The following is a 57,671-nucleotide window of genomic DNA, read 5'->3' as shown; positions in this document are numbered from 1 at the left end:
CGAAGTTGGGGGCAATAAGAACTCCAACCTCTGGATGCTGAGTGAGCAGGGTTCGCAGGTTGTGAAGCTTATGTTCGTCCCAACCTGTTGTACCCACTACCGCATGGATACCATTTTCTACGGCAAAGCGGACATTCTGTTCGGTCGCAGCTGGAACCGTCAAATCGATGAGCACCTCTGCGCCAGTTTCCACCAGTTTCTTCAGTTCCGCTGCGCTAGAGATATTCGCTACCAGCTCCATATCTGTTGCGTTTTCAACCGCTTTCACGGCTTCTGATCCCATGCGTCCATTAGATCCGGCAACTGCAACTTTCCACATTTTAGTCATCTGCGCCTCCCACTTTTATCAGGTATCGAGTGAATCGTTACCGTGTACATTTTATATCTGCTCCACTCTATCGTCTCCAGGGATACGCCGTCGGATAAACCGTCTTCACTCGTCATAATGTGATTCCCTTGCACAGCGCGAATATCTTGCAGTCAAATGCGTACTAAACTTAAACAGTTGCCATATCCCCCAGGCAGCATTCCTTTTTGAAATTGTTGACGAGGTATCTGTGAACAAAATAGCCGGGACCAAAAACGCTGCGCTCGAAGATCACGTGTTCTATTCCAATGTTGATCCGGCAGAAGCCCAGCGTTCTTTTCGACTACGCGGTTTAGATGGACTACGTGCTATCGCCGTGTGCTCGGTGTTGGTTTACCATTTGTGGCCGACGGTGCTACCCGGCGGCATGATGGGCGTAGATATTTTCTTCGTTATTTCTGGGTATCTCATTACTGCGCTGCTGCTCAAAGAAGGTGCTTTAACCGGCAAGATGAATATCGTCCAGTTTTGGGTACGCCGTTTGCGTCGCCTCATTCCTGCGATTATCGTGCTGGTTGCGGTGGTAGGTGGATTAGTTTTCATCATCGGTGGGGACATACAGGTTGGCTTGGGCAGACAGGTTCTAGGAGCTTTTACCTTTTCGTCCAACTGGCTGTACATCGCCTCGGACAATGATTATTTTGCTCAGACTTCCCCCGAACTGCTCACCAACTTTTGGTCTTTAGCGGTAGAGGAACAGTTCTATATTTTCTGGCCCATAGCCCTGGTCTTTATTTTTATGTGGGTAGCTAGTTGGAGAAAGCGCCTTGCCATTCCGCTAGTTCTCGCACTACTTTCCGTGGTATTGAGTGCGGTGCTCACCGCTGTTGGAGCATCTGCATCCCGCATTTACTACGGAACTGATACCCATCTCTTTGGAATCATGCTCGGGGTCAGCCTGGCACTGCTCATTCCCTGGAGCATGTACCCGCCAGCCGATAGCCGCCTCTACCCTGTGGTGGGTTATGGGGAAGGCATCTGGGGCATTTTGCGGGGTCTTGTGGGATGGATCTGCCTGATTGCTATTTTTCCGCTGGCGCGCAGGTGGGGTGATCACGACGCATTTTTTATGCCGTGGGATCTTCTTCTTGCTTCTGTCCTTGCCGTTGGAGTTATCCAGGCTCTGCTGGCAGATTCTCGCGCACCGGTGGCATCTCTCTTGCGAAATGTACTTTCGCTACCGCCTCTGGTTTGGATTGGCCAACGCTCCTACGGGATCTATCTCTGGCATTGGCCTTTGGCGGTTATCGCCCACTACGTTTTTGGTCCGGAGAATAGGTTTTGGACGTCGTGGGTCGTCCTCTTCGCCTCATTTATTGTGGCGGGACTTTCCTATATGTTCGTCGAAGACCCTATTCGTCGCCTTGGCTTTGGAGGGGCATTCCGCGCCTTCGGTCGCGCACTGGTCGGACCGGCTAAAGCTTTGCCCATCGTCTCCCTGGCCCTATTTCTCTTGGGTGCAGTGGGTACCGGATTTGCGATAGTGAATGCCCCCGCCATGACCGAGGCGGAAGCGGTGGTGGCATCTGGTGAAGATCACGCCCAAACCACCGTGGCTCCCCGGCCCCAGCCTTCGGCGAGCGCTTCAGCGAAGGACGGCGTGGTGCCCGGTTCTGTCAGAATTATCGGCGACTCAGTTACCGTTGCCTCAGCAGATGCCCTCCAATCAAAACTTCCTCAGGCGAGCATCGACGGCGAAGTCAGCCGCACTTTAGTCGCAGTTCTTCCTCAGATTAAAGAAGACGCTGCCAACCATCAGCTAGGACAGGTAGTGGTTGTTTCGCTCGCCACCAATTCAACGTTGGCACAGTCCCAGATTGATGAGCTGGTGCAGGCTCTGGCACCGCACCAAGAACGCAAGATTGTTTTGGTCACCGGTGCGGCGCCGTCCAATCTCACCTGGGTAGCCGGCTCTAATGATTTGATGCACCAGGCAGCACAGAAATACCCGGATACGGTACTGGTAGCCGACTGGGCACAAGCTGCTGCCGGACACAGCGATTATCTAGTCTCTGACGGTGTCCACCCGCAGGGGCAAGGTCAGCAGGTGTACGCGCAAACTATTGCCGACGCCGTGGCAAAAGCCCAAAAACAGCTCAAGGACGAGGGAAAGCTCAGCGAAGAAGACCTCAAACAGACGTCTGAGTCTCCATCGGCAGATCCTACCCCCGCCCCCTCGGCTGCCACAGCCAAGGCATGGTAGAAGGCAACGACCGTCTAGCGCACGATGGTCGTGACCATCTGCTGCCTCGATAGCCAGGCGGCAAGCTCACGTACTTCATCGAGCGTTACCGCACGAATGCGCTCAAGTAGCTCGTCCAAGCTGGTGTATTTACCAGAATCAAGCTCCGCTCTACCCAGGCGGCTCATACGCGAACCTGAATCTTCAGAACCCATAATGGTAGCGCCACCCAGCTGACCTACTACCTTAGTCAGTTCTTCCTCGGTCAGCCCTTCCGAAGCTACCTTGGCAAACTCCTCGGTCAACAGCTCTTGAACCTGCTCCACCTTTGCGGGCAGGCAACCGGCATACATACCAAAGTAACCGGCATCAGAATATGAGCCCGAGAACGAGAATGTTGAATAGGCAAGTCCGCGCTTCTCACGAATTTCCTGGAACAAACGTGAAGACATGCCTCCGCCCAAAGCAGAGTTCAATACGGACATGGCGAATCTACGTTCGTCCCCGGCAATGATAGAGGGGCAACCCATCACTATGTTCGTCTGCTCAAATCCTTTATTGACCTCTCGTTCGAGAGCTCCCGGAGTAATATCCACACGCTGACGTACACGACGCTGCGAAGGAGCAACCCCTTCCGGTAAAGACCAGCCATGCTTGGTCAGCGAGTCCAAGACCAGGCGAACAATCTCTGCATGTTCTAGCCCGCCTGCCGCGGAAATAACTAAGCGATCAGGAGTATAGAACTTTCGGTAATGCTCCCACACCGAGGTACGAGGTACCGAACGAATCTCCTCAGGAGTACCGCCGATAGGGCGCCCCAGGGGATTCTCCCCCATCAGCTGCTCCACAAAATTCTCAAAAGCAACATCGGTGGGATCATCTTGATCCATCGCCAGCTCTTCGAGAATCACTCCGCGTTCCTGCTCCAGCAGTTCGGCATCCAGGACGGCGTCAGAGACCATATCCGCAAGAACATCCACAGCCATCGCCACGTCTTCACCCAACACCCTTGCGTAGTAGCAGGTATGTTCTTTAGCGGTCAGAGCATTGGATTCTCCACCTACCTCGTCAAAGGCCTGAGCAATATCTAACGCTGAGCGGGTGTGAGTACCTTTGAATAACAGGTGTTCTAAAAAGTGAGTTGAGCCGAGCATACCCGGTTGCTCATCCCGAGAACCCACCCCTACCCAGAAGCCTATAGACACACTTCGTAGAGACGGCATCTTCTCCGTAATCACGCGGATACCGCCGGGCAAAATAGAACGACGAACCTCGTTTCCGCCTTCGCCCTGTTCGATAACACGGCCCACTTCATAGTTAAGTTCTTCGGTAATGCTCGCGCGATCAGTGGGCAAAATAATAGGCATAAACTTCCTTGTACATTCCAGATATCAGCGAATTTTTCTCTCAATTCTACCGGTTAAAACACAGCGGCTCCCCCACACCTCAGGTATGAAAGAGCCGCCGGTTACTCAGCTAAAAGCGATTACGCTTCCGAGTCTTCTTCTGATTCTTCAGATTCAGCTACAACAGGTGATAGCGAGAGCTTGCCACGATCATCAATCTTGGTGATCTCAACCTGAACCTTCTGACCGATCGAAACGACGTCGTCGACGTCGTTGACTCGCTTGCCGTCATTGAGCTTACGCAACTCGGTGACGTGAAGTAGCCCGTCCTTGCCAGGAGTCAAGGAAACGAATGCGCCGAAGGTTGTGGTCTTGACGACGGTACCCAGGTAACGCTCGCCGACCTCAGGAACCTGAGGGTTAGCAATAGCGTTGATTGCTGCACGTGCTGCATCAGCGGAGGGACCGTCGACCGCGCCGATGTAAACGGTGCCGTCATCTTCGATGGAGATATCGGTTCCAGTGTCTTCCTGAATCTGGTTAATCATCTTGCCCTTAGGACCAATGACCTCACCAATCTTGGAAACAGGAACGTTCACTGAAATCACGCGAGGAGCAAAGTTGCTCATCTCATCGGGAGCGTCAATTGCTGCGTTAAGAACCTCAAGAATGTGAAGGCGAGCTTCACGTGCCTGAGTCAGTGCAGCTGCCAGAACAGATGCGGGGATGCCGTCGAGCTTAGTATCAAGCTGGATTGCGGTAACGAACTCAGAGGTACCTGCGACCTTGAAGTCCATATCTCCCAAAGCATCTTCTGCACCGAGAATATCGGTAAGAGCTGCGTAACGGGTTTCGCCGTCAACTTCATCAGAGACCAGCCCCATAGCGATACCTGCAACGGGTGCACGCAAAGGAACACCGGCATTGAGCATAGAAAGAGTCGACGCGCATACCGAGCCCATGGAGGTTGAGCCGTTAGAGCCCAGTGCCTCAGATACCTGACGGATGGCGTAGGGGAATTCTTCGCGTGAAGGAAGAACGGGAACCAACGCACGCTCAGCTAGTGCACCGTGACCGATTTCGCGGCGCTTAGGTGAACCAACACGACCGGGCTCGCCTACTGAGTAGGGAGGGAAGTTGTAGTGGTGGATGTAGCGCTTGGACTTGACGGGGTACAGCGAATCCAACTGCTGTTCCAGCTTGAGCATGTTCAAAGTGGTAACACCCATAATCTGGGTTTCGCCGCGCTCGAAGATAGCCGAACCGTGAACGCGGGGCAGAACCTCAACTTCAGCGGTGAGCTGGCGGATGTCGGTCAGACCGCGACCGTCAATACGAACCTGCTCGGTGAGGATGCGCTGGCGAACGGTGTGCTTGGTTAGAGCGTTGAAAGCTGCGTTGATTTCATCTTCGCGACCTTCAAATTCTTTTCCTTCGCTACCAAGAGCTGCAAGAACTTCCTGCTGAAGCATCCCCGATGCTTCTTCACGTTCCTGCTTACCCGCGATGGAGTAAACATCTGCAATCTTTTCGCTGGCAAATTCGCGCACTGCGGCGTCGACGTCGTCGCCGTGGGAGCCGAACGTAGGCAGAACCATAGGTTCTTTGCCGGCTTCAGCCTTGAGAGCAAGCTGTGCTTCGCACAGTGCCTTGATGAATGGCTTAGCAGCTTCAAGACCTTCAGAGACGATTTCTTCGGTGGGAGCCTGCTTGCCCTGTTCCTTGATGAGCTTCCATGAGTTATCGGTAGCTTCAGCTTCGACCATCATGATGGCAACGTCTTCAGTGCCGTCTGCCTTGGTCACGATGCGTCCGGCAACAGCCATATCGAAAGTTGCCTCAGCAAGCTGGGAGAACTTGGGGAAGCAGACCCACTGACCGTCAATCAGTGCGATGCGAACGCCGCCTACAGGACCGGCAAAGGGCAGGCCTGAAAGAGCGGTGGAGCAAGATGCTGCGTTAATTGCTACGGTGTTGTAGATTTCGTCGGGTTCAATGGTGAGAACGGTGACGACAACCTGAACCTCGTTGCGGATGCCCTTTTTGAAAGCAGGACGCAAGGGGCGGTCAATCAGACGCGCAGCGAGAACAGCTTCGGTGGAGGGGCGACCTTCACGGCGGAAGAAAGAGCCAGGAATCTTACCCGCTGCGTACATACGTTCTTCAACGTCGACGGTCAGGGGGAAGAAGTCAAAGCCTTCACGGGGATTCTTGCCCACTGCGGTAGCGGAGAGCAAGGTGGTTTCATCGTCAATGGTGACGAGAGCTGAACCTGCAGCCTGCTGTGCGAGGCGTCCTGTTTCGAAACGAACGGTGCGCTGACCGAACTTTCCATTGTCAATGATTGCTTCTGCAAATTTAATTTCGGGACCTTCCAAGGTTCCTCCATTTCTGTGTTGATGGTTCGTGGGCGGTTGACGTTCACCATCGATCATCAGTTGAACCCATCGCAACAAACTTTTTGTGCTGCGCTAAATGCAACCGAGGACCGTGAGCTGATACGCAGCCGCCAGAACCATTATTGGTGGTGATTTTCAAAGAAATCACCGATTTTACTAAGGTGAGAGAAGAGGGCGGTATCTACGAATTATTTGAAAGACAAAGAAATTCGTGCAGATACCGCCCTCTCAAGCTCTATTTATCGGCGGATACCGAGGCGCTCGATGAGTGCACGGTAACGTTCGATGTCGGTGCTCTTGAGGTAACCGAGCATGTTGCGACGGCGACCAACAAGGATCATCAGACCGCGGCGGGTGTGGTGATCGTGCTTGTGGAACTTGAGGTGTTCAGTCAGGTCGGTGATACGACGAGTCAAAACTGCAATCTGCACCTCGGGTGAACCGGTGTCACCTTCGTGAGTTGCGTATTCCTTGATAATTTCCTGCTTTACTGCGGGATCCAGTGCCACTGAATAACTCCTAGAGTTAGTGCCGTGTCGGCCCGAATAACATTTTTGTTACCGGGAAGGTGAAAGAGAAGATTTCTCTTTCGCCTGACGCATGACCACCACGGACTACAGTCATACATTGTCTATTCTAGCGCATGGGGATAAGTCCTGAAAAGAATAGCGGCACAAGAGGGGCAGTGATGCATTACGCACCACTGCCCCTCTTTTCGCTTATTTGCTACTTTTCTACCCTATTTATTCAGGGGCCGTGCGACGGCACCGTTGGGGGCAGCGGCGTCGTCATGGGGCATAAATTTGTAGATAATCGCCAGCAGAACGCACCACGCCGCACCCACGAGCAGCGCAAGTCGGGTGTCCTCAAAGAAAGCGAACTGAACCACAATTGCCAACATGAACGCCAGAGCAACATAAGACGCCCAGGGCCAACCGGGAGTGGGGAAATCGCTCGTTGCGCCCTCCCGCGCCAACTGTCGTTTGAATGCAATGTGGGATACCAAAATCATTACCCACACCAAGATGGTGGCGAATGTAGCCAAAGAGGCGATCACAAGGAAAGCGTCTTCAAACAGGAAATTCACAACCACGCCGATGACCAGAACCAGCCCCATGCACACCACCGTCATGAAGGGCGCTCCTCGACGGTCGGTCTTGGCAAAGGATTTGGGTGCCAGACGGCGCGTTGCCAAACCATAAAGCATACGTCCGGCGCCGTAGACATCTGCGTTGATGGCAGAAATAGCCGCGGTGAGCACCACAAAGTTCAGCACGTGAGCGGCTGCAGGAATGCCCAGAGAGCTGAAGATTTGAACGAAAGGCGAGGTCTCCCCGTCAATTGAGTTCCAGGGCATCAGCGTCATGATAACTGCTAACGCCAGCACGTAAAACAGCAAAATACGCACGGGGGTGGTGTTCACGGCTTTGGGGATCGAGACCTTGGGATTTTCTGCTTCACCAGCGGCAATACCGATGGTTTCAATACCGCCAAAAGCAAACATCACCACGGTAAAGCAAGCGATAAAACCACCCAGACCGTTGGGGAAAAACCCGCCGTGATTCCACAGGTTGGTGATGGACGAGGGCTCCCCAGCATGAGCGTTGACGCCGAAAATCATCAGCAGAATACCGCCCACAATCATGGCAATAATTGCGGCAACCTTGATGAGGGTAAACCAAAATTCACTTTCGCCAAAGGCTTTCACGTGCACGAGATTGATGGAAAGAATAAGCAGTAGGACAATAGCAATCCATACCCAAGAGGGCGAGTGGGGAAACCAGAACTTCATATAAACGGAGAACGCGGTGACGTCAGCAACTGCCACCAACGCCATTTCGAAGGCATAGCTCCAACCGGTCACAAAACCAGCCCACCGCCCCAGGTACTGGGTTGCATATTCGGAGAAGGCACCGGCAACGGGGTGGGCCAGCGCCATCTCCCCCATAGCACGCATCACCATGAACACGGCAGCGCCACCAATCACATATGCAAGCAAAACAGAAGGGCCAGCAAGAGAAATTGCACTTGCCGAGCCGTAAAAAAGTCCGGTGCCAATAGCTGACCCCAGGGCGATGAAGAGGATATGTCGCAGAGACAACCCGCGGTGAAGCTGAGAAGATTGATTATCAGCGAGCTGGTTGGACGCGCGGGACCCCTGCGTGTTGTTCATCGGGAGATACCTCGATTGTTGAGCTAAATAATAATGAGCAAAGTATGTGGTTCAAGAATACCCACTTATTTTTATACGTAGAAGCTAATTTATATAAATTCTTAAGTGGGTATTCATTTTTCTCTCTTTGTAAGGTGCCCTGCACAGATAAGGGTGTTCCCAAATCTTTGGAAACACCCTTATGTATAGCTGGGGGGAAGGTTAGGAGCGCTCACGCCCCAACGCTAGAGAACCCACAGCGGTTGCACCGGTGACCGCAAGAACAGCGGGCCACGGACCAATCTTTTTGTGCAAAGCATGGGAGTAGCCAAAGCTACCCAGGTAGAGAGCGGTCAAAGCTGCAGCTCGCGCAGTACCGGCATTTTTCTGCCACCCCTTAAATGCAGCTACGCCACCGGCGGCAAGAGCTACCCCGCCCAGCGGACGCACGCCCGTCGTCCGAGCAACTTTATAACCGCCCACCAAACCGGCAGCACTTGCGGCAGTAGGAATAAGAACGTTCATGATGAAACCTCCGTTGATTGGTGTTATTTCTTCTACTTTAATAACCTACTCTGAAGATTTGCCCACAAACTGCTGACTCGCCCCACAGTTTCTCACACCTGATAAGTCAAAACGTTTGGATGGCTTCCGGTGGGTAAGGGATAATAGAAAGAAACCCTCCGCAAGTTCGAAAGAAAGAGGAAAACTCATGGAAAAAATGAACGTAGAATCCTTCAATTTGGATCACACTAAAGTTGCCGCGCCCTATGTGCGCATTGCAGATCGCAAAGAACTGCCCGCAGGTGATGTCCTCATCAAATACGATGTGCGCTTTACCCAGCCCAACACCGATCACCTGGAGATGAAAGCAATCCACTCCATCGAACACCTCACCGCCGAACTCATGCGCAACCACACCGATAAGCTCATCGACTTTGGCCCCATGGGCTGCCAGACCGGTTTCTACGCGCTCACCCTCGGTCTAGAACCACAAGATTTCTTGCCCATCCTCGAAGCCAGCTTCAAAGACATTCTTCAGGCAACCGAGGTTCCAGCAGCCAACGAAGTACAGTGCGGCTGGGGCGCCAACCATTCGCTGAAGGACGCGCAAGAGGCAGTTAGCCAGTTCCTCGACCACCGCTCCGAGTGGGAAACGGTGATGGCATAGTGGCCCACCCCATTTCTTCTCTCCCACAAGATTTTCAAGACGCCGTCATCGTCCAGGTGGCAATGGATGAAGAAGCAGCACCCTTCTTTGAACTCACCGAGCCCGCCGGCGATTCTTTCAGCTACGGCATCGCGGAGTTCTTCCCGCGCGTCGTCCGCTCAGACCAGCGCGAACAAAAGGTTCTGCTAGTGCGCTCGCGCATCGGGTTAGTCAATGCTGCCACGGCTATCACTACCGCGCTACGCCTTGCACCGTCGACGCCGCTAGTTGTCTCTGCTGGTACCGCCGGAGGATTACATACCTCCACCAATGTAGGTGACCTCGTCATCGGCACAGAATTTACCTACACCGACGCCGACGCCACCGCATTTGGCTACGCGCGCGGTCAGGTGCCGGGCATGCCCGAAAAGTTCGACGCAGCACCATCTTTGGTTGAATCCCTGGGTGCGCTCCCCCAGAGCGAATTAGCACCGGTCGAGTTCACCGGCACCATTCATCGTGGTCCTATGCTCGCTGGTGGTTCCTTCGTGACCGCTCATAATGTGGCTGATACGCGGGTGGTTTTTCCCGGTGCGATCTCCACCGATATGGAAACCACCGCCATCGCGCAGGTATGCTACAACGAAGATGTACCTTTCATTGCTGTCCGAGCAATTTCGGATCTCTGCGGCCCCACAGCGGATCAGGTGTTCCACCTAGAAGTTGATTTGGTAGCGCCGGTGTCCGCCCAGGCAGCTCTTGCTGTTATTGATCACGTTATTGCCACAGGAGGGCACTAATGCAAAACCATAAAATGCGTGATGGAAAGACTATCCCGCCCATCGGTTTAGGTACCTATGGAATGGACGATACGTCCGCAGAACTTCTTGTATCTGAAGCGATTCGCCGAGGTTACCGCCTCATCGACACCGCCAAGAATTACGAGAATGAAAGCGGCGTGGGTAAGGGTGTACTTCGTTCAGGTGTAGATCGGGAAGAAATCTTTGTGATTTCTAAGATTCCAGGCCGCGACCACGGTTACGAAGAAGCTAAGGCATCGATTCGTAGTTCGCTTGAACGCATGGGTTTGGATTATCTGGACATGGTGCTCATTCACTGGCCTAATCCGTCCCAAGGTAAATTCGTTGATACCTGGCGCGGTTTGATGGCAGCGCGCGACGAAGGTTTGGTCAAGTCTATTGGTGTTTCCAATTTCTTGCCCGAACATATCGATCAACTGGTCGAAGAAACCGGTGAGTACCCGGCGGCCAACGAGATTGAGCTGAACCCCTATTATCAGCAAGAGTCGCTGCATCAGTACAACGATGACCACGCGATTCTTACTATTTCTTGGGCGCCTTTGGGTAATCACACCGATTTGCTGGGCCATAGCGTCATCGCCAAAATCGCAGAAGAAGTACAAAAGACTCCTGCCCAGGTTATTCTTCGGTGGCATGTGCAGAGCCAGCTTCTTCCCATCCCCCGCACCCTCAAAGAGGAAAGACTCGAAGAGAACTTTGCGGTCTTCAGCTGGGAATTGTCCGACGAACAGATGAAGGAAATCAATCTGCTCCATGCGGGTATCTCGGGGTTCAATTTTGACCCCGCGACTCACGAGGAAATGTAAGCGTTCCACCGAGTTTGTATCAGAAAGGACGGTTTGTACCACCAAAAGCGTGGTACAAACCGTCCTTTGCATTAACGTTCAGGGTTTACCTCGCCAAAATTTCATAATAAAGCGAATGATTTCGAGGGTCCGTCTTTTTCTCACTCTTCTGAATGTAAGCATCCTAGAATCTCAGAGGAGTCCAATCTACTGGGAGGGCTTGCCTCGTTGATGCAGGCTCACGGTCAACAAATTCTGACCACCCTTGGTAGCTATCTGAATTTAGTACAACCCCACGCGCAACTCTGAACCCAACATCCTCCAATATTGCATCAGGAGCATCTCCACGGCGAACGCCTACTCGTACGGACCACTCAGGATCAACCCAGCCTCCGCCTTTCAAAAGACGGTAGTTACCATATCGAGCAGTATCTAGACGATCCCAGCACCATTCCCAAACATTACCGAGGGTGTCATATAGCCCATACGCATTAGGGTTCTTTAACCCCATTGGTTGCGGTTCATTAACCTCATCGATTTCAGTCCATGCAATATCCATAAGATTTCCATATCGTGGACCCAAAGTACCTGCTTGACTTGCATAAACCCACTCAGCTTCTGTGGGAAGGCGATAGCCGTTCGCTAATGGATCCCAGATAACTTCTGTATCCTCAATTCGATAAGGTGGTTCAAGCCCGGCTTGTTTTGAAGATTGATTGCACCATTGGACAGCATCCAGCCAACGAATATTTCTTGCAGGAATTGGTGTGATATCAGCTAAATTCTTTTCCAAATAACCCAGTTTGAACTGTTCGACGCTCACTGGGGTATCGCTGATTTCAAAGGGCTCTAGTGAAACTGTCCGCTCGCTTTTACGTCGAGCATCTTTGAGTAAAACATCTCCGCCAGAAATGTAAATCATTTGTTCCATGAAGTAACTCTTGTTCTATAACAAATATTAGTATCGAATGATACCCCATGGGTTGGCGATGCTTAATCCGAAGTATCACCAACAGTCCCGGCACAGCGTGAGGCGAGCTGGCTGGGTCTGGCATGAATCGCCTTTCTGAGCGCTAGCGAAGCAGGCGAGAAGGATTGCTTGCCTCACGCTGTGTCGGACTGGAGATTTTCTCTCTGATGGTTAAACCTCTATGTTTAATTTTCAGCCAGCTTTTCCTCGGTATCTAAAACATCCTGGGCTATTTGCTCAATCAAAGCTTCGGCACCGGTGTAAGCCACCGTCGGACGCAGATAATGCAAAAATTCTACGGTGACTTCTTGCCCGTAAAGATTAAAGTTTTCGATGGGTTCATCGGGGCGGTTAATGACGTGAGCCTCAACCTGGCGCTGGGTAATTCCTTCAAAAGTGGGATTAGTACCGATAGAAGTAGCAACCGGGTGGCGCTTACCGTGCTCATCAATGAGCCATCCCGCGTAGACGCCGTCGGCAGGGATAAATCCCCGGGACTGCTGCGAAAGATTAGCTGTGGGAAAACCCAGTTCTCGACCGCGGGCGGCGCCGTGGACAATTTCACCCACCATCCGATGCGGGCGTCCTAAAAGCTGACGCGCTTCCTCCACCTTTCCCTCAGCTAATAGCTGCCGGATACGTGTAGAAGAAGTACGGTGCGTCTCGTCTGCCATCAGCTCGTCAATGGTCACAACCTCAAAACCAAAGGTTTGACCTAGTTCGCGCATGGTCTGAAGGTCACCGGCATTATTATGACCAAATCGGACATCTTCACCAATTACTACGTATCGAGCGTGCAGCGCATCAACAAACGTATTCTTCACAAATTCTTCGGGCGACTGCCGAGAAAATTCCAGGGTGTAATGCAACAGGATATAGGCATCAATCCCTAGTTCAGCCAGGTACTGCTGGCGTTCGGGCTGACCCATAATCTCATACAGGGGCTCGTTCGGGCGATGAACCACCGCAGGGTGAGGGTCAAACGAAACCGCTGTGGGAGTAAGCCCCTGTTCGCGGGCAAGGTTTACCACCGTGCCCAGGACGGCTGCATGACCTGTATGAATGCCGTCAAAATTACCAATAGTAACCACAGACGGCCCGAAATCAGCCGGAATCGAGCTGATAGTGCGGTACAAATCCACGTCTTCCTCTTCCCTACTTGAACGGTTCCATATTACGCATCAAAACCTGCCGCTGCCGAATCGAGCAGAAGCAAACTTCATGCTATTTACTCACAGCGCGAGAGGTTGAAGCCTGACGAGTATGGAAGAGCCACCACAGGCCAATGATCGGGAGAACTAGCGGAACGTACCCGTAGCCGGCTCCGAAATGGGACCACACCGACGCAAGGGGGAAAAGATCGGGGCGCATATAAGAGAAGATGCCCACTCCCAGCACACCCAATAGTTCAATGCTCAAGGCACCCACTGCAATGTTCCAGGACACCGCGTCCTTCTTTGCCAAGAAGATTGTCGCTACTAGATAAATAATCGCAGAAACCAGTGAGAGCGAAATCGACAGCGGGGCTTGATCGAACTTACGCAAAATCTGGTAGAGCGCACGAGCACCTGCAGACAGGGAAAAAATCCAGTAAATAACGATCAGCAGGCGGCCGAATCCACTATTTTTGGCGGTGGGTGATTGGTTCATCATGTAATTCTTAGTCTCGTAACGGTAGGGGAAAATCAGGATTCCTAAATTTTAGTAGTAGTACCAGAGCATATTCATACGCTGAACCATCACAATAAGCACCGGCCCAACGATAGCCAGAACCAGAGTAGCCCAGCGCGTTCTCTCACTCATCGACCAGGTAAAAGCACCAGCAGGAATCACCATTGCGGTCAGCAAATACCCGTAATATTCTAGCCAGTCGCCGCTGGGTCCATCAGTCATAAACTGCATGATGATGGAGCCCACAAAATAGATGAATAGCCAGCCCTGCAGTACGATGGCGGAGCCCTGGGACCAGTCGTCCGGCGCTTTACCTCGTAAAAATTGAACCAGACAAATCAGAAAAGCAACGGTTCCCAGCAGACAGGTAATCCAGAACCAGATATCGTAACCGGCGATCATGCGGGGTTCTCCTCAAACGTATGGCTTGCTTCAAAAACCAGTAACGGTGCGGCAACGGGTTGTCCGCGGAAGGTCTTATTTTCTATAAGCCCGACGAGAGTCTGGTTGGGAGCATAAGCGGCTGTAATGCCATCTGTCGCTCCCCCGTTCGTCGCCCGCTGGTGTGCAGAAGTAGAAGGCTCAATGCGGCGTCCGAAAGAAATATCCGTGGCATCTTGAGCACTCAACTCTCTGACGCCAAACAGATGGGCTGCGGCGTCTTCTAAAGGAAACAACGGCAGAGGCTGTTCCTGTTTCCCCAGCTCTGCCAGAGCATCCAACGTATGAGCCTCGGCTACTTGGATTTCGCCAATGCGAGTACGGCGCAAGGAGGTCAAATGTCCGCCTACCCCCAAGGCATTCCCTAAATCTCGGGCAAGGGAGCGGATATAGGTGCCAGAAGAACAGGAAACCGTGACATCCAGGTCAATCACCTGAGCATCAACCGAAGCACCTTCAACGTCCACCGTAGTAATTGAGGTCCGGTCAATAGAATGTACGGCGAACTCGCTAATGGTCACCGGGCGTGCGTCCAGTTGTACCTCTTGCCCCTCACGAACGCGAGAGTAAGAACGAACGCCGTCTACCTTGATAGCCGAAACCGACGCGGGGACCTGCATGATATCGCCGGTGAGCTTTTCCACTTCTGCCCGTATCTGCCCCTCAACGATAGATGCAATCGCTTTGGGTTCAGCGAACTCAATAATTTCGCCCTCGACGTCGTCGGTGACGGTTGAAATGCCTAAGCGGATAGTAGCGGTATACGTCTTTGATTCCCCCACAATCCACGTGAGTAGCTTAGTTGCTTTACCAATGCCCAAAATCAGCACTCCAGTCGCCATCGGATCAAGAGTGCCGGCGTGCCCCACTTTGCGCGTCTGGGCAAGCCTGCGCACACGCGAAACCACGTCATGGCTCGTCATGCCCGCAGGCTTATCAACGACAATCAGCCCGGACGGCCCCTGATGCTGTTTTTTAGCCACCTGGTTTATGCCTCTTCGGATTCTTCTTCATCAGGCTTCTTGTACGGATCGGCTTCACCCGCATAGGTAGCGCCCGAAGATGCCTCAGCGAGTTCCTCATCGCGAGAGCGCGCTTTACGCAGCAAGTCCTCAATATGCGATGCATTCACCGGAACTTCATCAGGAACAAAAGTCAGCGTAGGAGTCAAACGGGCAGTAATATTCTTACCTACCTCAGAGCGCAAAACACCCTTGGCAGATTCCAAAGCCGCCTGAGTAGAAGCCTGTTCTTCAGCGGTGCCATACACCGTGTAGTACAAGGTAGCGTGCTGCAAGTCATTGGTTACTCGCGCATCGGTAATAGTTACAAAACCCAGACGTGGGTCTTTAATGCGGCGTTCCAATGCTTTGGCAACAATAACCTTGATGCGATCCGCAAGGCGGGCTGCGCGTGCTGCATCTGCCATAATTTTGCTCCTTAACGATGAGATTTTATCTTCTAAAAGTTTATCGGGGTTCTGCACTATTTGCAGAAAAATGAGGCGGGGCGCCCAGCAACATAGCCGGACACCCCGCCCTCTCACTCAACGAGTGTTAGATGATAGACACGTCTTAGACGCGGGGCTTCTCCTGAAGCTCCCAAGTCTCAATGATGTCGCCGTCCTTGATGTCGTTGAAGGAGCCGAGTCCAATACCGCACTCGTAACCTTCGCGAACCTCAGTGGCGTCGTCCTTGAAGCGGCGCAAGGACTCGATGGTCAGGTTGTCCTGAACCACGTTGCCATCGCGTACCAGGCGTGCCTTGGAATTGCGCTTGATGATGCCTGACTTGACAATCGAACCTGCGATATTACCCCACTTGGAGGAGCGGAATACTTCGCGGATCTCCGCTGAGCCAAGCTCAACTTCTTCGTACTCAGGCTTGAGCATACCCTTGACGGCTGCTTCAATCTCTTCAAGTGCGCGGTAGATGACGGTGTAGAACTTCAGTTCTACGCCTTCACGGTCAGCAAGTTCGGTAACTCGCTCCGCCGGACGAACGTTGAAGCCGATGATGACCGCATTATCAACGGTTGCAAGGTTGACGTCGTTCTGGGTAATCGCACCCACACCACGGTGGATAACGCGAACCTGAACCTCGTCCCCGCCAGCATCAATCTTCATGATGGACTCTTCCAGAGCTTCAACAGCACCGGAAACGTCACCCTTGATGATGAGGTTGAGGGTATCCATGTTGCCCTCAGCCACAGCAGCGTCGAAGGATTCGAGGGTAACGCGCTTGCGGCGCTTAGCCAACATAGCATTACGATCGGCAGCCTCACGCTTTTCAGCGATTTGACGGGCGGTACGCTCTTCTTCGGTCGAGATAAAGGTATCGCCTGCACGAGGAACGGTAGAAAGACCCAGAACCTGCACGGGGCGTGAAGGACCAGCTTCTTGTACAGCGTTCCCGTTTTCATCGAACATCGCACGAACACGACCGTGTGCCACACCGGCCACGATAGCGTCACCAATATGCAAGGTACCGGACTGAACCAAGACGGTGGAAACCGCGCCGCGACCCTTATCCAAGTTAGCTTCAATGGCAACGCCACGAGCTTCCTTGTTGGGGTTAGCGGTGAGCTCTAGAGCACCGTCTGCGGTGAGGCAGATAGCTTCAAGAAGCTCGTCAATGTTCAAACCCTGGCGTGCAGAGACGTCCACGAACATGGTGTCGCCACCGTATTCTTCAGGAATTAGACCGTATTCGGTGAGCTGACCACGAATCTTATCGGGGCTAGCGCCTTCCTTATCAATCTTGTTGACTGCGACAACAATCGGAACCTCAGCGGCCTTGGCGTGGTTCAGTGCTTCAACGGTCTGTGGCATAACGCCATCGTCCGCTGCAACAACCAGAACAGCGATGTCAGTGACCTTGGCACCGCGGGCACGCATAGCGGTAAACGCCTCGTGACCGGGAGTATCAATGAAGGTTAGAGCGCGCTCTTCGCCTTCTACCTCGGTACGGATTTGGTAAGCACCGATGTGCTGGGTAATACCGCCGGCTTCGCCTTCAATAACGTTGGTGTTACGGATAGCGTCCAGCAAACGAGTCTTACCGTGGTCAACGTGACCCATAACGGTTACAACAGGAGGACGAATCTCTAGGACATCGTCATCTTCTGCTTCAGCTTCAGCATCCAAGTTGATGTCGAAGGATTCGAAGAGTTCGCGCTCTTCGTCCTCAGGTGAAACAACCTGAACTTTGTAGCCCAGTTCAGCACCGAGGAGCTCGAAAGTTTCCTCATCCAGTGACTGAGTCTGAGTTGCCATTTCACCGAGGTGGAACAGCACGGTAATCAACGATGCGGGGTTTGCATTAATCTTCTCAGCAAAATCCATAATCGAAGCACCGCGACGCAAGCGAATAAGAGTTTCTCCGTCACCGCGAGGAACTACTACGCCACCTACTGTGGGTGCCTGGATCTGATCTTGATCCCTACGGTTCTGCTTCTTCTTCTTGCCTCGACGTCCACCGCCGCGACCGAAAGCGCCCTGAGCGTTACCGCGACCGCCGCCGGGGCCACCGCGACCAGGGCCACGGTTGAATCCGCCCCCGCCTCCGCGGCGAGGACCATTGCCGCCGCCAGCGTTGCCACCGCGACCGGGTGCACCGGCTGCAGGAGCTGCCATCTTGGTAGGCATCATGTTAGGTGAAGGACGGTTTCCGCCGCCCCCTGCATTTGCAGGACGAGGTGCGTTGTTACCTGCGGGACGGGGTCCGCCCTGACCTGCGTTAGCAGGACGCTGGTTACGACCGCCACCTGCGGGACGAGGGCCACCGTTGCCACCTGCGGGACGAGAACCGCCCTGACCGCCACCTGCGGGACGAGGGCCACCCTGACCGCCTGCGGGACGAGGGCCGCCACCGCGCTGATTACGACCGGCAGGACGGGGTCCGCCCTGACCTCGTTCGCCGCGCTCATTACGCTTGCCCATACCCTGCTGGGATGAAAAAGGATTATTTCCGGGGCGAGGACCTGGTTTAGCGCCAGGCTTGGGTGCGCCAGAAGGCTTAGGTGCTGCTGCGCCTGGTTTAGGAGCTGCGGCGCCTGGCTTAGGTGCGGAAGGAGCAGAAGATTCGTTCCGGTTCATGCCCTGCTGCGTAGAGAAGGGGTTGTTACCGGGACGAGGTCCACTAGCTTTCTGAGCCGGCTTAGTTTCTGCCTGCTGGGTTGCAGGCTTCGCAGTTGGTTTGGCACCGGGCTTCGGTGCGTTGCCGGGCTTGGGTGTGCCAGAAGGCTTAGGTGCTGCTGCGCCTGGTTTAGGAGTTGCGGCGCCTGGCTTAGGTGCGCCAGAAGGCTTAGGTGCGGAGCCCTTGGGCTCTGCTGCCTTTGCCTGGTTTTCTGCAGGCTTTTCCCCTGCAGCTTGAGGGAACGCTGAACGTAGTTTCTTTTCTACGGGCGGTTCCACGGTAGATGATGGACCTTTGACGAATTCGCCAAGTTCCTGAAGCTTACCGATAGCTTCTTTAGAAGTAATTCCCAACTCTTTTGCGAGTTGGTGAACGCGGGGCTTAGCCACATTTCTCCTGTCCTGGTTCGCACCAGGACGGCGCGAACCTTTAATACTTGAAGAGAGTAAACCGGCTTCGAGGATTGAAGCTAGCTACTTTTTTGCCTGTGTGAGAGCACAACAAAGTACTCATCGTGCGGCACTCATAGAGTTTCCATCAGTTTTCTGACTCGCTTTCGCATAAGAAGTCGTCAAACTAGTTGACTTACATATTGGTTCGCCTTGACCTGTTTGGCATGTGACCGCTCAGTCTAGAACCGGTTATACAGCACTATGCTGTCATCACCAGTTCCTGAGGCTGTACTCGGGAACGGAACGCCCTGTGAAAAGCTCCCTTGCGGTGAGCTTTGCTCAGACATTCGGAATCGGGATGAATCCAAGCTCCGCGCCCGGGTTTGTTCTTTTCATCATCAAACACTGCAAAAGGAAGAGATTCCCCTGCGCGCTTTTCGCAGACGATGCGAACAAGTTGATGGGGTGAGTCTTTGACTCTGCATCCGATACACGTACGGAGGGAATCAAGCATGGTATCCTCCTTAGGCGTAACTGGACGAAGGGCGCACAAAAGCGCGAAACGTCCATCTCAGACTGAAAAGTCGAACTAGACTATGTTCCAGTTTAGCCCCGAAGGAGGGGTTGAGCGCAACTAAGTGAGTTAGTTCGCATTATCCTCGGAGGGTTCCGTCATCCGACCTGCCTCTTCCATTGCCTGGTTAAAGCGAGATTCAGAGAGAATATCGATGCGCCAACCGGTGAGTTTTGCTGCCAGACGAGCGTTCTGACCTTCTTTGCCAATAGCAAGAGACAGCTGATCGTCGGGAACCACAGCACGGGCAGAGTATGAACGCTGATCCGTGACCGTCACGCTCTTAACCTTTGAAGGAGAAAGAGCCGCAGCAATGAACTCAGTGGGGTCATCCGAGTAATCGACAATATCGATTTTCTCGTTGTTCAATTCGCTCATGACTGCGCGTACACGCGAACCCATTTCACCAATGCATGAGCCCTTAGGGTTGATGCCGGGCTTAGTTGCCATGACCGAAATCTTGGTACGATGACCCGCTTCACGAGCAATGGACATGATCTCTACCGAACCATCTTGGATTTCAGGTACTTCGTGTTCGAAAAGACGGCGAACCAAGTTGGGGTGGGTTCGGGAAAGTTGCACTGAAGGACCTTTAGGTCCGCGACGAGCCTCCAAAAGATAGGCACGCACGCGCGAACCGTGCGGGTAACGTTCACCGGGAACCTGCTCAGAAGACGGCAGAACAGCCTCCACCGTGCCTAAATCAACGTGAACCATACGGGGATTCGGACCCTGCTGAACCACACCGGTTACTAGTTGACCTTCGCGATCCTTGTATTCACCCAACAAATGTGAATCTTCTGCGTCGCGGAGGCGCTGGTAGATGACCTGGCGAGCGGTCGATGCGGCGATACGCCCAAAGTTATTGGGGGTGTCGTCGAATTCGCCTATCTGCTCATCATCATCATCGAGCTCAGGAGCCCAAATAGTGACCGCGCCAGTCTTACGGTCAATCTCAGCACGTGATTCTCTAATCGCGCCGGGCTGTTTCTGGTACGCCAGCAACAGAGCGCTCTCAATCATCGGAATGAGTTCCTCAATTGAAATGTCTCGCTCTTTTTCCAGCAGTCGCAGGTTGCTCAGATCGATATCCATAGCCGGCCTTTCCGTGTAGAACAGGGCCGGGACACTTGCGGTGTCCCGGCTCCGTCGATGTGTTCAATTCACGCGAGCTTTCCCGCACAAAACATCTTGTCGATTAATACGTCTTGGAGTAAGTCTAGCGAACTTAGACCTAGTGGTTGAACTCAATCTCTACATTTGCGCTAGAAATTGAATCCCAAGGCAAGGTTTCTTGGTCTTTATAAGACTCCGGTTGCCCCTTTTTCGTCTGCTTTTTGCGGCGGATTTTGACGCCTTCCTCTAGGACTTCATCTAGGCGAGCGAGGAAGGGCTCACCGTCGGTCAGGTCAATATTGAGCAGGCGGTTCAGGGATCGTTTCCAATGCCGACGCTCGGTCAGGGCGCGCGTAGCGCCAGGTGAAGAGACCTCTAACAGGTAGGGGTCTTCACCGTCATTAGCTTGATCGAGTACTGCTGAAATGCCCTGGGAAACTTCGGCAATGGTGTCGAGGGAGAGGAAGTCGGTGCGTTCTTCGGTGTAGTCAATCACGATTTCTAAGGTGCGGTTCTTACCGGAACCTTTAGCGTTCAGCGACTCTAGTATGCATCCGAACTCTTCGATGACGGGAACAATTGCGGTGCGGATTTCTTCGGTGTTGATAAAGGGCTTGGGGGGTGTACTGGTTTGGATACCTGCCGCTGCGCGTTCAGCCGCGCGTCGTTCACGGGAATTCAGCTCTGTTTTCTTTGCCATGAATTACTTTCTCTAGGGAAGTAGTTGATAGTTGTATATTCTTCGTGCTTAACGGTAGCGAATGAGCTGCGGTTGTGCATTGTTTTTTCTCTGGAAGCGTGCTCGGGGGCTACTGCGAACCTGTGCGAAGATAGAGAGGGTTCTGTTGGTTGAGAAGAGGTGCATGATGAAAACATCGACGGGTATATCCATGCTTGCAGCGGTAGGGATCCTTGGTTTGGGTACTTGGGGGTATAGCTCGGCTCAGCAGACTGACAGTGTGGAAAAACAGCTTGCTCCCCAGGTTCGTATGGTGCAGACTCTGCAATCTATTCAAGATAACTCTGCGCAGGCATCCATCGATCAACTGATAGAGAAGCAATTGGAGCAGGTGCCTGAAAGCGCCCATGAACTGAGTTCCACTGAAACATCAGAAGTACCGGACTTTTCCCTCACGTCCGGAGTTGATGAGCTCTGGAATATCGCCGTCGATGATTCGACGGACGCCGCAGACCGCGCTCAAGCACTCACTTTCGCCCTGCAGCTCTGGCATGCGGGTAGTGCAGAGAAATTAGTTAAAGGCTCACCAGAGTTTGTCGGAACTGTGCACATCAGCTGTGATTCTCCGAATCATGCTGAATCTGCCCCGGACAGTGTGCAGGATACCTTGGCATCTGCCCATGCCTATCTTTATGCAGCACAAGTTATTGACGCCCGTTCCCCTGAGCCGGAGGACAACGTCGATGAAAAACGCATATCCGATGCGCTTGCTCAAGCCGAAAAGTGGGAGCAAAATCTTTCGGAGGCAACTTCTTGTAATTTTCAGGTTCCCGCCCAGCAACCTGCTTATGACTTCGATGAAGCGCACGCTGCAGATTCTTTGAAATCTCTTCAGAACAATGTAAAAACGAACGCTCAGGCGGTTTGGGCTGATTCCGCTGTAACTACTGACTCGCCCATCTTCGGGGAGTCGGTGAAACTTTCGTTTGGAGAGTAGTTCCTAGAAGAAAAGTGCTCTGCTCCAAAGATCCCACGCCATCGTAAGAATCAATGCAGAAACTACCCCCATCATCATCACTCGAATGAACTTATTCCCCCGCGCTATGGCTGTTCGTGCACCCAGGTAGCCACCGCAAAGATTTGCCGATCCCAGCAGAAGTCCCAATGACCAAACCTGGTACCCGGCAAGCGCAAAGAAAATCAACGCTCCAAGGTTAGTCGCAAGATTGATAATTTTTGTTTGAGCAGTTGCCAGCAAAAAGTTGTATCCCAGAAGACTAATCAAGGCAATCATCAAAAATGAGCCGGTGCCCGGTCCGAGTAGCCCGTCGTAGAACCCAATCACCACGCCGACACCCAAAGCTGTGAGAATATGCCGAGCCCCAGTATGTTTGAGTTGCTGCAACTCCCCCAGATTCGGTTTGAAAACAGTAAACAGCAGAACCCCCACCAGTGCGCAGACAATAATGGGTTTGAAAAGGGTTGTAGGGATATGGGTTGCAACTATTGCCCCTCCCATACTCGCAAAAAATGCCACGACAGCAGTAGGTAGCGAAGTTTGGAGATCGGCGGAAGTCCGCCGGTAATAGGTGGTGGCGCTGGCAACTGTTCCAAAAACTGAGCCCAGTTTATTGACCGCTAACGCCTGGTAGGGAGTGAGTCCAGGTACAAGCATCAGCGCCGGTAGCTGAACCAAACCTCCACCGCCAACTACCGCGTCGACCCAGCCAGCAAAGAAACCCGCGCACACCATTAAAATCAAGGTCATTGGATCCATTGATTCAAACATGAGGGGGCTCCTTCACTAGCCCACGAAGCAAAAGTTCTCCGCGCCCTCATTTTCAGTTCCCTTTTTCAGGTCGCGGAGATACTTCTTTTATTTATTTACTTCTCGCACAATTTCTTCTGCAGCGGACTCGACGGCAATATCCCGAGTCTCGCCAGAACGGCGATCTTTCAGCTCTAGCTTGCCGTCCTTGAAACCACGCCCCACCACAACGATGGTAGGAACGCCCAGCAATTCGGCATCGCCAAACTTCACGCCGGGAGATGCCTTGGGGCGATCATCGAACATTACGTCAAGACCGGCTGCAGATAATTCTTCCACTAGCTTTTCAGCGTATTCGGTAATATCTGCCCCTTTGCCGGTAGCTATCACATGGACGTCTGCAGGGGCTAGATTTCGAGGCCAGATTAGGCCCTTATCGTCATGGTTTCCTTCAGCAATCGCTGCGAGCGCACGGGTAACACCCACACCGTAAGACCCCATGGTGACAGTCTGCAACTTGCCGTTTTGGTCTAGAACCTTGAGCCCCAGAGCTTCTGCATATTTGCGGCCCAGCTGGAAGATGTGCCCCATTTCGATGCCGCGGGCTGCAATGAGAGGTCCCGAACCGTCGGGAGCGGGATCACCTTCTCGAACTTCACAGGCCTCAATCACACCGTCCGCCTCAAAATCGCGTTCGAAGACGAGGTTGTACACATGCTTCTCAGCTTCGTTAGCACCGGTAATCCATGTCGAACCGGAGACTACACGGGGGTCAACAAAGTATGGGATTTCGGTCTCTGATTCGGTGCCAAGCAGTTTTGCATCGAGAGAGAGACCGGGGCCAATATACCCCTTGACCAGCTGGGGGAATTTTTTGAAGTCTTCCTCGGTTGCTGCTTCTACCTCAACTTCGCCGCCAATACCGAGCAATACGCCCACGTTCACTTCGACGCGGCCCATGTCGACCGCGCGGTCGCCAGGCACGCCAATGGCAACAAGCTGGCGAGTGCCATCGGGGTGAATGACTGCGATAACAACGTTTTTCAGGGTATCTGCAGCGGTCCATTGCCCCTCTGATTTGGGGTGAAGCGCATTGGACTGTTCTACCAGAGTCTCGATAGTGGGTGAGTCTGGAGTTACCTCGATGGATGCCGCAGGGGTGTTGCTGGCATCGATAGGTTCTGGCACTACGGTTGTGACTGCTTCAACGTTTGCCGCGTATCCACCTTCCGACCGCACAAAAGTATCTTCGCCGACAGGCGTGGGGTGCAAGAACTCTTCCGAGCGGGAGCCACCCATAGCACCTGATTGTGCCTTCACGATGGCGATTTCTAAGCCAAGGCGCTCAAATATACGCTGGTAAGCCCCACGGTGAGCGAAATACGCTTCTTCCAACCCGGCGTCGTCAATGTTGAAGGAGTAGGAGTCCTTCATAATGAATTCACGACCGCGGAGCAGTCCGGCACGAGGACGCGCTTCGTCGCGGTACTTGGTCTGAATCTGGTAGAGATAGACCGGCAAATCTTTGTAGGAGCTATAAAGGTCCTTGACCAAAAGGGTGAACATCTCTTCATGGGTAGGAGCCAAAAGCATGTCAGTGCCGCGGCGATCCTGCAGGCGGAAAAGATTATCGCCGTACTCGGTCCAGCGGTTGGTCGCCTCATAGGGTTCACGGGGCAAAAGAGCAGGAAAATGAACTTCCTGTGCACCAATCGCGTTCATTTCTTCGCGCACTATGTTCTCAACTTTGTTGAGCACCTTAAGACCCAGCGGCAACCAGGTATAAATGCCGGGGGCAGCACGACGAATGTACCCGGCGCGAACCAGCAGTTTGTGGCTGGCGACCTCGGCATCTACCGGATCATCGCGCAGAGTGCGCAGAAAGAGTTGTGAAAGGCGAGTAGTTGCCACCTGAATCATCCGTTTCTCTTGGGGTTCTCCCCCAGCACGCAGGCTAGAGGCATTTTGTTTTATTCTACTGTCTCACGGCATGCACAACAGAAAAAGTAAAAAAGAGCGGTGCGCACCCTCTAGAAAGGATGCACACCGCTCTAAGACGCGACCATTAAGCTAAATCAGCACATCAGACGTCGAGAGATAATCCCCTACCAGTTGAAGAACGCCTGAGCTTCAGGATTTAACGTAATTTCTGCCTCATAGGTTGGATTGACGAGCTTACTATCTGGCATGAGCCATTTGATAGATCCATGCTCAAATTGCTGCGTTTGGTATTTGAGGCCGCCTTCTTCCACAATTTTTGCCTCAGCAACAGGCACGCCCAAAGCGCTCACCTTACTAGGCTCAAGATTCCAATCGCCTTGGTACCACTGCTGAGCTTGCGTCCAAGATCCACGGCTAATGATGGACTCTTGATATCCCAGCCATTCCGAGCGATAGGCTTTAGCTCCTGTTACAGGAGTGTGATCTGCGTTAGCTTTGATGATGTACATGGCACGGGCATCTGTGACGAAAAGGGCACCGCCCTCTTCACCGGGTAGCCCTGGCATATCTGAGTAGGAAGCCTTGGACCAGTCGATGGAATTAATATCAAGCGGGGTATAAGGAACTTCGTGGTCAATCACGTAGTCCTCAACAGGCTGCCAGGTCTTTGTTCCATCTGCATTGACAACATACTGGGAGTGCTGCACGCTGACGGAGCGCTCGCCATAGGCTTGAAGTGCGAACTCATTGACTGCTGACTCACCGAAGATGCTGACATAGCCCATATCGCTGTCGCCGCCGTCAGGGGAAAATGAGATGATAAGCCCGCCATAATACGAAGGGTTCTTGATGTATTCGGTATAAACCGGTCCTTCAAGTATTCCGCTGTTTCCGATCTGCTGGTCGTAAAGGAAAACGCGTCCTTTATATCCTACAGCTACTGCGTAGTAACGACCGTCAGTGACGATAATGTCTTCAGCCGTAACGGTAGAGTCAAAGGATTTATGCACCATATCAAGAACTTTGGCTTTGGTTGCAGCTTCGTTGTCTACTGCTGGCTTGGCATCAAAGCATGCCTTGGCTGTGCCTCGCGTTTGCAACCATTTCTTACCTTCGACTGAGTTCAAATCAATGGATGAACCCGCAGTCGCCTTGGTGCCACCGACGACGACGAGGTGGCGGGTCTTGCCGTCAAAAGTTGTTACCGATGGACCACAATAAGTGTTATTCCAGGCGTCACCTTCGAGGGCGCCAACCACACCGATACCGCCTGCTTTTTCATATGCCTGAGCACGATCGGCACCGGTAATAGCTTTGACGCCGGTGGATGAACCCCAGGTAATAACAGACTTTTCAAAAATCTGCTCGCAGCCTTTACCCTTAACGCATTTCTCCGGCGATAATGGCTGGCCGTATTTGGCAGGGTCTGTTTTCCAGAGTTTGGTGATACCAGCGTTGGGGTTCATGTAGACACTCGGAATAGGGGCCGCCTGAGCCACACTGGGTAGTAGCGCGACGAGAGCAGTCGCAGAAAGAAGCGAGACGCCCCATTTGTTGGATGAAAATTTCATCATTTTTCCTCTTCGTTGAGTTTTAGGGGAAGTGCAACAGGAATCCTTCTTCCCATTGCACTTCTTATAGGAATAGCCCGAGAGCTTCCCGGATTATTAGCCAAGACGCTCGTCATAAATTTTTTGTGTTTCAGCGTCCAAAGTAACAACAGCATCCTTAGCCGCAGCATCCCCTACTGGCACTTCCCATTTAATGGAACCGTGTTCAAACTTCTGAATCTGGTAGGTAACGCCGTTTTCTACAACGGTTTTACCATCCTCAAGAGGAACACCTAGGAAAGCGTGAGGAGCGGTATCTCCTGAAGGGGTGGGGTTAGACCAGGCGGAGAAATCATTGTAGGTAAAGCGTCCGTCAAAGGGATAGAAGTAACCTAACCAATCAGAACGGTATGCGGCTGCCCCCGCTTTGGGAGTCCCATCTGCATTTGCTTTGATAATAATGGATGATGCTGGACCGTCTTGATAGAAGAGCGCTCCACCTGCCTCGTTGGGAAGACCCGGCAACTCGTAATAGTGTGCCTTGCTCCAGTCGACCTTGGCGGGATCGGTGGGAATCCAAACAGGTTCACGGTCGATATGCTCTGTGACTCTAGTCCCATCTGCATTCTCAACGGTGTAATACACGGACTGAGTCTTTTCTCCCCCAGCCCAGGCAGATTTACCATCGGCGGTAGTGAAAAGGGAGACTGCCCCGTTATAGAGGGGACCTCCACGTCCATCGCCGTATACTTCGGTCCCATCCCAAGTACCAAAATGGCTAGGGTTCTGCAGAAATTCGTCGTAGACGCGGTTGTCCATCACTCCAAACTCTCCTGATTGGGAGTCATAGATAAAGGCAAAGGCTTCACCCTTTTCTGCGTAGAGGTGATTACCGATTGGTACAAGATTTCCTGTGTAACCGTCTGCAGGAATATCAAGGCGTTGTCCAATGATCTTAGAGTAGGCTTTGGCACCCTCTAGGGAAATATGAATCGAGTGTTCTCCGGTAGCGGGGTTATACGTCACGGTGCCACCCTCAAACTGCTGGGTGTACGCTTTGTCCTGCCAGGCAGGCTGGGCAACAGGCATACCGAGAGCAGCTACTGGATCAAACGCAGTATTTTGGTACGCCCGCTCCCAGTTATTCCAATAGATATTGGTCTTGGCGAACAGGGGCACCTCATAAACAGTTGCACCAGCTTTTGGCTTCAAGTTGGCATCTGCTGCGACGACGTATGAGGTGGTGTCTGTGCGGAAGGTGAGGCGGTCGCCGTTCCACTCATGGCTTGCTTTGGACCAGTCAATATTTGTGGGGATTTGGTTGTTTTCACCGGGAGCAGGAGGAGTAACTACCGAGGTAAAGCACTTCTTGGATGTAGCGCGATCCTTAATCCACTGTTTGCCTTCGACCGAGTTCAAATCGATAGAAGAACCAATAGTTGCTTTATCTCCACCCACGACGACGAGGTGGCGGGTTTTACCGTCAAAGGTAGTAACTGAAGGGCCACAGAAAGCGTTATCCCAGGCGTCGCCCTCTAAAGCACCAACCGTACCAATGCCGCCAACCTTCTCAAACGCCTGAGCACGCTCTGCGCCGGTCAGCGCCTTGACACCGTTGCGGGAATTCCAGGTGATAACAGACTTCTCAAAAACCTGTTCACAACCTTTTCCTTTAACGCATTTCTCTGGTGAAACAGGATTACCATACTTAGCTGGGTCAGTCTTCCACAGCTTTGTAATCCCAGCTTGGGGATTCATATAAATGGCTGAAGCATCGGCCGCCTGTGCTGCGCCGGGAGCCAAGCTCATCAAGAAAGTAGCCGAAAGAAGGGTAGCGCTCAGTGTGCGTTGTTTTTTACCCATGAGTAATCTCCTCTAAAAGTGCATATATGTATGTAGGGATGTGCGAAAGACGCGGCTAAAGCAGGTAAAAATGCCTGTCAGCCGACTCTTAAAAGAATTACGGAAAATAAAGCTCTCACTCAGATATTACTCAGAGTTTTGAAAATTTGTCCTTATAACTGTGGGTTAAGGCGCAAAAATACCTGTGACTAGGGGAAATTATGCTAACCCCGTTTGACCCACAACTCGTATCCCCTCCCTGACAAGGGGATTTAAACATTTTTGATGTTTCCTTCAAATCAAAAGATAGATATTTAAACGACAGATTACTGAGTGAGTGTCATTTTTACTGCGCACAGCGAGTTAAAGACTAAAAAGTTTATTACGAACTCAAGACGCTGATCAGGGGAACTTTTCAGACTCAGAAGAGGATGGTGGCAAACGTGTTTTCTTCACTCATACCCAATGCTGCATAGAGTTTACGCGCCCGGGTATTGAAATCATTCACATACAAGCTGATGTGCGGAAAACGCGGCCTGATAAGCTGGAACGCCTGAGCAAGCAACGGCTCAGAGAGCCCAAACCCTCTGTAAGCAGGGTGTAGCCACACCCCTTGAATCTGGCAAACATCGGCATGCGCCAACCCCAAATCCGCCTTAAAAACCACCACGCCGTCGTCGTTCGTTGCCACCACAGACCGCCCGGTTCTAATGAATTCGTCGACTCTGCGGGCATAGCCCACAGGATCCCTAGACATAGGATCGTAGCCGACTTCTTCGGTAAACATAGCAACCGATGCCTTGAGCAAAGATTGGCGGTCTGAGGTCCTCGCCCAACGAGCGCCACCGGCAACGACCTGAGGTGCTTCTAAATCTGGACGGTATAACGACTGCGCAGCCAGGCGTTCAAGCGAAACATCCAGAGGTAGATACAGAAGTGGTTGGTTCTCTCGGATCGACAATGCTTTGCCCATTTTAGGGGCAAGTAACTCCCAGAGGCCAAGGACGTCCTGTTGCGCTCCAAAAATGGAAGCTACTGTCCGAGACGAGCGAGCAATAACGGTTGCCACCTGAGCGCGGTAGGCATCAGGAATCACCAGAGGTACGCAGTTTGATCCCAGCCAAAACGCACCTACGAGGACGTGGGAAATCGGCGCTGCACTACGCAGTGGCTCTTCTCCATCGTCTTCTAGCTCTGAGGATGATGGACGAGCTTGGGAGATGGGGGAAAGAAATATATCGGCAATTTGTTTGATACGGGGGCTCAAACTAAGACCGCTCTGCCGCCGGTGCTGTTCAGGCTCTAACCCGGCGTTGGCTACGGGCGCCGTCGTCTCGTCGCTGGTCGGTTCAAAAATACCCATGAACCCGGCAGACGTTCGCAACGCCGGCATAGCTGACGACGCTGGCAACCCAAACAGATCAAGGTGCTCCGCTGCATAGAGAAAAGCTACCGGATCCGTGTTAATCATTGCTTCTAAATTAGCCCGATCCTCCATGGTGAGGGGGCGAATCAGCGCATCACGCGATGAACGCTGAAGAAATGAAAACACGTTTCCGGTGGCTTTCTCGTAGGAGGTTCATCGAAGAGAACCTACGGCTGGCTATTTGACGGTGACCTCGGGCGCGGCATCATCTGGCACGAATTCACCGCGTGCTTCCATCTCAGAAGCAATACGGTTTGCTTCTTCGATGAGGGTAGGAACGATTTCTGATTCGGGTACAGTCTTGATGACTTCACCCTTCACAAAAATCTGGCCCTTTCCATTACCGGAAGCAACGCCCAAATCGGCTTCGCGAGCTTCGCCGGGTCCGTTGACGACACAACCCATGACGGCAACGCGCAGGGGAACCTTCATACCTTCGAGACCGGCTGAGACGCTTTCTGCAAGTTCCCATACATTCACCTGGGCGCGACCGCAGGAGGGGCAAGAAACAATATCGAGTTTACGAGGGCGCAGGTTCAGTGATTCAAGAATCTGAGAACCGACCTTTACCTCTTCAACAGGAGGAGCTGAGAGAGATACACGAATCGTATCGCCGATACCTTCAGAGAGCAGAGCGCCGAAAGCAGTTGCGGACTTAATAGTTCCCTGGAATGCAGGACCAGCTTCAGTCACGCCCAGGTGCAAGGGCCAGTCGCCCGCTGCTGCGAGCTGGCGGTAAGCCTCAACCATCACTACGGGGTCATTATGTTTCACTGAAATCTTGAAGTCGCGGAAGCCGTGCTCTTCAAACAATGAGGCTTCCCAAACTGCCGATTCCACCAGGGCTTCAGGGGTTGCCTTGCCGTATTTCTCCAGCAGGCGCGGGTCCAGAGAACCAGCGTTGACGCCGATACGGATAGAAGTACCGTGCTCCTGCGCTGCCTGAGCAATCTCTTTAACTTGGTTATCAAATTTGCGGATATTACCAGGGTTCACACGAACCGCGCCGCAACCGGCTTCAATCGCCTGGAAAACGTACTTGGGCTGAAAATGAATGTCAGCAATCACGGGAATCTGTGACTGCTTGGCGATGATTGGAAGCGCCTCGGCGTCCTTATCGGTGGGGCATGCAACACGAACGATATCGCAGCCTGCTGCAGTCAGTTCAGCGATTTGCTGTAGGGTCGAGCCGATATCGTGTGTCTTGGTCGTAGTCATCGACTGCACAGAAATAGGAGAATCTGAGCCTACGCCCACCGAACCGACGTTGAACTGGCGGGTTTTGCGGCGGGGTGCGAGTGTGGGCGCTGGTGCCGCTGGCATTCCTAGATTGACCGAAGCCAAGATAAATCCTCCAAAGTTTTTGCCTAGATACGTGAAAACCACGCATCACATCATCATCCTATTCTGCCACTTCATTCCCTCAGGAGCGATATAGGAGCAAAGTACATTTGCCCACGTTGTTCAGGGCGATCAGAGTGCGTTTGAATATGATGGAGACATGGCTTCTTCACTTTTGAAAATTCCCGCTGCCGGAGGCACACACGGCGTCGTTGTTTCAACCAACGTTGCCCGACCAATCCCCTGCCCTACCGGGGAAGATAAGATTTCGGGGATCAACAAACTGCCCCAGAAATTCATCTCGGTATTTGCTCCGGGGCCGAATTATGGTGACGGCTCAGGAGTAAAAGGTGATGCTATTGGAGACTGCAAACATCATGGAGGCGCCGATAAGGCAGTCTATGCTTTTGCTTTAGAAGAATTACAGTGGTGGTCTAAAGAAAACAACAGCACCTATGAGTCGGGCGCTTTCGGGGAGAACCTGACGACGGAGGGCGTCGATTGGAGCACCGCAGTCATTAATCAAAAAGTACGCGTTGGGTCAGCTCTGTTGCAGGTGAGCGTGCCTCGCCAGCCCTGTCGCACGTTCGCCTCCTGGTTAGACCAAAAGGGCTGGGTCAAGTCTTTTACCCAGCACGGGGATTCTGGCTGCTACTTCAGAGTGCTTGAACCCGGCGTGATTTCTCCCGGTGATACCCTGGAATTTCTACCCGCGCCAGAGCATGGAATCACTATGGGTATGGCGTTTCGGGCGAAAATGGGCGATAAGGAGCTTGCGCGCCAGGTCTATGAAGCACAGTGCCTGCCATCGCACCACCATGAACAGCTGGCTAAACTACTCCGTATTAACCGCCCCTAGACCTTAGAAAATACTGACTGGCTTGAAAATATCGGCAAGAATCAGGATGCCGGACATCGCCAAGAACGCCCCGGCAACTATCCAGGTCAGTGGTAGGAGCTTGACGGGGTCGAAAGCCCCCGGCGAAGACTTTCCTCTCAGCTTTGCCCATATTTTACGAATCCCCTCCCAGAGAGCACCCAGCACGTGGCCACCGTCCAGCGGTAGTAAGGGAATCAGGTTGAAGACAAAGAGCATCAGGTTCATCGAGCCGATAAGCGAAACCAACGAAGCAACCTTGGAGTGCAGATCGATTTTGTCTGTTGCCGCTACTTCACCGGCGATTCGCCCCACGCCCACTACAGAAACCGGTGAATCTGCTGCTCGCTCACCGTTGGTCAGTAATGTCTGCGCCACACCCCAAACGCGGACAGGAAGTTTAATGAGGGTAGAACCAATCTGCTGCAAATTCTGCCCCACGGTAGGTAGTACATCGCTCACAGTGCCGGGAGTCAGTTCACTCGTCGGACCAACTCCGATGAAACCGACCTCCACAGTTTGATAGGTGCCATCGGCATTCTTCTCATACTGGCCCGTTAGCTCATTGAGCACAGGGCGCGCGGTGAGCATCGGCTCAATAGTAAGTTCGGTGCGCGTGCCATCGCGCTGCACCGTAACAGGCACACTCTGATTAGCGTGGGAGCGAATAAGTTCGCTCAGCTGATCCCAGGAACTGACCTCAGTTCCTGCAAACGACAGAATCTTATCCCCCGGTTCGATACCCGCCTCAGCCGCAGGAGATTGAGGCGCATCGTTTCCGCAACCATCCGAGGCAGCGTTATCGACGTTCGTGGCTGAGACCTTTTGAACGCACTGAGAAACTGATGAAATCGTGGTGGTAGGTTGCTGCTGACCAAAGCCCAAAATTAATACAGCAAGGCAAAGTACACCGATGAGTAAATTCATGGTGGGCCCGCCCAGCATGATAATGATTTTCTTCCAGACAGGTAACTGATAGAAAAGTCGCCCCTTATCGGTGGCAAGAATCCGTTGGGCGTCCGCGCGTCGGGCTTCATCATATATATCTGCTAGCGGTCCAGGTTTTTTCTGGGGGTCGCGCGTCGCCCCCGGAGGATACATGCCCACCATAGCGATATACCCGCCCAGCGGTATAGCTTTGAGCCCGTACTCTGTCTCGCCTCTTTTCACCGAAAACAGCGTTTTACCGAACCCAATCATGTACTGAGGTACTCTCACACGGAAAATTTTCGCAGGAACTAAATGCCCGATTTCATGGAGGGCAATCGAAGCGGCAATAGCAATGACCATCACCACCACACCACTGATAAAGAGTGCAACTCCCACTAAATTCTCCTGAACCGTCATTCGTTGAACAATCGTGCCTCCGTGAAGCATACACACGGAGCTCCCCGTAGCGATTACTCACGGGATGCTAGCTATCCAATCACGAAAACCTGTGGATAACCCAAAAGGTCATTTTTACACTAAGAATAAGGTTCAATTTACATAAACTTCACAAATGAAAATATAGAGAATAGTTTGGAAATTCTATTGAAGAGTTATCCTGCATAACATTTCTCATAAGCCTGATATTCTGCGGTTTTTGACCCTACTTCTACTCAAAATGACTCTTAACATTCTTGGTGCGGGGCTGACCTTCACGCAGCAATTTTATAGAGTAAGAGTATTCGAACATTCAATATTTTATTGAATAAAAGCACCTCTATAGGAGCACAACAGATGACCGTAACAGTAGACCGTCCAGATACCATCCAGCCCGATCAGAACGATCCAAAAACTGAAGCTTGGGCTGGGTTTGTTGGTGGTCCCTGGCAGGAGCATGTAGATGTCCGCGATTTCATCATGCGCAACTACACTCCCTTTGAAGGTAACGCTGATTTCCTTGCAGGTCCCACCGACAAGACCCTGCGTGTATGGGACACTCTAGAGAAGAAGTACCTCTCAGTTGAACGCGAACGCCGCGTCTACGATGTTGATACCGAAACTCCCGCTGAGATTGACGCTTTCGGCGCTGGCTACATTAGCGAAGACGACGACGTCGTCGTTGGCTTGCAAACCGATGTTCCTCTCAAGCGCGCCATGATGCCTAACGGCGGCTGGCGCATGGTTGAAACTGCAATCCGTGAAGCCGGTAAAGAACCCAACGAAGATGTCAAAAAGATCTTCACCGAGTACCGCAAGACCCATAATGAGGCAGTGTTCGATATCTACACTCCTCGCATTCGTGCGGCTCGTTCCTCTCACATCATCACCGGTTTGCCCGATGCATACGGTCGCGGTCGCATTATCGGAGACTACCGCCGTGTAGCCCTCTATGGTGTCGACTTCCTGATTTCTGAAAAGGAAATTGACAAGGATCGCGTAGCCGATCAGGGTTTCTCCGAGCACTGGGCGCGCTACCGTGAAGAGCACTCAGAGCAGATTAAGGCTCTGAAACGCTTGAAGAAGATGGCTGCCAAGTACGGCTTTGATATTTCTGGTCCTGCAAAGACCGCCAAAGAAGCTGTGCAGTGGACTTACTTCGGTTACCTCGCCTCCGTGAAATCCCAGGACGGCGCAGCTATGTCTATTGGTCGCCTCTCGGGTTTCTTGGACGCCTACTTTGAGCGCGATCTCAAAGCCGGTCTGATTACCGAATCTGAGGCTCAGGAAATCATTGATGCGCTGGTTATCAAGCTGCGCATTACCCGCTTCCTGCGCACTATTGATTACGATCAAATCTTCTCCGGCGATCCCTACTGGGCGACCTGGTCAGACGGTGGGTTCAGCGACGATGGTCGTACTCTGGTCACCAAGACCTCCTTCCGCCTGTTGCAGACCTTGCGTAACCTTGGCCCTGCTCCCGAGCCCAACATCACCATTTTCTGGGACGAGCGGTTGCCCGAAGGTTACAAAGAATTCTGCTCATCAATTTCTATTGAGACCTCATCCATTCAGTACGAATCTGATCCGCAGATTCGTGACCAGTGGGGCGACGATGCCGCTATTGCCTGCTGCGTTTCTCCGATGAAGGTCGGCAAGCAGATGCAGTTCTTCGGTGCGCGCGTCAACGCTGCGAAGGCTTTGCTGTACGCCATCAACGGTGGCCGCGACGAAGTGAGCGGCAAGCAAATCGTTGAAGGTCATGATCCTATTTCCGGTGACGGCCCCCTCGATTTCGATGAGGTCTGGCAGAAATATGAAGAGATGCTCGACTGGGTAATCGGTACCTACGTTGAGGCTTTGAACATCATTCACTACAGCCATGACAAGTACGCCTACGAAGCTATTGAAATGGCTCTGCACGATTCAGATATTATTCGCGCCATGGGCTGCGGTATTGCAGGTCTCTCCATCGTTGCGGACTCCCTGGCAGCTATCAAGTATGCCAAGGTCACCCCGATTCGCGATGAGACCGGTCTGATTGTGGATTACAAAACTGAAGGCGACTTCCCCGCCTACGGTAACGACGACGATCGCGCAGACGATATTGCTGCGACCATCGTTCACACGGTCATGAGCAAGATCAAAGCGATCCCCATGTACCGCGATGCAATCCCGACCCAGTCCGTACTTACCATTACTTCCAACGTGGTTTATGGCAAGGCAACGGGTAACTTCCCCTCCGGTCACCGCGCAGGCACGCCCTTCTCCCCCGGTGCAAACCCCGAGAACGGCATGGACACCCACGGGATGGTTGCCTCAATGCTTTCCGTCGGCAAACTGGATTACCAGGACGCCCTCGATGGCATCTCGCTAACCAACACCATCACGCCTACCGCGCTGGGTCGCACCAAAGACGACCAGGTCAAGAACCTCGTCGGTATTCTCGACGCTGGATTCTTGCCCGAAGAAGACTAATCAACCCCGGTAGGACGCCGAACCGCGCGCGTCCTACCACCACCCTTTCAACACAATTCATCAAGGAGAACATCATGGCAGTAAAAACTTTTGAAGAGCGTCTTGCATCAATGAAGGCTAACCGCGAGGCAAAGCCTGCAGGCCAGAAGGGCCTGTACCACGCGAACATCAATGTTTTGAATCGCGAAACTCTAGAAGATGCAATGGAAAACCCCGAGAACTACCCCAACCTCACCGTTCGCGTTTCAGGCTACGCAGTAAACTTTGTGCGCCTGACCCGCGAGCAGCAGATGGACGTTCTCTCCCGTACTTTCCACGCAGGCGCATAGAACTTTCACATCTTTGGGATAGGACTTTATGTCTTCAACAACGGTTACATTAGAAACCGGGTCGACGCTGGGAGAGCAAGATTTTGCTCCCCCGGCGTCTCGCCATGCAGGGGCAGGAACCTGGGGTCTGGGAGAGCAAACAGAATTTGAACGTAGCCAGCAACTCGCTCTGATGCGCGAGGGCAAGCTGGGTTCTGTGCACTCCTGGGAACTGGTGACGGCGGTAGATGGCCCCGGAACACGTATGACGGTGTTCATGAACGGATGCCCCTTACGCTGCCTCTACTGCCACAACCCCGATACTTTCAATATGAAAGACGGGCAACCCATTGAAGCTTCCGAACTCATCAAGAAGCTCAAGAGGTATAAAAAGGTTTTCCGCTCTACCGGCGGCGGCCTGACTATCTCCGGTGGTGAAGTACTCATGCAACGCGCTTTTGCGTGGAACTTGCTCATGAGTGCTAAGTCGATGGGCATTCATACCTGTATCGATACCTCCGGTTTTTTGGGGGCTGCGGCAACAGATGACTTTTTAGAGTCTGTTGATTTGGTGTTGCTCGACGTCAAATCGGGAGATGAAGAAATCTACCGTGCCCTCACCGGCAGAGCGTTGCAACCTACCATCGATTTTGGTGATCGTCTCACCGCGCTCGGTAAAGAAATCTGGATTCGGTTCGTTGTGGTCCCCGGATACACCGACTCGGTAGAGAACGTGGAGAAGGTTGCCGATATCGTCCGCAGATGGCGCACCGCTGTTTCACGCGTAGAGGTTCTGCCCTTCCACCAGATGGGTACCGACAAGTGGAAGTCTTTGGGGTTGGATTACAAACTCGAAGATGTCTCCCCTCCTACCAAAGAGGAGACCGAACGAGTGCGTGAGCAATTCCGTGCGCGTGGTCTGACCGTTTTCTAAACTTCATCCAGTGGTTTCGCTGTTCTTCTCAGCGGGGCTCCTGACAGGGGTCAGCAACTTAAAAGACCGTGGCCGCAGGAAAATTCCTGCGGCCACGGTCAACACGTTTTTGATACTCCTCTATTGTGCCAGGATTTCGTTCGCACGTATACGAGCCCAGCGCTCTGCATGCAAAACTGAGTCCAAAGTCAAATCTTTTTCTTCGGTTTTGGCCTCAGATTGGTCGTGTTCGTCCAATACTTTGCCCACAGATTCAATAATATCGGTAAAACGTATCTTCCCAGCATGAAATGCTGCTACAGCTTCTTCATTCGCCGCGTTAAAGACGGCGGGGAAGGTGCCGCCTCGACGTCCGGCGTCTTTAATCATGTTCACCGCAGGAAAGGCCTCGTGATCGAGGGGCTCAAAAGTCCATTCGGAAGCTTTACTCCAGTCACACGGCTGCGCGACCCCGGATATACGGTGCGGCCAGGTAAGACCCAGCGCGATGGGCAACAGCATGGTGGGCGGGCTTGCCTGGGCGATGGTCGAGCCGTCTACAAATTGCACCATCGAATGCACTACGGACTGACGGTGAACGGTTACATCAATCCGGTCTAGGTCAACGCCAAAGAGATGGTGGGCTTCAAGAACTTCCAAAGCCTTATTGACCATAGACGCCGAATTGGTGGTGACGACTAGACCCATGTCCCAGGTGGGGTGAGCTAGAGCTTGTTCGGGGGTTACCTCGCGAAGTTGCTCGTATCCCATACCGCGGAAAGGGCCGCCAGAAGCAGTCAAAATGAGCCGGTCCACTTCAGCATCGTGCCCGCTAGCGAGCGCCTGGGCAAGAGCTGAGTGCTCGGAGTCGACAGGAATCATCGGCTGCTCTAGCGGCGATGCGTCTACCGCTGCTTTGACCAACGCCCCGCCTGCAATGAGGGATTCCTTATTTGCCAACGCCACCTGCGAGTGCGCTTCGAGCGCAGCGAGGGTGGGTTGCAGTCCGATTGAACCGGTGATGCCGTTGAGGACGACGTCGGCGCCTGCTTGTGCGGCGCGTGTTGCAGCGTCTTGCCCCCAGATGATTTCTGGGCGGTAGGAGGAACCTGCTTGAGATTGGATTGCTTCTCTGAGCTGAGCTGCGTGTTCTGCAGTTCCCGACGTTGCTATGAGCTCGGGGCGGAACGCTACAGCCTGCTGAGCTAGCAGGTCTAAGGAGGATGTTCCCGCAGCCAGAGCCTTGACTCTCAATGGGGCGCCGTCATCGGAGGAAGGAACCCCAGCTAGTGAGTTGAGGTGCTCTATTACTTCAAGGCCTTGTGTACCGATGGAGCCAGTAGATCCCAGCAGGGTTACCGTGCGCGAACCGGAGAGAAACTCTTTGAGCTGTTCGGTTAGTTCTTGGCGGGATGAATTCAGGCGCTGTGTTGATCCAAATCTCATACGTTTAGTTTCTCATAGAAGAACAGCGCCACCGCTCTTTCGGAAAAGCGGTGACGCTGTTCGTCAGGTTGAAACTGCAACTAGTTAGCCCACGATGTCAAAACTTTGCAGGCGTTTCTTGTCCTGCTTTGTCGATGAGTTTTGTAGGCTCAGCAGCTCGGAATAGATACCGCCTGATTGTGCTAGTTCTGTTGGTGAGCCGATCTCTTCGATCTTGCCGTTGCGCAAGGTGACGATTCGGTCAACTGCCGAGATAGTGGAGAGGCGGTGCGCAATGATGAGGGAGGTTCGCCCTACCATGAGCTCGTCGAGACCCTTTTGGACGGCGCGTTCTGCCTTGGTATCCAGTGCTGAGGTAGCTTCGTCCAGAATCAGGATGGGGGCGTCCTTGAGAATAGCTCGCGCTACGGCGATGCGTTGCTTCTGTCCTCCGGAGAGTTTCAAACCGCGCTCACCAATTACGGACTGGTAGCCATCTTTAAACCCGCGAATAAATTTATCTGCGTTAGCTTTGATGGCTGCTTGTTCTATTTCATCTTCGGTAGCGCCCGGACGTGCGTAGGCAATGTTCTCTGCGATAGTGCCAGAGAATAAGGAAGCGTCCTGGAACACCATGCCGATTTGCGAACGTAGCTTTTCAAGGTCGCCGCCAACGATGTCCATTCCGTCTACGGTTACTGAACCGGTACGAGGATCATATAGACCTTCTAGCAAGGCCATCAGGGTTGATTTGCCGCCGCCTGATTCGCTCACAAACGCAATCTTTTCTCCGCGCTTGATGGATAAATCGATATCATGCAGAACATCTTCCTCTCCCTCATAACCAAAGGTGACGTTATGGAAACGGATGATTTCTTCGCCAGGAGCCGCCTTGACCGGCTCTGGCTCCTGAGAGTGTTTACCTTCCGCAGTAATAGCCAGGGACCGCGGATCTGCCGGATGTTCCATCACCTTGAAGTAATCCTGCGAACCAGCGATGGCGCGCTGCGTAGCATCCACAATCCAACTCAGAGAAGTCACAGGAGCCACAGCCATGGTCATCAGCTGAATCAGCAAAACCATGTCGCCAATGGAGAAAAACCCCTGAATAGTGCGAACAAAAATAATCAGGTACAGCACAAAGAACATGATATTCAAGAACGCCAGGCGATAAATATCCATCAGGTGCCAGTAGCGGGACTGCTTCTGGGTTGTACCAATGGTGCGGTGAAACAGCTTGCTAAACAGGCCAAGCTCGCGGCGTTCCTGACCAAATGACTTCACCACGCGAATCTGTCCAATGACCTCGTTGAACCTGCCCGACGCCGCGTCAATATCCTGGTTCTTTTCCGTTTCCCACACCTGCCACTTCACACTGGTGCGGCTGGTCAGCCATAGGTACACGGGGAAGATAATAATCAGCAGGACGGCAAGCGGCCAGTAATACCAGCCGCTGATGGCAAGCACAGCCACGGTGGTAATCAGCATGGAAGACATCGTATTGGAGAACATTTGGATGAACCGAGCAATCTCAGTAATAGTACGGTTCAAGCGCGAAATGATAGTGCCGGTAAGTTCTTCATCGAAATATGAGAGAGGAAGCGAGAGCAACTTGTCGAAGTAACGCACCGACAAGCTGGTACGCATGCGCTGGCTCATCACATCACCCAAATAGCCGCCCACGTTGTTAAAAATAGTGTTGAGCAACTGAGAGGCAAGATAAGCCACGGCAAACCATACGATAACGCTCAGACCGCGTGACTGGTCTCCATTGTGATAAGCAACCACCGTATCGGTAGCCCCTTTGATTACGAAGGGGGCAATCAGCGCGCTCGCTGAGGTAAGGATGGCGCACAGCATAATGCCGACATAGAAGGGGGTGAGTTCTTTAGTGGCTCGAAGAATGCGGAGAATACTGCTCAAGTGATGGGCCCTCGTCAGTGAAAGTAGTGTGAATCGTTTGATTTGAGTCTAGTTGGATAAGTAAATGCAGAGACAAAAAATTCCCCCCACCTTAGAGGTGAGGGGAATCTCTCAGCTGAGAGGAAGCTTAGCGCTTGTTAGCAACCAACTTGCCCCAGATGAAGAGAACGATTAAAGCACCGATGATGGAGGTGATGATAGTTCCAATGCTGATGTGGTTGATGCCGTTGGACAGACCGGGGATGAAGTTACCAATCAAACCGCCAAGGAATGCACCAATGATACCGAGAACCATAGTCGCGAGAATACCGCCACCCTGCTTACCGGGCATGATGAGTTTTGCTAGAGCGCCAGCAATCAGACCGAGAATAATCCAGCTAAGAATACCCAAGATGTTCTTCCTTTCTGCAGAGACAAACATCGTTATTAGTTCGCCTACTTATTAATGTAACTGTATTAGCATACACATACTTTTCAGGAAAACATGCGTTATGCAGACAAATTAGTAAGTAATCTGAGTTACAGGGAAAGTCTTCATTTTCAACGTCGTCACGCATCGTTTTAACATTCTGGGATAACTGACATCTGATGAAGATGCCCCTTTTCACACAACCGCGAAAAGGGGCATCATCAAACAACGACTAGCGCAAATCGAGCATGAGAGAAATGCACCTATCTAAGAAAGCGTCCACCTGAGTTTCTTCATAGCACATGTCCCCCGTTGCACTAGAAAACACAGCATTGCGAATAACAGCCGGAGAGAGTTCTTCTGCCGAACGAAAATGGTCGCGCAGCCGATTGCACAATGCGTCGACGTCCTTCACAAAATACCCTTTGGTGAGCTTATGAGATGGACGGCGGAAACGATGCCCTTCTGCTCGATTGAGGCGCCCCATCACCAACTCTGCCGTTTCTTCAACGGCATGCTCCCATGCGATTCGTCCGTGTTTTTCGATAAACAGACGACGCTCAAATTCGGCAAATCGATCTTCCACTCGATCGAGCGCATGATCTACATCCGAAGGCGAGTACCCACCTTGCTCAGCTTCAAATGACTGCCGGCGAATATCAGCGGAGCTTTGAACACGGCTATCTGGAATGCCCTTCCGTAGTAGCTCAAAGTCATCCGCTAACCCCGCGAAGTACGCATCAACTTCAGTGCGCGAATACCCCTGCTGGTGTTCATCCACCACAATAAATTCGCCGATACTTGAAGTCTGTCGGTGCTTCACTAGCCCTCCAAATGTATTAAAAATAAATGGGTGCGGTAGAGAACTACCGCACCCATCATGCCACGAAGACCGAACAATTCAATGAAGCGATTAGGCAATCAGGGCAAAAAGAGCGAACAACACATAGCCAATGGCGAGGCAAAAAACAATGGAATCCAAGCGATCCATTACCCCACCATGACCGGGCAAAATATTGGACATATCTTTAATTCCGATTTCGCGTTTCACCATAGATTCAGCAAGGTCTCCTGTGGTTGCCGTAATCACCAGAAATACTGCTAGCACTACGCCGAACCACCAGGGCTCATCAATGAACATCGAAGCAATGATGCCCACGATGATGGAACCCACCATGGAACCGGCGAATCCCTCCCAGGTTTTCTTGGGTGAAATCTTAGGAGCCATAGGATGCTTGCCCCACAGAACCCCTGCGATATAGCCCCAGGTGTCATTACCGATTGCCATAATCAGAATCATAAAAATCTTGCCCGAGCCACCTTCTTCTCGAAAGAGAAGCATAGCCAGTGCCAGCATGAAAGGAACCCATGCAATCGCAAAGATTGACCCCATGACCGACATAATCATGCCGTCTTTTGAACCAAAAAGACGGAAAGCAATCAGGCAAAGAATCGAGGCAACGACGGCGAAAATCAGCCACTGACCGCCCCCCACATAAGCAATGAAAGGTAGCACCAGAGCAATCACAACAGCCGGCACTAGAGGAATCCCCATGCCGCGCTTCTGATTAATGCCGTTCACGATTTCCCAGGTACCCACGCCTGCTGCCGCAGCAGCCAAGCTGACCAAGAGCCAGGGAATAAAGAATAGGCCAATAATTAACAGCGAGCCAAGCACAACACCGACCCCAATAGCAGCGGGCAGGTTACGCCCCGCCCGCGACTTCTTAGGTTCGGGTTTCGTTTCAGTGAGCTGGCTCATCGATTAAACCTCGAGAAGCTCAGCTTCCTTGCGCTTGTAGAGCTCGTCGATGGAATCAACGTGCTTCTTCGTCAACGCATCGAGTTCCTTTTCACCGCGTGAACCTTCGTCTTCGCCAATTTCGCCGTCCTTGACAGCCTTTTCGATGGCGGTCTTTGCAGTACGACGGATGTTACGAACGGATACACGTGCTTCTTCAGTCTTATTTCCGACGAGCTTGATGTAATCACGACGGCGCTCTTCGGTCATCTCTGGCATGACAACGCGGATAACGTTACCGTCATTGGCAGGGTTAGCGCCCAAGTCAGAGTTGCGCAGGGCGTCTTCAATATCCTTCAACGCAGACTTGTCATAAGGAGTAATCAAGATAGTGCGAGCCTCGGGAGTCTGGAAAGAAGCCAGCTGCTGCATAGGAGTAGAAGTGCCGTAGTACTCTACAGTGATGGATGCAAAGAGTGAGGGGTTAGCTCGCCCCGTGCGTACATTAGCGTATTCGTTCTGCAGCGCAACAATGGCTTTGTCCATCTTGGTGCCTGCATCAGCGAGAGTTTCTTCAATCACCTGTGATCTCCTTTAGTAGATGTAGCGCTCAAGACGCTAAACGTATAGCTCTTTCCAGTCTAGTGGATTTAGTGAATGTGTGCTGAATTGGAAAAATCCAGTTACTCCTAGAAATTATGGGAACCGTACGGTGGCTACTACATATTCTTGAGCAGGGTTCTCTTCCCACTCACCCACCAGTAGTAATTCTCCGGGGGCGGGCACATAGGTTGCGGCGTCCTGCAACTTTTCGGGAAAGTCCACTACAAAGTTTCTTCTGATGCCATCAATCTCTATGCTGCCGGTACACGTGTACAGGGTGGATGCATTTATTTGAACCGTATTGAGATTCCACTGCCCAAATCGATGATTGCCTTCGCCTCGTACATCAAGGACGTGAACCTCCCGTTGCGATGGCAGGGCACCCTGTTCTTGCCCCAGAACAGTATCGAGCAGTTCTCCTATTGCAACCCGGTCTTTGGTCATAGGGCTCACCCACCGGCACCCTAGCACGCCATGCTCCAGAGTCAAAAGAGTTGTATCATCTGAAATTTTACGAGCACGGTAGGTCAAGGGAATCTGATACAGCTCCCCCGCCGCAGCAAGGCATACTAAGCTCTCAATCCCCACTTCTCCCTCACGATCAAGAAGCCTCCAACTTGCGTAGAGATCGCCGGTACCTATCAACCGATTCACTATGTGCGTTTTGGTCGGGTTCAACTGTGTCTTATAAATCTTTGCAATTTTTCGCATAGTATTTTTTCCTTTCCTCAAAAACAAAAAGGGTCCCTCCGCTACAAATATTTTTTGCAGCAGCGAGGAACCCAGATTGAGAGCCACAACTTAGGCGGTGACGAGCGTACCCATCTCTTCACCCAAAATGGCGCGGGTGACGTTACCATCGCCCTGCATACCAAACACACGCATTGCCACGTTGTTGTCTTTGCACAGGGAGAACGCAGTCTGATCCATAACACGGATATTGCGCTGCAACGCCTCATCGTAGGTCAGGTGGTAAAGACGTTCCGCTTCAGGATCCTTATTGGGATCCGCAGTGTAAATGCCGTCTACGCCATTCTTCGCTACCAGAACTTCATCTGCCTGAATTTCCAACGCACGCTGCGCTGCCACAGTATCAGTGGAGAAATAGGGTAGCCCTGCGCCTGCACCGAAAATAACCACGCGGTCTTTCTGCATATGGCGAATAGCGCGACGGGGGATGTAGGTCTCAGCAACCTGCGGCATAGTAATTGCCGACTGCACACGCGTGTCAATCCCCGCCTGCTCCAAGAAATCCTGCAGAGCCAACGAGTTCATCACGGTACCCAGCATTCCCATGTAGTCCGCACGTGAACGGTCCATACCAGCTTGGGACAGCTCAGCACCGCGGAAGAAGTTACCTCCACCAATCACGATGGAAGTCTCAACCTGGCCCACGGTTGCAGCAATCTGTTCCGCTACTCCGCGGATGACCTCAGTTGAAATACCGACTTGGCCACCGCCAAAAACCTCGCCCGAAAGCTTCAGGAGGACGCGACGTCGTCCTGTATCATCGCGATGGATAGCGGGGGTAGGTGTATCAGTCATCGAGAAACCTCTCATATCGGTATATTCGTATTATTTTGTGCCTCCAGGGCACCTTCTAGAACAGCATACGACAAAGGAGAGCACCGGAACCGGCACTCTCCTTTGTAATCGGCGAATCTGTGCACAAATCACACTGCACTTTCAGGCTAGTTCGAACTAACCTGAGGACTCACCTAAGGATTCAAAAAGAACTTATGCACCCACGCGGAAACGCTCGAAAGCGGTAGCGGTAGCACCGCTCTCTTCCAGAACCTTAGCTACAGACTTTGAGGAGTCCTTAGCGAAGTCCTGATCAAGAAGGGTGTTCTCCTTGTAGAAAGCCTTCAGCTTGCCTTCAACGATCTTAGGAATGATCTGCTCAGGCTTGCCCTCAGCTGCTGCGGTTTCCTCAGCAACACGCTTTTCAGCGTCGACATCTGCTGCGGGAATAGCCTCAGAGTTCAGGTACTTGGGTGACATTGCAGCAATGTGAACTGCTACGTCGTGAGCAACGTCGTCCTTGCCTTCGCCGTCAACAGCGAGCAAAACGCCAACCTGCGCAGGAAGATCCTTGGAGGTCTTGTGCAGGTAAACAGCTACGGTCTCGCCCTCAACGCGTGCAACGCGACGAACAACAACCTTTTCGCCCAGCAGTGCGCCAGCGTCGGTGGTCAGTTCTTCAACGGTCTTGCCGTTGATAGAAGCTGCATTGAGTTCTTCAACGGTGGAAGCGCCTGAAGCAATAGCTGCTTCAAGAACGTTGTTACCGAATTCGATGAAGGGGTCAGACTTAGCAACGAAGTCAGTTTCTGAGTTAACCTCAACCATGTAGCCAACGCCGTTTTCAACGCGTGCTGCTACAAGACCCTCAGCTGCTGCACGGCCTTCACGCTTGGTGATGCCCTTGAGGCCCTTCACGCGAATGATTTCCTGTGCCTTCTGCTGGTCGCCGTTAGCCTCGTCAAGAGCCTTCTTAACGTCGAGCATGCCAGCACCGGTCTTTTCGCGCAGAGCCTTGATGTCTGCTGCGGTGTAGTTCGCCATAGTGAACTCCTTGATTGTTTTAGTTCAAAGTTCTTATCTGCCCAGTATTTTACGCCCGGGACAATGTGAAAAGAAGACGGCGCCCACCTAAGTGGGCGGGCACCGTCCTACACAGCATAATTATTCTGCTGAAGCTTCGGTTGAAGCAGCTTCTTCGGTCTGAGCTGATTTCTCAGTCTTAGCTGATTCGTGCTGTTCGAGGAGCTCGCGCTCCCACTCAGCCATAGGCTCTTCAGCGGAGCCCTTACCGGACTTCTTGTTGTTGCGCTCCAAGAGACCTTCTGCAACAGCATCTGCGATAACGCGGGTCAGCAGGTTGACCGAGCGGATAGCGTCGTCGTTACCGGGGATGGGGAATGAAACCTCATCGGGGTCACAGTTGGTGTCGAGGATAGCGACAACGGGGATGTTGAGCTTCTGAGCTTCGTCAACTGCAAGGTGTTCCTTTTTGGTGTCAACGATCCACACCAATGAAGGTGCCTTCTTCAGATCGCGGATACCGCCGAGGGTCTTCTCCAGCTTTTCGTGCTCGCGGCGAAGAAGCAGCAGTTCCTTCTTGGTGAACTGTGAGCCTGCTACGTCGTCAAAGTCAATCTGCTCAAGTTCCTTCATACGATCGATTCGCTTGGAAACGGTCTCGAAGTTAGTGAGCATACCACCGAGCCAGCGGTGGTTAACGTAAGGCATGTTAACGCGGGTAGCCTGTTCAGCAATAGCTTCCTGAGCCTGCTTCTTGGTACCAACGAAAAGTACGGTGCCACCGTGAGCAACGGTTGACTTTACAGCTTCGTATGCCTGGTCAATGAAAGCCAGTGACTGCTGCAAGTCAATGATGTAGATACCATTGCGCTCGGTGAAAATGAAACGCTTCATCTTAGGGTTCCAGCGGCGGGTCTGGTGACCAAAGTGAACACCGGAATCAAGAAGCTGACGCATAGTTACGACGGGCATGTCGTCTCCTTTGTAGCCGTGCCGACCCCTTATTCAAGGCTAGCCGTACACGCGCATAGTAGTTATCGGTTACATGTTGAGCATTCGCTCGTCCTGGAAATACTCAGATTCTCTGCTTATCAGCAGATCCTCTCAGGCCTTCACCGGCTGATGCCGGACCGAAAGTCCCTTCGCTTCTCTTTTTACTCACAAGCGAGTTCGATTAGCTTTGTATTTCGCGTTGTCAGATCAGAGGGTTTCCCCTCTGATAAATACCGTATGTAATCGGTATTTTTACTCATCTCTAATCACCGAAATGATTTCGAGCACGGATAACCCGCACAGAGCAAACTGCAATGTTTAACTATACAGTATTCGTCCCGATTGTGGAGGTCACTGCGTCCGCTTAAACCGGGCTCGAAAAGTAGGTTACACGGCGTTAGATCACCGCTTCGTTCTTAACTTTGCGTACTGAAGCTTGTGGATAATCAAAAAATCGGTGTACTCGGGGCAAAGATATCCACAATTTTTGTAAAACGTATTTTGGGGTGAGATTTTCTGATGAGCTAAGAGACGACCGAACCTATTTCTCAAGGACTTCAAATGCCCCGGTTATGTAACTCTTTCAGAGCAGTTCTTCATCTACGCACGGTACTCATCTGCTGGTTCGTCGTGCTGCTATTTACACATGCGCTTGCTCTATCTCCTGCGATTTCTAGCGAATATCCCCGTTGGCAATGGCCTACCCATCAGAATGCACAAGTTCTGCGCGACTTTGACAAGCCTGCCCAAAAATGGAACTCCGGGCATCGCGGGGTGGATTTAGCGGCGGACGACGCAACGATTCGCTCCCCCGCTGCGGGAAAAGTCGTGTTTGCCGGCAAAGTAGTAGACCGCACGGTGATAACCATTGAACATGAGGACGGACGTCGTTCAAGCTTCGAACCCGTCGCCCAACCGTTAAAAGTGGGCACAGCTGTAAAGGCGGGAGAGAAAATCGCCGAGATAGATCCGGCGATTTCTCACTGCTCCCAGCTATGTATCCATTGGGGCGTTCGAGAAGGCACCGGCAAATCCGCCGAATACCTCAACCCTTTGCTCTTTTTAGGGGTAGAAGATCCAAGCGTCCTGCTACCGATTGGTGAAGACTTTGCGGCGTAGCAAGCTGAGAGGGGCGATGTGACCGGCGTAGCTCGTTTTGACCAGATATACCTGGTCAAAACGAGCGTAGACGGTCAGTCACTTATCACCGCGGAGATGACTATGGCAAGAAAAAAGTCGTCCCAGTCGGATTCATACCGACCGGAACGACTTATCACATGGTAGCTCCGAACGAGCTAACCTCTGTAGGGCCTGCGGGACTTGAACCCGCGACCAAGGGATTATGAGTCCCCTGCTCTAACCAGCTGAGCTAAAGCCCCCCGCTGTTTCTATAAACAACTCTTATAGATTACCTGAGATAATCAAAAATTCTAAAATTGTTTGCGTGCCTTCGTGGAACTACCTTTAGTTTTTGTGCTGGCTCGCTACGAATTCATAGTACTTCTGGCTGGACGTATAAAGAGATTCGAACATGTCCCATGTCTTCTTCGCCGCGTGCTTTTTCACCATTTCGTGGCTATAAGCGCCCATCGCTTTCCGTTCAGCTTGAGGGAGTTCCAGAATAAAGCCTAGTTTCTCAGCAAGATCGGAAGAATTACCTGGTTCAAACAGAAAACCGTTTTTTCCCTCTTCTACCAAGTGAGGTAGCGCGAGCGCATTAGCGAGCACCAACGGGCGCGAAGCACTCATAGCCTCCAGCGTCACTAAAGATTGCAATTCAGCAGTACCTGGCTGACAGAATACATTTGCTCTCAGATAGCCTTCGCGTAGCTCTTCATCGCTGACGTATCCCAAGAATCGAACACGGTCTTCGACTCCGCATTCCTGCGCCTTCTTCTGCAGAGTTTCTAAGATTTCTCCAGTGCCCGCGATTTCTAACACCACGTGGTTGAGACGCGATGGTAACTGCGAAAACGCTTCAATCAGTACATCGATGTTTTTCTCAATCGCCAGGCGTCCAGCGAAGAATATCCGCATTTCTTCTGGATTTTTAGAAATGACTTCATCAGGATTTGGCTCGTAATCAGCCAATTCAATCCCATTGGAAATTGGAATAACTGGTTTCTTGAAATGTCCCGATTCTTTCATCGCTTTAGCCGCGATGGGAGTCGGGGTCGTTACGATCTGGGCACGCTCCAAAATACGGCGCATATCCCCCCAGCTGAAACGTGCAAAAGCATCATTGAACCACTGGGGAAAAGGTAGAAATGGGTCAAGGTTCTCCGGCATAAAGTGGTTGGTTGCAATAATGCGAATACCTCGCCGTTTAGCCTGTAGCACCAGAACACGCCCCACAATATAGTGGCACTGAACGTGCACGACGTCGGGCTTTACGTCGTCGAGAATCTGACCTACTTCACGCCATATACCCCAGGGCGTACAAATACGGATGTAGGGGTGGGTAGGTGCGTGATGAGATACTAGACGATGCTCTGTGATGCCGTCTACCAGTCGTTTCTCGCTCTTCGCCTCATCGGGGTTAGCAGCTACCACATGAACTTGATGCCCTCGATCCTTCATAGCTACCGCCAACCGATGTCCGAATTGAGCAGCACCGTTAATATCTGGTGGGTAAGTATCGGCGCCAATCATGATGGTCAGGGGGCCAGTGGTCATCCGTGTTTGCACCTATTCACGTCTTGAGGATTGAAAGCTCTTTTTCAATTGTGCCATGTTCAGATTGAAGCTTGCCACGAGGATGCTGTATTAAGGGGGAAAATATAGGCGTCCGGACGACGGCGCACACCTGTGCGGTTACAGAAAAACGCCCCGTACCTTTCGGTACGAGACGTTCATCTTTTATGTGCTCTTAGAGTCTTTAGCGCTTGATAAGTTTTCCGAGGAATACAAAGAACGCGCTGACAGATGCTGCAAGAGCTGCGAATGAACCCCAGCGGGCTTTGAGGGCTTCAGGGTCAGTTGCATTCTGGGTGAACTGACGACCGTGAGATGCGAACTTTACTTTTGCCTCGCCGGGAGCGTTCTGAACATTAGCCTTGGAGCCAGCAACCAGGTTGGTACCTTCGGACTTCACGCTGTTAACCTGTAGGTCTAGGTCATCGCGAAGAGTCTTGAGGTGTTCACGGCGCTGGTTGGTTCGCTGCTTGAGCTGGTCTTCGTTAGCGGCAGGAGCCTGCCCGCCTTCCTTCTCAGCTTCTTCCTTTTCAGCAGCCTTCTTGGCTTCCTTCTCTTCCTGCTTTGCCTTCGCCTTTTCTTCCTGTTCACGCTTCAAACGTGAGGAATTCATGGCGGAGCCATCTTTGAGAACACCCAAGTCGTAGAGAACACCGAAGATTGCGGATTCGGGCTTGAACGGAAGTTGCTTCTTGATCATGCCGATGCCGATGAGAACAAAAATTGCGGTGAGAATCAAGAACACTGCTGCGAGAATGAGTGCTGCGAGCCAGCCGGGCATAATCTCTGCCAGGCCTAGAATAGCTGCGCTCACCAATGCAATGAGCATGCAGAGAGCGAAGAAAAGACCAACAGCGGCAACCGCTGCGCCCTTACCTACGCCAATGCCTTTATCTTTGAGTTCAAATTTTGCAATCTGAATCTCGTCTTTAATCTGTTTGGGCGCTAGACGACCGATAACCTTAGTGGCATCGATAGAACGGCTTGCGCTTTCCTTGAGATTTGCAAAGGCTGTGCGTACACGGGGGCCTTTTGCTGCATCAGTGCGAACACCTTCAACGCGGACGCTTTCTGCGCGTGCGCTGTCGGGGTTGACTGTCACGATTTTCTCGGTCATACCCTACCTCTAAACTAAGTTTACTTTGGTTTTAGTGTATCAGCCCTTTAGTTTATACGGTGTAGCGCCTGGTCATTACCTGAAAATAGTTCGTTTCGACAAGTTTATTGTTTAAAATCAAAAACCCACCAGCAAGAACTGGTGGGTTTTTATAAATGCTCCCCCGACTGGACTCGAACCAGTAACCCTTCGATTAACAGTCGAATGCTCTGCCAATTGAGCTACGGAGGAATATTTTGTTAGGGCTTTTGTTCGCCGCAACGAGTAATAACTCTACACAGGTTTATAGAACCGTGCAAATTGAGCGAGGGTGACCTCCCTCACTTGCACCAGATTAGTCCTGCCCCTCCATGATGCTACGCCGTCGAAGTTCTAATTCCAGGAGGGAGCGCTGGATATCTTGGAATTCTTCGGCGTCGGCTGTCGGGTCTAATCTTTGGAGATTCATCAACAGGTTGGATTTTTGGCGATTGATTTGCTGTTCAAAGAGCCTATTTAAGATGTCGTGCACATAGCGCGCCAGCTGTTCTTCGGTTCGCGCAGGAATCGGTGAGACTGTGAGTTCGGCAAGTAGAGCATGAACCGGTTCGGGGGCCTGCGAGCGTACGCTGTTAACCCAGTGGGTGCCGGGGGCAGGAACAACCTCTGCAGCTGCACCAATAATGCCCTCAGCAATTCCCGAGTGCATGCGGTAGCGGTATTGAACCTTAGCAAGTTCTTGCCACTGGGCATTGGAAAGATAGTGCGGCACCTGGACAACCACTTCGAGAGCTTCCCGTTCCATCCGCGCTACGGGATCGCGCATGTCAGGTATCTCAAACGGGTTAGCTTCTTGCTCTGCACGAGCCTGCTCCGCCCGCTCGACGGCATCTTTCGCTTCCTGCTCTGCCTTAGCTTTATCCCGGTGGCTCTGCTGAGGGTTTTCCTGGGCATAGTTAACGGCGCGTAGAACTTCATCGGTTTCGATGCCCAGCCAGCCCGACACCTCGCGGATATAGGCAGGGCGAAGCGTACGATCCTTAATCCCAGCAAGGATAGGAGCCACCGCTCTCATACCGCGAATCCGCCCTTCGAGCGTATTCATGTCGTAGTTTTTGAGGGTAGCTTTAAGGGCGAACTCAAAGAGCGGACGGCGAGAGGCAATCAGCGAACGCACGGCGCCGTCGCCACGGTTCAGGCGTAAATCGCAGGGATCCATGCCGTCTTTTGCAACGGCCACAAAGGTTTGAGCAACGAATTTCTGGTCGTCCTGAAAAGCCGAAAGGGCAGCTTTCTGCCCTGCGGCGTCGCCGTCAAAGGTAAAGATAATTTCGCCGCCGGTGCCGTCGTCGCTAATGAGTCTGCGGACTACCTTGATATGTCCGCTGCCAAAAGCGGTTCCACAAGTTGCTACAGCTGTATCAACACCTGCAAGGTGCGCAGCCATAACGTCGGTATACCCCTCGACCACCACGATTTGGCGTTTCTTAGCAATATTTCGTTTTGCGAGATCGAGGCCGTACAGCACCTGAGATTTCTTATAGAGCTGAGTCTCTGGGGTGTTGAGATATTTTGGGCCTTGGTCGTCCTCAAAAAGTTTGCGAGCGCCAAAGCCGATGGTCTCCCCTGCGATACCGCGAATGGGCCACATGAGGCGACCGCGGAAACGATCATAAAGCCCTCGATTGCCCCGGGAGAACATGCCGGTGGCCTCGAGCTCTTCCTCGGTGAAACCTTTAGCGCGCATGTATTTCAGGAGGTTATCCCAGCCGCGCGGGGCATAGCCCACGCCGAACTGCTGAGTTGAACGCGGATCAAATCCTCTCCCACCCAGAAATTTTTGGGCTTCTTGAGCGGCGGGGGTGTAAAGATTTTTTTGGAAGAATTCGGCGGCTACTTTATGAGCGTCTAACAGGCGCTGGCGGCGCCCCACTTCTTCCTTACTGATGCCGCTGCCCTGCTCGTAGTGGAGTTCGTAGCTAATGCGGGCGGCCAGCTTCTCTACTGTCTCCGTAAAGGAAGTATGATCCATTTGCATAACGAAAGAGATGACGTCACCAGATTCACCACAGCCAAAGCAGTGATAGGTACCCATCTGCGGGCGTACGTGAAAGGAGGGGCTCCGCTCATCATGAAAAGGGCATAACCCTTTGAACGAACCAATACCTGCAGATTTGAGGGTTACATAACCCTCAACTATTTCGCGGATATCGGTACGGGAACGAACCTCATCTATATCTTCACGTCGAATCAAACCAGCCACCTACACATGATAGCCAGCATTGCTTCTGCGCGTGAAGAGAGTCAGCTGAGGGCGTGGGGCTGATGTGACCTACAGTTCGTCGTCGTCCTCAAGCGGAGGTTTGGGATTCTTTCGCCCTAGCCCAAAATCAGCCGGGGATAACCCTATGCAGAGCACAATAGCGAAAGATGCCAGCCCCCACACCCATGACCCAATGAGTGAACCAATCATCAGCCCCACGCAGAGACTTGCGATGGAGACAATAATGATTTGTTTGACCGAATTTTTTGATCGCATGGGGTTCCTTTCTACCACAGTGGTTTATCGCCCAGAACCCAGTGGTTACCGGTAATACGGCGGTATAGCGCCACGGCAGAGCGATCGGTGAGGGATGCCACCTGATCGACTACTAAACGCAGTTTAGCTGTGTCATCATTTTGACCCAATTCGCGCATATCCGCGCGAAAGACCGAATCCATATAGTCGGGGTTTTCCAGCAGAGCTTCTACCAGTACCCCGAGGATTTCTTGCTGATTTTCATAGTGAGGTTGAGCGTCGCGTACCGTCATAACGAAGGTGGTGGCGATGCCCTTCATCAGAGCAATTTCGTGTTCGGTTTCTTCGGGCACAATGAGTTGCGCGGAGTAGCGGGTGAGAGGTCTATCGACTCCGTACTGTTGCCGGGTGGCTTCCATCGACGTCGCAGCGAAACGACCAATCAGTTTTGAGGTGAGCGCTTTGAACGCTGCCATCGACGCCCGGGTACCGCTCATATAGGGAACCCACCGTTCCAAAGACTCCAGACGCATCAGGGCGGCATCTAATCTTTCATCCTCCACCGCGGGTAGATACCACTGCCTGGTTTTCTCAAACAGTCTCTGCCGGTTAGCAGTATCTTTGAGAACTTCTGGCTGAACGTGACCGCCAAAAACAGCATCTTCAACATCGTGGACCGAATAGGAAATATCATCCGCCAAATCCATGACCATAGCTTCCATGCATTTTTGCTGCGGTGCCACACCGGCTTCGCGAGCACCGCGTCTGAACCAGTCGAAAACGGGCATATCATCGGCATAGACCCCGAATTTACGGTTGGGCCTGCCGTCAGCTCTCTCGGGAGCGTCTTCAATACGCCACGGATATTTGCAGGTGGCATCGAGTGTGGCACGGGTGAGATTGAGCCCTGCCGAACCGCCATCGTGGCGAATCACTTTAGGTTCGAGTCGAGCCAACAGGCGCAAGGTCTGTGCATTACCTTCAAATCCCCCGGCCTCTCGCGCGAGATTATTCAGTGCGGTTTCTCCATTATGCCCAAAAGGCGGGTGACCCAAATCGTGGGACAGGCAGGCAGTATCGACGACGTCGGGGTCGCACCCCAGCATGCGCCCTACCTCGCGGCCGATTTGAGCAACCTCAAGCGAGTGAGTCAGTCGGGTGCGCACAAAATCATCCGTATCAGGGTCCATCACCTGCGTCTTCGCACCCAAGCGGCGTAATGCACTGGAATGAAGAACCCGCGCACGGTCGCGTTCAAAAGCCGAGCGATAAATATTGCGATGGTGTTCGGGAACCCATCTCGCGGCATCCTGATCCGAATAGCCGGGAGTATTGGCTACTTCTTCGCCCAGCACCATGCCGTCTTGAGGGTCAATGATTTTGCTCATGCTTTTATTCTACGGGGCATGACAATGGGCGCCTGCTTAGTCAGCAGGCGCCCTTGAAAGAGAAGTTTTAGCCGCCCGATACGTCTAGTTCCGCATCCACCAGACCGAGCCGCTCGGCATCACCCAGAATTCGCGAATCGAGCCATCCGTTGGGCAGATGGGGTTTCTTGGGATTACCTGCACGTCCTCGCGGGCCTTCAACCGCTTCCCCGGGGTAGCCGATTGAGTGATCGAGCTCGGAGAGATACTCACGAAAAGTTGCCAAATCGGGCACAGTTGCCATTTTCTGGCGCAGCTGGCCACCCACCGGGTAGCCGTGGAAGTACCACGCAACATGCTTGCGGATCTCGCGTAACCCCTTGAGCTCATCGCCAAAGGTTTCCACCAACAGTTCAGCATGGCGGTAAATCATGTCGGCTACTTCACTTACACCGGGCTTGAAGCGAGCTTCCGAGCCTTCAAATGCATTCTGCAAATCACCAAAGAGCCAGGGACGACCTTGACAGCCTCGTCCGACGACTACTCCGTCGATGCCAGTCTGCTCGACCATGGCAATCGCGTCTTCGGCACTAAAAATATCACCGTTACCCAGCACGGGCACATCGGGAATAGTTTCGCGCAAATCGGCGATAGCGTCCCAATCAGCCTGACCCGAGTAGTGCTGTTCCATGGTTCGACCGTGCAAAGCGATGGCAGCTACACCTGCATCGCGGGCAATCTTTGCTGAATCCAAGAACGTTAGATGGTTATCGTCGATGCCTTTACGCATTTTGACGGTGACCGGAATATCATTGCGTGCTGCCTCTTTCACCGCATTCTCTACGATGGCGGTGAACAAATCGGTCTTCCAGGGAAGAGCCGATCCGCCACCTAACTTGGTGACTTTAGGAACAGGGCAACCAAAGTTGAGGTCGATATGGTCGGCGCGGTCTTCTTCTACCACCATGCGCACGGCTTTGCCCACGTTGACGGCGTCTACACCGTAAATCTGAATGGAGCGAATCTTCTCGTCATCGTCGTGCTCAATGATGCGCAGTGACTCAGGACGGCGCTCCACCAGCGAACGCGCGGTCACCATCTCTGTAACATACAGTCCGCCGCCGTATTCGCGGCAGAGACGGCGAAAAGCCTTATTGGTTACGCCAGCCATGGGCGCAAGAATAACAGGCGTTTCTACCGTATGCTTGCCCAGTCGCAACGGGGGTAACTGAAGTTTCTTCGTCTTAGTTTGAGGGGTTTCACTTGTTTGAGTCACCCTGCAATTCTTGCATAATCCGCACTGTCCGGCAGGTAGGGGTGGGTCACAGCAACAATTACGCCAAAAGTAAAGATTCATTGACAAATCACATATGCCATGAAAAGATGTGAAATATCAAGAATTCTTGACACGTCACAAATAAATAGCCCTTGATGAGAACCAATGAAGAAAAACCCTTCAGAACTAGACAGTATTACAAACGCCCACCAACAGGTGTTAGATGCATCTGCTCAATTAGAGGAGGCGGTGAGGCGAGCTCGCCAATCGGGTGTCACCTGGCAACAAATCGGCGATGCGATGGGGGTTTCCAAGCAAGCTGCCTCTCAAAGGTTTCAGCAGGCTTCTCTCAAACTTACGGACAAATCGCTGGATTCAATCACAAAAGAAATCGAGCAAATTACCGACTCATTTTTTACCGCGTTAGACCGTGAGGATATTTCAACACTGCATTCTTTGATGACTTATATGACAGCCCGGCAACTTTCCCAACGAAAGATTCTCAGCATCTGGCATCAAACAAAGGAGGCATGCGGAGATTTTATAGAAATCAGCAATTCGCGGATTGAGCACAACGGGACAACTTTTGTTTATACCTATCGGCTTCGCCACCAATGGGGCGAACCAGTAGGCCAGATACTTTTCAACATACGCCAACAAATTACAGGATGGGTGATTTTCCTTGACGACTCAGCAGAACTCCCCTGGTAATACCAACAAATCCTCCGAGAAATACTGGACCATCGCCGTATGGGTTGTATACGGACTGGTGCTCTCGCTCCTTTCAGAACACTGGCTCATTGGAGTAATAGGTGCCCTCTGCTTCGCAGTGGCCAGTTTTTTCGTACTTTATGATTTTCGCTCAGATTCTCAACGAATCCAGTGGAAACCATGGCTAGTTACCTACGCAGGTTCCTTGGGAATTAGTATGGGAACTCTTTTATTTGATAGTGGTTCGCAGTGCATTATCTGGTCAATAGTCTTTTTAATCATGCTTCGAGCCCTTTATTCTGAAAGCGACAGCCAGAAGAACCGCAAAGCAAAGGACGTGATTTAACCGATGGACGATCTTCGCATTGAAAAGGTTCTACGCGCAGCAGAATGTATACCTGCCGGCAAAATGGCTACCTATGGGGATCTTGGCAAAATTACTGGCGAATCACCGCGCGTCGTCGGAAACCTCATGGCAAAGTGGGGAACCAACGTACCCTGGTGGCGCGTCTGCAATGCCCAAGGCGAAATCGCCGGGCATTTCAACCAGGCTCTTCCCCACTGGCAAGAAGAAAATATAACCCGCAATGATAAACACACCGGGATTAAACTAGCGGCGCACCGCGCAGACTATGCTGAGCTGGTGCGCCACTGGGAAACAGCTACTCAAAACTTAGAGTAAAACCGCTTACGGGGTGGGACGACCGCCGGTTAGACCAAGGGTCTCACCGGATACATACGAAGCTTCATCCGACGCCAGGAACACGTAAGCGCCCGCAATCTCAACAGGCTGACCTGCGCGACCCACGGGAGTGTCCTGACCGAACTGAGTGAGCTTCTCCGTCGGCTGACCGTGGCTAGGCTGCAATGGAGTCCAGAATGGTCCGGGTGCAACAGCGTTCACACGTATGCCTTTAGGCGTCAAGTCCTGAGCTAGCCCCTTAGAGAAGTTGTTCATTGCAGCCTTAGTGAGCGCGTAGTCCAGCAAAGTCTCCGAAGGCTCATATGCCTGAATCGAAGAAGTGAAAATGATTGAAGAGCCAGGTTTCATATGTGTTACTGCAGCTTTGGTCACGCGGAATGAAGAGTAGATATTAGACTTCATGGTCTTGTCGAAGTCCTCGTCTGAGATTTCTTCAAGCCCGTCATGCCAAATCTGACGGCTAGCGTTGTTGACCAAAATGTCCAAGCCACCAAAGGCTTTAACAGTTTCTTCAACGATTTTCTTGCACTGTTCCAAATTCATGAGATCGCCGGGAAGAGCGAGAGCTTTCTGACCAGCGTCCTCAATAGCTTTGATGACGCGATCGGCGTCAGGCTGCTCCTCAGGCAGGTAGGATATCGCCACATCTGCGCCTTCACGTGCATAAGCGATAG

The 57,671-nt window shown here is 52.3% G+C and carries 52 protein-coding genes and 2 tRNA genes (1 of these 54 running past the window's edge); 12 read left to right on the top strand and 42 right to left on the bottom strand.

Annotation, left to right across the window (positions count from 1 at the left end):
- Positions 1-328: the beginning of a 4-hydroxy-tetrahydrodipicolinate reductase gene (gene dapB / locus A7E48_RS00450; RefSeq protein ID WP_068167973.1), read on the bottom strand. Its footprint begins 428 nt before the window's first position; only the first 328 of its 756 coding nucleotides appear in the window; it begins with the start codon at positions 326-328; its stop codon lies off the left edge, out of view.
- 229 nt (positions 329-557) lie between these two features.
- Between dapB and A7E48_RS00445 the strand changes: the two genes are divergently transcribed.
- Complete coding sequence (locus tag A7E48_RS00445; protein WP_068167971.1) at positions 558-2,570, top strand: acyltransferase family protein; 2,013 nt, start codon at positions 558-560, stop codon at positions 2,568-2,570.
- 14 nt (positions 2,571-2,584) lie between these two features.
- Here the strand turns inward: A7E48_RS00445 and A7E48_RS00440 are convergent, their stop codons facing one another.
- From A7E48_RS00440 to A7E48_RS00420, 5 genes are all read right to left on the bottom strand, one after another.
- On the bottom strand, positions 2,585-3,916 hold the full coding sequence (locus tag A7E48_RS00440; RefSeq protein WP_068167967.1) for a pitrilysin family protein: 1,332 nt from the start codon (positions 3,914-3,916) through the stop codon (positions 2,585-2,587).
- 119 nt (positions 3,917-4,035) lie between these two features.
- Entirely contained in the window at positions 4,036-6,273 is a 2,238-nt protein-coding gene (locus A7E48_RS00435) for a polyribonucleotide nucleotidyltransferase (RefSeq protein WP_068167965.1), read from the bottom strand.
- A gap of 260 nt (positions 6,274-6,533) precedes the next feature.
- Positions 6,534-6,803: a 30S ribosomal protein S15 gene (rpsO, locus tag A7E48_RS00430; protein ID WP_068167963.1), complete on the bottom strand. Its 270-nt coding sequence runs from the start codon at positions 6,801-6,803 to the stop codon at positions 6,534-6,536.
- A gap of 230 nt (positions 6,804-7,033) precedes the next feature.
- Positions 7,034-8,467, bottom strand: a complete 1,434-nt coding sequence (locus A7E48_RS00425; protein WP_068167959.1) for an amino acid permease — start codon at positions 8,465-8,467, stop codon at positions 7,034-7,036.
- 201 nt (positions 8,468-8,668) lie between these two features.
- On the bottom strand, positions 8,669-8,971 hold the full coding sequence (locus tag A7E48_RS00420) for a hypothetical protein (protein ID WP_068167956.1): 303 nt from the start codon (positions 8,969-8,971) through the stop codon (positions 8,669-8,671).
- A gap of 187 nt (positions 8,972-9,158) precedes the next feature.
- Here A7E48_RS00420 and A7E48_RS00415 point away from each other — a divergent pair, with 187 nt between their 5' ends.
- Genes A7E48_RS00415 through A7E48_RS00405 form a run of 3 tightly spaced genes read left to right on the top strand, consistent with a single transcriptional unit; the run spans position 9,159 to position 11,223 of the window.
- Positions 9,159-9,617, top strand: a complete 459-nt coding sequence (locus tag A7E48_RS00415; RefSeq protein ID WP_068167954.1) for an S-ribosylhomocysteine lyase — start codon at positions 9,159-9,161, stop codon at positions 9,615-9,617.
- On the top strand, positions 9,617-10,396 hold the full coding sequence (gene mtnN / locus A7E48_RS00410; protein WP_233125923.1) for a 5'-methylthioadenosine/S-adenosylhomocysteine nucleosidase: 780 nt from the start codon (positions 9,617-9,619) through the stop codon (positions 10,394-10,396). Before A7E48_RS00415 ends, mtnN begins: the two co-directional genes overlap by 1 nt.
- The gene (locus A7E48_RS00405) at positions 10,396-11,223 is read left to right on the top strand and encodes an aldo/keto reductase (protein WP_068167952.1); all 828 of its coding nucleotides are present in this window, start codon (positions 10,396-10,398) and stop codon (positions 11,221-11,223) included. The genes mtnN and A7E48_RS00405 overlap by 1 nt, the downstream gene beginning before the upstream one ends.
- A 163-nt stretch (positions 11,224-11,386) precedes the next feature.
- On the opposite strand, the gene A7E48_RS00400 is transcribed toward A7E48_RS00405, so the two are convergent.
- The 10 genes from A7E48_RS00400 to rimP all read right to left on the bottom strand — a co-directional run bounded on the left by A7E48_RS00400 (position 11,387) and on the right by rimP (position 21,203).
- Positions 11,387-12,133, bottom strand: a complete 747-nt coding sequence (locus A7E48_RS00400) for an SUMF1/EgtB/PvdO family nonheme iron enzyme (RefSeq protein ID WP_068167951.1) — start codon at positions 12,131-12,133, stop codon at positions 11,387-11,389.
- Positions 12,134-12,357: 224 nt separating this feature from the next.
- Positions 12,358-13,314: a bifunctional riboflavin kinase/FAD synthetase gene (locus A7E48_RS00395; protein WP_068167950.1), complete on the bottom strand. Its 957-nt coding sequence runs from the start codon at positions 13,312-13,314 to the stop codon at positions 12,358-12,360.
- Positions 13,315-13,396: 82 nt separating this feature from the next.
- Positions 13,397-13,825 (bottom strand): hypothetical protein, encoded by a 429-nt coding sequence (locus A7E48_RS00390; RefSeq protein WP_068167949.1) that lies wholly within the window; start codon positions 13,823-13,825, stop codon positions 13,397-13,399.
- 48 nt (positions 13,826-13,873) lie between these two features.
- Complete coding sequence (locus tag A7E48_RS00385; protein ID WP_068167948.1) at positions 13,874-14,245, bottom strand: hypothetical protein; 372 nt, start codon at positions 14,243-14,245, stop codon at positions 13,874-13,876.
- Positions 14,242-15,267 carry a tRNA pseudouridine(55) synthase TruB gene (gene truB, locus A7E48_RS00380; protein ID WP_068167947.1) on the bottom strand — a complete coding sequence of 342 codons (1,026 nt, stop codon included), beginning with the start codon at positions 15,265-15,267 and terminating at the stop codon, positions 14,242-14,244. Before truB ends, A7E48_RS00385 begins: the two co-directional genes overlap by 4 nt.
- 5 nt (positions 15,268-15,272) lie before the next feature.
- On the bottom strand, positions 15,273-15,713 hold the full coding sequence (gene rbfA / locus A7E48_RS00375; RefSeq protein WP_068167946.1) for a 30S ribosome-binding factor RbfA: 441 nt from the start codon (positions 15,711-15,713) through the stop codon (positions 15,273-15,275).
- A gap of 145 nt (positions 15,714-15,858) precedes the next feature.
- On the bottom strand, positions 15,859-18,810 hold the full coding sequence (gene infB, locus A7E48_RS00370) for a translation initiation factor IF-2 (RefSeq protein ID WP_068167942.1): 2,952 nt from the start codon (positions 18,808-18,810) through the stop codon (positions 15,859-15,861).
- Positions 18,811-19,072: 262 nt separating this feature from the next.
- On the bottom strand, positions 19,073-19,327 hold the full coding sequence (locus tag A7E48_RS00365) for a YlxR family protein (RefSeq protein ID WP_068167940.1): 255 nt from the start codon (positions 19,325-19,327) through the stop codon (positions 19,073-19,075).
- Between the two features lie 129 nt (positions 19,328-19,456).
- The gene (gene nusA / locus A7E48_RS00360) at positions 19,457-20,482 is read right to left on the bottom strand and encodes a transcription termination factor NusA (protein WP_068167938.1); all 1,026 of its coding nucleotides are present in this window, start codon (positions 20,480-20,482) and stop codon (positions 19,457-19,459) included.
- Between the two features lie 139 nt (positions 20,483-20,621).
- Positions 20,622-21,203 (bottom strand): ribosome maturation factor RimP, encoded by a 582-nt coding sequence (gene rimP, locus A7E48_RS00355; protein ID WP_068167936.1) that lies wholly within the window; start codon positions 21,201-21,203, stop codon positions 20,622-20,624.
- Positions 21,204-21,366: 163 nt separating this feature from the next.
- Here rimP and A7E48_RS00350 point away from each other — a divergent pair, with 163 nt between their 5' ends.
- A complete protein-coding gene (locus A7E48_RS00350) occupies positions 21,367-22,179 on the top strand; it encodes a hypothetical protein (protein WP_141669312.1) in 813 nt (270 codons plus the stop codon).
- Positions 22,180-22,182: 3 nt separating this feature from the next.
- Here the strand turns inward: A7E48_RS00350 and A7E48_RS00345 are convergent, their stop codons facing one another.
- The 6 genes from A7E48_RS00345 to ispG all read right to left on the bottom strand — a co-directional run bounded on the left by A7E48_RS00345 (position 22,183) and on the right by ispG (position 31,053).
- Positions 22,183-22,971, bottom strand: a complete 789-nt coding sequence (locus tag A7E48_RS00345) for a TSUP family transporter (protein WP_068167932.1) — start codon at positions 22,969-22,971, stop codon at positions 22,183-22,185.
- 87 nt (positions 22,972-23,058) lie between these two features.
- Positions 23,059-24,870, bottom strand: a complete 1,812-nt coding sequence (locus tag A7E48_RS00340; RefSeq protein ID WP_068167930.1) for a proline--tRNA ligase — start codon at positions 24,868-24,870, stop codon at positions 23,059-23,061.
- A 185-nt stretch (positions 24,871-25,055) separates the two neighbouring features.
- Positions 25,056-26,465 carry a hypothetical protein gene (locus tag A7E48_RS00335; protein ID WP_141669311.1) on the bottom strand — a complete coding sequence of 470 codons (1,410 nt, stop codon included), beginning with the start codon at positions 26,463-26,465 and terminating at the stop codon, positions 25,056-25,058.
- Positions 26,466-26,558: 93 nt separating this feature from the next.
- Entirely contained in the window at positions 26,559-28,304 is a 1,746-nt protein-coding gene (locus A7E48_RS00330) for a hypothetical protein (protein ID WP_068167927.1), read from the bottom strand.
- Between the two features lie 400 nt (positions 28,305-28,704).
- A complete protein-coding gene (locus A7E48_RS00325) occupies positions 28,705-29,835 on the bottom strand; it encodes a GNAT family N-acetyltransferase (protein WP_068167925.1) in 1,131 nt (376 codons plus the stop codon).
- Positions 29,836-29,886: 51 nt separating this feature from the next.
- Positions 29,887-31,053, bottom strand: coding sequence for a flavodoxin-dependent (E)-4-hydroxy-3-methylbut-2-enyl-diphosphate synthase (gene ispG, locus A7E48_RS00320; protein ID WP_068168169.1), 1,167 nt, complete (start codon positions 31,051-31,053; stop codon positions 29,887-29,889).
- 157 nt (positions 31,054-31,210) lie between these two features.
- On the opposite strand from ispG, the gene A7E48_RS00315 reads away from it, so the two are divergent.
- Positions 31,211-31,909 (top strand): MOSC domain-containing protein, encoded by a 699-nt coding sequence (locus A7E48_RS00315; RefSeq protein ID WP_068167919.1) that lies wholly within the window; start codon positions 31,211-31,213, stop codon positions 31,907-31,909.
- Positions 31,910-31,912: 3 nt separating this feature from the next.
- Here the strand turns inward: A7E48_RS00315 and A7E48_RS00310 are convergent, their stop codons facing one another.
- Positions 31,913-33,304: an RIP metalloprotease gene (locus A7E48_RS00310; RefSeq protein WP_233125921.1), complete on the bottom strand. Its 1,392-nt coding sequence runs from the start codon at positions 33,302-33,304 to the stop codon at positions 31,913-31,915.
- 345 nt (positions 33,305-33,649) lie between these two features.
- On the opposite strand from A7E48_RS00310, the gene A7E48_RS00305 reads away from it, so the two are divergent.
- The 3 genes from A7E48_RS00305 (at position 33,650) to pflA (ending at position 37,012) form a co-directional block, all read left to right on the top strand.
- A complete protein-coding gene (locus A7E48_RS00305) occupies positions 33,650-35,770 on the top strand; it encodes a pyruvate formate lyase family protein (RefSeq protein ID WP_068167911.1) in 2,121 nt (706 codons plus the stop codon).
- A 74-nt stretch (positions 35,771-35,844) separates the two neighbouring features.
- Positions 35,845-36,099, top strand: coding sequence for an autonomous glycyl radical cofactor GrcA2 (grcA2, locus tag A7E48_RS00300; protein ID WP_068167909.1), 255 nt, complete (start codon positions 35,845-35,847; stop codon positions 36,097-36,099).
- 28 nt (positions 36,100-36,127) lie between these two features.
- Entirely contained in the window at positions 36,128-37,012 is an 885-nt protein-coding gene (gene pflA, locus A7E48_RS00295) for a pyruvate formate-lyase-activating protein (protein ID WP_068167907.1), read from the top strand.
- A gap of 120 nt (positions 37,013-37,132) precedes the next feature.
- On the opposite strand, the gene dxr is transcribed toward pflA, so the two are convergent.
- From dxr to rpsB, 10 genes are all read right to left on the bottom strand, one after another.
- A complete protein-coding gene (dxr, locus tag A7E48_RS00290; RefSeq protein WP_068167905.1) occupies positions 37,133-38,437 on the bottom strand; it encodes a 1-deoxy-D-xylulose-5-phosphate reductoisomerase in 1,305 nt (434 codons plus the stop codon).
- 84 nt (positions 38,438-38,521) lie between these two features.
- Positions 38,522-40,339 carry an ABC transporter ATP-binding protein gene (locus A7E48_RS00285; RefSeq protein WP_068167903.1) on the bottom strand — a complete coding sequence of 606 codons (1,818 nt, stop codon included), beginning with the start codon at positions 40,337-40,339 and terminating at the stop codon, positions 38,522-38,524.
- Positions 40,340-40,466: 127 nt separating this feature from the next.
- On the bottom strand, positions 40,467-40,730 hold the full coding sequence (locus tag A7E48_RS00280) for a GlsB/YeaQ/YmgE family stress response membrane protein (RefSeq protein ID WP_068167901.1): 264 nt from the start codon (positions 40,728-40,730) through the stop codon (positions 40,467-40,469).
- Between the two features lie 250 nt (positions 40,731-40,980).
- The gene (locus A7E48_RS00275; protein WP_083147078.1) at positions 40,981-41,571 is read right to left on the bottom strand and encodes a DivIVA domain-containing protein; all 591 of its coding nucleotides are present in this window, start codon (positions 41,569-41,571) and stop codon (positions 40,981-40,983) included.
- 90 nt (positions 41,572-41,661) lie between these two features.
- Positions 41,662-42,510 carry a CDP-archaeol synthase gene (locus tag A7E48_RS00270; RefSeq protein ID WP_068167900.1) on the bottom strand — a complete coding sequence of 283 codons (849 nt, stop codon included), beginning with the start codon at positions 42,508-42,510 and terminating at the stop codon, positions 41,662-41,664.
- Positions 42,511-42,513: 3 nt separating this feature from the next.
- Positions 42,514-43,071 carry a ribosome recycling factor gene (frr, locus tag A7E48_RS00265; protein WP_068167899.1) on the bottom strand — a complete coding sequence of 186 codons (558 nt, stop codon included), beginning with the start codon at positions 43,069-43,071 and terminating at the stop codon, positions 42,514-42,516.
- A 114-nt stretch (positions 43,072-43,185) separates the two neighbouring features.
- Entirely contained in the window at positions 43,186-43,803 is a 618-nt protein-coding gene (locus A7E48_RS00260; RefSeq protein ID WP_068167898.1) for a hypothetical protein, read from the bottom strand.
- Between the two features lie 90 nt (positions 43,804-43,893).
- Positions 43,894-44,637 (bottom strand): UMP kinase, encoded by a 744-nt coding sequence (gene pyrH, locus A7E48_RS00255; protein ID WP_068167895.1) that lies wholly within the window; start codon positions 44,635-44,637, stop codon positions 43,894-43,896.
- A 192-nt stretch (positions 44,638-44,829) separates the two neighbouring features.
- On the bottom strand, positions 44,830-45,660 hold the full coding sequence (gene tsf, locus A7E48_RS00250) for a translation elongation factor Ts (protein WP_068167893.1): 831 nt from the start codon (positions 45,658-45,660) through the stop codon (positions 44,830-44,832).
- Between the two features lie 120 nt (positions 45,661-45,780).
- Complete coding sequence (rpsB, locus tag A7E48_RS00245; protein WP_068167890.1) at positions 45,781-46,611, bottom strand: 30S ribosomal protein S2; 831 nt, start codon at positions 46,609-46,611, stop codon at positions 45,781-45,783.
- A 582-nt stretch (positions 46,612-47,193) separates the two neighbouring features.
- Here rpsB and A7E48_RS00240 point away from each other — a divergent pair.
- On the top strand, positions 47,194-47,751 hold the full coding sequence (locus tag A7E48_RS00240) for a M23 family metallopeptidase (protein ID WP_083147077.1): 558 nt from the start codon (positions 47,194-47,196) through the stop codon (positions 47,749-47,751).
- Positions 47,752-47,937: 186 nt separating this feature from the next.
- On the opposite strand, the gene A7E48_RS00235 is transcribed toward A7E48_RS00240, so the two are convergent.
- From A7E48_RS00235 to dusB, 8 genes are all read right to left on the bottom strand, one after another.
- Positions 47,938-48,011, bottom strand: a tRNA-Ile gene (locus A7E48_RS00235).
- Between the two features lie 85 nt (positions 48,012-48,096).
- Positions 48,097-49,308, bottom strand: coding sequence for a glycosyltransferase (locus tag A7E48_RS00230; RefSeq protein WP_068167887.1), 1,212 nt, complete (start codon positions 49,306-49,308; stop codon positions 48,097-48,099).
- 202 nt (positions 49,309-49,510) lie between these two features.
- The gene (locus A7E48_RS00225) at positions 49,511-50,443 is read right to left on the bottom strand and encodes a phage holin family protein (protein ID WP_083147076.1); all 933 of its coding nucleotides are present in this window, start codon (positions 50,441-50,443) and stop codon (positions 49,511-49,513) included.
- A gap of 158 nt (positions 50,444-50,601) precedes the next feature.
- Positions 50,602-50,674, bottom strand: a tRNA-Asn gene (locus A7E48_RS00220).
- 103 nt (positions 50,675-50,777) lie between these two features.
- Positions 50,778-52,685, bottom strand: a complete 1,908-nt coding sequence (gene dnaG / locus A7E48_RS00215; protein ID WP_068167886.1) for a DNA primase — start codon at positions 52,683-52,685, stop codon at positions 50,778-50,780.
- Between the two features lie 69 nt (positions 52,686-52,754).
- Entirely contained in the window at positions 52,755-52,961 is a 207-nt protein-coding gene (locus A7E48_RS00210) for a hypothetical protein (RefSeq protein WP_068167885.1), read from the bottom strand.
- An 11-nt stretch (positions 52,962-52,972) separates the two neighbouring features.
- Positions 52,973-54,298, bottom strand: coding sequence for a deoxyguanosinetriphosphate triphosphohydrolase (locus A7E48_RS00205; RefSeq protein ID WP_369796745.1), 1,326 nt, complete (start codon positions 54,296-54,298; stop codon positions 52,973-52,975).
- A gap of 97 nt (positions 54,299-54,395) precedes the next feature.
- Positions 54,396-55,664, bottom strand: a complete 1,269-nt coding sequence (gene dusB / locus A7E48_RS00200) for a tRNA dihydrouridine synthase DusB (RefSeq protein ID WP_083147075.1) — start codon at positions 55,662-55,664, stop codon at positions 54,396-54,398.
- A gap of 84 nt (positions 55,665-55,748) precedes the next feature.
- Between dusB and A7E48_RS00195 the strand changes: the two genes are divergently transcribed.
- Together A7E48_RS00195 and A7E48_RS00185 are read left to right on the top strand one after the other, a co-directional pair.
- Positions 55,749-56,294: a hypothetical protein gene (locus A7E48_RS00195; RefSeq protein ID WP_068167882.1), complete on the top strand. Its 546-nt coding sequence runs from the start codon at positions 55,749-55,751 to the stop codon at positions 56,292-56,294.
- A gap of 349 nt (positions 56,295-56,643) precedes the next feature.
- Complete coding sequence (locus A7E48_RS00185) at positions 56,644-56,976, top strand: MGMT family protein (protein ID WP_068167877.1); 333 nt, start codon at positions 56,644-56,646, stop codon at positions 56,974-56,976.
- A 6-nt stretch (positions 56,977-56,982) separates the two neighbouring features.
- On the opposite strand, the gene A7E48_RS00180 is transcribed toward A7E48_RS00185, so the two are convergent.
- Positions 56,983-57,671: SDR family oxidoreductase (locus A7E48_RS00180; RefSeq protein WP_068167874.1), on the bottom strand; the 689-nt coding region annotated here is incomplete at its 5' end.

Source organism: Rothia sp. ND6WE1A (genome assembly GCF_001683935.1).
GTDB classification, from domain to species: domain Bacteria; phylum Actinomycetota; class Actinomycetes; order Actinomycetales; family Micrococcaceae; genus Rothia; species Rothia amarae.
The sequence above is the reverse complement of the archived record's forward strand: the minus strand, read 5'-3'. Positions and strand labels throughout refer to the sequence as shown.

What these genes read in the sequence shown, in the direction of transcription:
- A7E48_RS00440 (WP_068167967.1), bottom strand. Translation starts at nt 3,916, where the DNA reads ATGCCTATTATTTTGCCCACTGATCGCGCGAGCATTACCGAAGAACTT.
- A7E48_RS00425 (WP_068167959.1), bottom strand. Translation starts at nt 8,467, where the DNA reads ATGAACAACACGCAGGGGTCCCGCGCGTCCAACCAGCTCGCTGATAAT.
- A7E48_RS00420 (WP_068167956.1), bottom strand. Translation starts at nt 8,971, where the DNA reads ATGAACGTTCTTATTCCTACTGCCGCAAGTGCTGCCGGTTTGGTGGGC.
- A7E48_RS00415 (WP_068167954.1), top strand. Translation starts at nt 9,159, where the DNA reads ATGGAAAAAATGAACGTAGAATCCTTCAATTTGGATCACACTAAAGTT.
- A7E48_RS00405 (WP_068167952.1), top strand. Translation starts at nt 10,396, where the DNA reads ATGCAAAACCATAAAATGCGTGATGGAAAGACTATCCCGCCCATCGGT.
- A7E48_RS00400 (WP_068167951.1), bottom strand. Translation starts at nt 12,133, where the DNA reads ATGGAACAAATGATTTACATTTCTGGCGGAGATGTTTTACTCAAAGAT.
- A7E48_RS00390 (WP_068167949.1), bottom strand. Translation starts at nt 13,825, where the DNA reads ATGATGAACCAATCACCCACCGCCAAAAATAGTGGATTCGGCCGCCTG.
- A7E48_RS00385 (WP_068167948.1), bottom strand. Translation starts at nt 14,245, where the DNA reads ATGATCGCCGGTTACGATATCTGGTTCTGGATTACCTGTCTGCTGGGA.
- rbfA (WP_068167946.1), bottom strand. Translation starts at nt 15,713, where the DNA reads ATGGCAGATGCAGCACGCGCAGCCCGCCTTGCGGATCGCATCAAGGTT.
- A7E48_RS00365 (WP_068167940.1), bottom strand. Translation starts at nt 19,327, where the DNA reads ATGCTTGATTCCCTCCGTACGTGTATCGGATGCAGAGTCAAAGACTCA.
- nusA (WP_068167938.1), bottom strand. Translation starts at nt 20,482, where the DNA reads ATGGATATCGATCTGAGCAACCTGCGACTGCTGGAAAAAGAGCGAGAC.
- rimP (WP_068167936.1), bottom strand. Translation starts at nt 21,203, where the DNA reads ATGGCAAAGAAAACAGAGCTGAATTCCCGTGAACGACGCGCGGCTGAA.
- A7E48_RS00350 (WP_141669312.1), top strand. Translation starts at nt 21,367, where the DNA reads ATGATGAAAACATCGACGGGTATATCCATGCTTGCAGCGGTAGGGATC.
- A7E48_RS00345 (WP_068167932.1), bottom strand. Translation starts at nt 22,971, where the DNA reads ATGTTTGAATCAATGGATCCAATGACCTTGATTTTAATGGTGTGCGCG.
- A7E48_RS00340 (WP_068167930.1), bottom strand. Translation starts at nt 24,870, where the DNA reads ATGATTCAGGTGGCAACTACTCGCCTTTCACAACTCTTTCTGCGCACT.
- A7E48_RS00335 (WP_141669311.1), bottom strand. Translation starts at nt 26,465, where the DNA reads ATGATGAAATTTTCATCCAACAAATGGGGCGTCTCGCTTCTTTCTGCG.
- A7E48_RS00330 (WP_068167927.1), bottom strand. Translation starts at nt 28,304, where the DNA reads ATGGGTAAAAAACAACGCACACTGAGCGCTACCCTTCTTTCGGCTACT.
- A7E48_RS00315 (WP_068167919.1), top strand. Translation starts at nt 31,211, where the DNA reads ATGGCTTCTTCACTTTTGAAAATTCCCGCTGCCGGAGGCACACACGGC.
- A7E48_RS00310 (WP_233125921.1), bottom strand. Translation starts at nt 33,304, where the DNA reads ATGCTTCACGGAGGCACGATTGTTCAACGAATGACGGTTCAGGAGAAT.
- A7E48_RS00305 (WP_068167911.1), top strand. Translation starts at nt 33,650, where the DNA reads ATGACCGTAACAGTAGACCGTCCAGATACCATCCAGCCCGATCAGAAC.
- grcA2 (WP_068167909.1), top strand. Translation starts at nt 35,845, where the DNA reads ATGGCAGTAAAAACTTTTGAAGAGCGTCTTGCATCAATGAAGGCTAAC.
- pflA (WP_068167907.1), top strand. Translation starts at nt 36,128, where the DNA reads ATGTCTTCAACAACGGTTACATTAGAAACCGGGTCGACGCTGGGAGAG.
- dxr (WP_068167905.1), bottom strand. Translation starts at nt 38,437, where the DNA reads ATGAGATTTGGATCAACACAGCGCCTGAATTCATCCCGCCAAGAACTA.
- A7E48_RS00270 (WP_068167900.1), bottom strand. Translation starts at nt 42,510, where the DNA reads ATGAGCCAGCTCACTGAAACGAAACCCGAACCTAAGAAGTCGCGGGCG.
- A7E48_RS00260 (WP_068167898.1), bottom strand. Translation starts at nt 43,803, where the DNA reads ATGCGAAAAATTGCAAAGATTTATAAGACACAGTTGAACCCGACCAAA.
- pyrH (WP_068167895.1), bottom strand. Translation starts at nt 44,637, where the DNA reads ATGACTGATACACCTACCCCCGCTATCCATCGCGATGATACAGGACGA.
- tsf (WP_068167893.1), bottom strand. Translation starts at nt 45,660, where the DNA reads ATGGCGAACTACACCGCAGCAGACATCAAGGCTCTGCGCGAAAAGACC.
- rpsB (WP_068167890.1), bottom strand. Translation starts at nt 46,611, where the DNA reads ATGCCCGTCGTAACTATGCGTCAGCTTCTTGATTCCGGTGTTCACTTT.
- A7E48_RS00240 (WP_083147077.1), top strand. Translation starts at nt 47,194, where the DNA reads ATGCCCCGGTTATGTAACTCTTTCAGAGCAGTTCTTCATCTACGCACG.
- A7E48_RS00230 (WP_068167887.1), bottom strand. Translation starts at nt 49,308, where the DNA reads ATGACCACTGGCCCCCTGACCATCATGATTGGCGCCGATACTTACCCA.
- A7E48_RS00225 (WP_083147076.1), bottom strand. Translation starts at nt 50,443, where the DNA reads ATGACCGAGAAAATCGTGACAGTCAACCCCGACAGCGCACGCGCAGAA.
- A7E48_RS00210 (WP_068167885.1), bottom strand. Translation starts at nt 52,961, where the DNA reads ATGCGATCAAAAAATTCGGTCAAACAAATCATTATTGTCTCCATCGCA.
- A7E48_RS00205 (WP_369796745.1), bottom strand. Translation starts at nt 54,298, where the DNA reads ATGGTGCTGGGCGAAGAAGTAGCCAATACTCCCGGCTATTCGGATCAG.
- dusB (WP_083147075.1), bottom strand. Translation starts at nt 55,664, where the DNA reads ATGAATCTTTACTTTTGGCGTAATTGTTGCTGTGACCCACCCCTACCT.
- A7E48_RS00195 (WP_068167882.1), top strand. Translation starts at nt 55,749, where the DNA reads ATGAAGAAAAACCCTTCAGAACTAGACAGTATTACAAACGCCCACCAA.
- A7E48_RS00185 (WP_068167877.1), top strand. Translation starts at nt 56,644, where the DNA reads ATGGACGATCTTCGCATTGAAAAGGTTCTACGCGCAGCAGAATGTATA.